We start from the raw sequence: 56,242 nt of genomic DNA on the forward strand, positions 1-56,242 counted from the left end.
AAGGCGCTCGATGCCGGAATCAACTTCATCGACACCGCCGATGCGTACAGCCAAGGGGGCTCGGAGGAGGTGGTCGGCAAGGCGCTGCAGGGGCGGCGCGACAGCGTCGTGCTCTCTACCAAGTTCTATCATCCGATGGGGAAAGACCCGAACCAGCAGGGCGGCTCGCGCCGCTGGGTCACCCGCGCGGTGGAGGATTCCCTGCGCCGGCTGCAGACGGACTACATCGACATCTACCAGCTCCATCGTCCGGTGCCCGATACCGACATCGAGGAAACACTGTTCGTCCTCGACGACCTGATGCGCGCGGGCAAGGTCCGTGCGATCGGCACCTCCACTTTTCCCGCCGCCGACATCGTCGAGGCACAATGGGTGGCCGAGCGGCGCGGCCTCTCTCGCTTTCGAATCGAGCAGCAGCCGTACTCGATCCTCAACCGCGGGATCGAAAATGCTATCCTGCAGACGTGCCAACGCTACGGGATGGGGGTGTCGGCTTGGAGCCCGCTGGCCAAGGGTATGCTTTCGGGGAAATATCGCAAGGGCCAACCGACGCCCGACACGCTGCGGGCGAAGTACTTCCCGAAATTGATGTCGGACGCCCACAGTCTGGAAGCCGTCGAGCAGCTCGTCGCGCTGGCGCAGGATGCCGGCGTGCCGTTGATCCACATGGCGATCGCCTTCGTGCTATCCCACCCTGGTATCACCTCGGCCATCATCGGTCCGCGCACGATGGAGCAGTTCGACGACCTGCTGGCTGGGGCGGGCGTTGCGCTCGATGACGCGCTGCTCGATCGGATCGACGAGATCGTCCCGCCCGGAGCGGACATCGCACCGCTGGAAGGCTCGGCCTACGTGCCGCCCGCAATCAAGCAGCCCGAGCTTCGCCGCCGCCCGGTGTCCGAGCGGGCGGCTGCTTGATCGGTGTATGCTCGAGGTCCCAGATGAACGATAGGACCAGCGATAATGGCGGCAAGCCGGCAGGAGCAGGGCGAGGGCACGCCTCGCCCCAAGCGCGCCGATGCGCAGAGAAAGAAGGCCGCTCTGGTGAAGGCGGCGTTGGAGGTCTTCACCGAGTCAGGCGTCGATGCGCCGGTTCGTGAGATCGCGCAGCGGGCTGGCGTTGGACTTGGAACGGTTTACCGTCATTTTCCGCAGCGCTCGGATCTGATCGTTGCGGTCTATCGCAGCCAGGTGGATGAGTGCGCGGATGCGGCCGAGATTCTCGCGGAGCAGTACCAGCCCTTCGAGGCGCTCGCCGGCTGGATGCGGCGTTTCGCGGATTTCATCTCGACCAAGCGCGGCCTGGCAAGAGGGCTCAACTCCAGCGACCCGGCCTATAGCGCCTTGCCTGGCTATTTCTTTTCCCGTCTCGGACCTGCGCTCCAGATGCTGCTGGACGCCGCCATCGAGTCCGAGGCCATCCGTCGGGGCTACAAGGCGAGCGAACTGCTCCAGGCGGTCGCTGCCTTGGGCCGAGGCGGCCATGACGAGGAGCCCGGCCACCTGAGCAAGATGGTCGAATTGCTGGTCGATGGCCTGCGCTATGCCCAGGCCATACAGGAGGAGGGAGCGCCGAAAGAGCGCACTACTCCGCCTGCCTCCTAAACCGAGCTGGCCCCGACTGCGCCCGGCCCCTGTCGCTCGGCATCCGCCGGCCTGCAGCCCCGCGACCGACGGGCGGTGATGTTCGAGCAGGCCAGCCTTGCGGCTTGTGATCGCTTCTATGCAATGCGCCGCGGCCTTCAGCCGCGGCGCTCTCGTTTGGCCCCGACCCACCAAGCTCTGGCCATGCAAGAAGACCCCTCAGAAGAGCTGACCCCTTTCCCGCTGAGATATCGAGCGTCGCATCGACATCCATTCAGCGCCGGCTGAATGCCTGGCCACTGGCAAGCCCTCGAGCTAATTGTGCGTTATTTCGTACATGTCGTTCGGATTAGTACGTCTTATCGTACGGAACATATTCCATCATCATGCTAAGCGGAAACAGCAGCTCCTCTAATCCAACGGTTCGGCGTCTCGCATCGATGTTCGCTGCCGGCGACCGACTCAGGCGGATTCCCCCTGACTGTGGAGAAACACATTGTCTCAAGTAATTCTCATCACTGGAGCGTCGAGCGGTTTCGGCTCGCTGATTGCGCAAACGCTGGCCCGTCAGGGGCACATCGTCTACGCCGGCATGCGAGACATCGCACGGCGCAACGCCTCGAAGGTGGCGGAGGCGGCGAAGTTCGCGGCTGACAACGGCGTCGTGCTCAATCCCATCGAGCTCGACATCCAGCTTCAACCGGTGGTCGACCAGGCGATCGAGACGATCATCGCCGAGCAGGGGGCGATCGACGTCGTGGTCCATAACGCCGGGCATATGACCTTCGGTCCTACCGAGGCCTTCACCGCCGAGCAGCTCGCGCAGCTTTATGACGTCAACGTGCTCGGCACGCAGCGCGTCAATCGCGCGGTACTCCCGCACATGCGCGAACGCGGCACCGGCTACCTGGTCTGGGTGTCGTCTTCGAGCGTGCGTGGCGGCATTCCGCCGTTCCTCGGCCCCTATTTTGCCGCCAAGGCGGGGATGGATTCGCTCGCCGTCACCTACGCTTATGAGCTCGCTCGTTGGGGCATCGGGTCCACCATCGTGATGCCCGGGGTGTTCACCAGCGGGACAAGCCACTTCGACCATGCCGGCCAGCCGGCCGACTACGCGGTCGCAGCTGAGTATGCACGAGGGCCTTACGCCGTCGTTCCCGACGTCGTCATGAAGGGGATCGAGCGCCTCGAGCCGGACGACAACGATCCGCAGCTGGTCGCCGACGCGATCGCAGGGCTGCTCGCTTCGCCCGCCGGGGCTCGGCCGTTTCGTGTCTACGTCGATCTGTCCGAGGACGGTTGCGAGGTCGTCGACGCGGTCATGGAACGTGTGCGCGCCGAGTTCCTGCGCCGTGTCGACCTCGGCGATCTGCTCAAGGCCGCCCCCCGCAATATCGCCAACTGAAGAACAGGAGAAGGAATCATGTCCACCATCAATCGTCGTGTCGCCATCGTCACTGGCTCCTCGCGGGGCCTCGGCCGAGCCGCGGCCGAGCGGCTGGCCAAGGACGGGCTTGCCGTCATCATCAACTACGCCGGCAACGAGGCCGCAGCCAAGCAGACGGTCGATGCCATCACGGCGGCCGGCGGCGAGGCCAGGCCTTTCAAGGCGGACGTCGCGGACGAGGCGCAGGTCGAAGCGCTGTTCGACTTCACCGCACAGGAGTTCGGCGGCGTGGACGTCACTGTGAACTGCGCAGGCATCATGACCACCAAGCCGGTCATCGATTTCACCGTCGAAGAGTTCGACCGCATGCACGCGATCAACGTACGCGGAACCTTCCTGGTCTCGCGCGAGGCGGCACGACGGATGCGTGCGGGAGGCGCGATCATCAACATCTCGACCGCGGCCGAGCGCCAAGCCCTGCCGGCCTATGGCCCCTATGCGATGTCGAAGGGCGCGGTCGAGGGCCTGAGCCTGGTACTCGCCCGCGAGCTCAAGGGTCGTGACATCACCGTCAATGCGGTCGGCCCCGGTCCCGTGGCCACCGAGCTGTTCCTCACAGGCAAGGACGAGGCGCTCATCGAGCGGATCGCAAGCCTCAACCCGTTCAATCGGATCGGGCAGCCGCCCGAGATTGCCGAGGTGATCTCGTTTCTCGCCGGTCCCGCCCGCTGGATCAATGGTCAGACGATCTTCGTGAATGGCGGCATGAACTGATCTTCGCCCGCCCAGCCGACCGTGCACATGGAAGTGCGCCTCATCGGCCTGGAGAACCTGCTTCACCCGTGCATCAGCGAGTGAAGGCCCAGCGCAGCGGCGTAAGTCCGACGCACTGGTCGATCTCAAACCTCGAGTGCTCTAGGAGAAACGAATGAGTCATTCCCAGGATTCACCGCGCGGCTATCTCACGGTGACCGTCGCCGCCGCCGTCACCGCCGCTCTTGCCGCCGCTGGCGCGCTCGCGCTTTCGCTGCCGGTCTGGGCGATGTTCATCGGCTGGATCGCGTTCTTCACCCGCGGCCTGACCACCCGGTCGACGTTCGAGAACCTGGGGTGCGTCTGGCTCGGGCTGGGCATCGGTGCGCTATCGGCGCTTGCCAGCGGCGCACTGGCCCCGGCGCTGGGCGTGTCGCTGGCGCTGCCTCTGGTCGTGTTCGTGGTCGCCTTGGTCGTGGTCTCGCTCCGCGGCATGCCGGTCCTGAACAACCTGCCGAGCTACTTTCTCGGCCTCGTGACCTGGTTCGCCGCGCATCTCGAGCCGGCTCTCGAGAGCGTCGTCCACCTGGCCGGCGCCACGACGCTCGGCTCGATTGCGGCCTGGGTCTCGCACTTCATCCCGCGCCAAGTGCTCAAGGTCGCTTGAGCATGAATGCTGCGACCTCGTCTTCCAAAGCGCGCCTCGCATGTTCCCGGTGGCGAATTCGTCCCGGATACCGGCGTGCTCCGGCCAGGAGTCCCTCGCCATGACCCGACCTGCAATCCCCGACGCACGCCGGCCGCACGCGCTGCAAACCCTGTTCAACCTGCGCCGCGAGGAGATCGGGCCGGTACTGATCGCGGCGCTGTTCTTCTTCTGCGTACTGACCGCGCTGATGCTGCTGCGGCCCGCGCGCGATGCACTGGGCATGGAGCGCGGCATCGAGAGCATCCGTTGGCTGTTCATCGGCACCGCGTTGGTGACGCTGGCGGTGAACCCGCTGTTCGGCTGGCTGGTCAGCCGCCTGCGGCGGCTGCAGTTCATCAGCGCGACCTATGGCTTCTTCGTGCTGAGCCTTGCCGGCTTCTGGGGCCTTTTGATGTTCGCGCCCGGCGCGATCGGCGAGCGCAGCGGCCAGGTGTTCTTCGTCTGGTTCAGCGTGTTCAACCTGTTCGTCACCATGGTGTTCTGGGCGCTGCTGGCCGACCGCTTCACCAGCGACCAGGGCAAGCGCCTGTTCGCCCTGATCTCGGTCGGCGGCACGCTCGGGGCGATCTTCGGCCCCTGGCTCACCTCGCGGCTGGCCGAGCCGCTGGGTACCCCCAGCCTGCTGCTGGTCGCCGGCGGGTTCCTGCTGCTGGCGCTGGCCATGGCCTGGCTCCTGGTGCACGTGGCGCCGGACCGGGCGGGCACCGATGCGTCCGCCGCCACGGCCGCACCCGCCGACGAGTCCGAGCGCATCGGCGGCAGCGCCTGGGCGGGCCTGCGCGCGGTGTTCCGCTCGCCCTATCTGACCGGCATTGCCGGCTACATCCTGCTGATGACCATCCTCGCGACGTTTGTCTACTTCACCCGCCTGCAGATGGTCGCGCAGGTCGCGGACGACATGGATGCGCGCGCGGCGCTTCTCGGCAACATCGACATGTGGACGCAGGTCGCGGTGCTGGCGCTGCAGCTCACCCTGACCGGGAAGATCATCCAGCGCTTCGGCCTGGGCGTGGCGCTGGCGATCCTGCCGGTGGCCACTGCGCTCGGTTTCATCGGCCTTGCGATCTACGGCTCGTTCGTGGTGCTGGTGCTGCTCGAGGCCACCAACCGCGCCGTGCAGCGCGGCATCACCCGACCGGCGCGTGAGGCGCTGTTCACCGTGGTGGGCCGCGAGGAGAAGTACAAGGCCAAGGCCTTCGTCGACACCTTCGTCTACCGCGCCGGTGACGTCGCCGGTGCGCAGACCGAAGGAGCGCTCGGGCGTCTCGGGTTTGCGATGGGTGGACTGGTCAGCGTGGTGGTGCCGCTGGCGCTGGTGTGGGCGGCGCTTGCGCTGTGGCTGGGCCGCGCGCAGGCGCGGCGCTCGCCCGAGCCTGCATCCCCCGACGGTGCGCGCGCTGGATGAACCGGCCCCGAGGCGCACGTCGCATCAGCGCAATCCAAAGCATTACCGCAATCCAAAGGTAGAAAAACCAACCCGCTGTGAGGACTACACAATGATCGACACGTTGCGAATGGATGACACCCCCGGCCGCCGTCGCGGATGGCTAAGCCGTTTCGCCGCGCTTGGCGTGCTGGTGAGCTGCGCGTTCGCCGCGGGCGGTGCGCTTGCGCAAAGCGCGCCCGACCCCGACTGGAGCCTGGCCGACATGCCTGCGCAGAACGGGCGCATTTTCCTCGTCACCGGCGGAACCAGCGGCATGGGGTACGAGGATGCCAAGGCCCTGGCCGCTGCGGGTGCTCAGGTGGTGATCGCGGCCCGTAATCCGCAGCGGGGCGAGGAAGCGATCGCTCGGATCAAGCAGGAAGTACCCGAAGCCCAGCTGCAGTTCGAGGCGCTCGACCTTGCCAACCTGGACTCGGTGCGCGCACTGGGAGAGCGCCTCAACGCAACGCTGCCCCGGCTCGATGGGCTGGTCAACAACGCGGCCATCATGGCGCCTGCCGAGCGTGCCACCTCGGCGGATGGCCTCGAGATGCAGTTCGCCACCAACTACGTGGGGCATTTCGTCCTGACCGCCGAGCTGCTGCCGCTGTTGCGCGAAAGCGATGCTCCCCGCGTCGTGACCTTATCCAGCATCGCTGTCCATCGCGGCAGCATCAATTTCGACGACCTTCAATCGACGCAGGCCTATGACCCCTATGCGGCCTACGCCCAGTCCAAGCTGGCCGGCCTGATGTTCGCGTTCGAGCTTCAGCGGCGAAGCGAGTCCGAGGGCTGGGGGATCCAGAGCATGGCCGCCCATCCCGGCGTCGCGGTGACCGAGCTGATCGAGCGTGGCCCAGGCTTCGACAGCGAGTTCGGACGCAACTGGTCCGAGGACCGCGAAAGCTATCACTCCGCCGCTCAAGGGGCATTGCCCACGCTGTATGCCGCGACCGCCCCCGACGCGCAGGCCGGTGCCTACTACGGGCCGACCGGTGAGAACGAGCAGCGTGGACCGCTCGGCTTGGCCACAGTGCCTTCCGCTGCAGGGGATGCCGAAGCGGCCGCTCGGCTGTGGACGATCACCGAGGAGATCTCCGGTACTGGTTTCCCCCCGCGCGTTCGTTGACCGCATTGGGCGGCTGATGGATGACGCCAACATCGCTACTGCCAACACACCAAGAGAACGACAGCAGCCATGAGCACAGGAACAACCACCTCGGAAGTCAGGAGCTACTGGCGCATTCTGCTGGCCGCGATGATTGGTACGGGCTGCGGCCTGTTATCCATCACCTTCTATACCCAGGGCCTGTTTTTCCAGCCAGTGACGGCCGAGTTCGGCTGGACGCGCGCCGAGTTCTTCACCAGCTACATGATCCTCATGCTGCTGGGTGTCGTCACCGGACCGCTGGCCGGAAAACTGGTGTCGCGATTCGGCGTGCTTCGTGTCGGCCTGTTCGGTCTGTTCGGACATTTCCTGGGCTACCTGCTCTTGGCGTTGAACCCCGGCTCGCTCGTCCTTTGGTATCTGAGCTATGCCGCCTTGTCGATTCTGGCCGCGGGTTCCCTGCCGATCACCTGGACCGCATTGGTGAGCCAGTATTTCAGGGTGCGCCTTGGGCTCGCCATCGGCATCACCATGAGCGGAACGGGTGTCGCGGCAGCCTTGGCGCCGCTTTACGTGCGCTTCGGACTGGACACCTTCGGATGGCGCTGGACCTATGCAAGCCTCGGACTTATCGCGTGGGTTCTGGCGAGCATCGTGGTGTTGTCCTTCATCCGCAGCTCCGGGCCTGCGCAAACGCGCAGGCCGCCCCCGCCAGCGGTCCTGGATGGCCTTTCCCCGCGACAGGCCTACCGCAGCTACCGCTTCTGGTTCATCAACCTGGCGGTCTTCGTGATCTCGCTCGCCGTTGGCGGGCTGGTTCCCAATTTCGCGCCGCTGCTCGCTGAAAAAGGCATCGCGGCCTCCGATACCGGAACGGTCGTCAGCCTGCTTGGGGTCGCCATCATCGTCGGTCGACTGTCGGCGGGCTACTTCATGGACCGCATGTGGGCGCCGCTCGTCTGCGCCATCTACTTCTCCGGCTCGGTCGTCGGCATCGCCTGCCTGCTGATGCCCGCGCCGCTGTCGCTCGGAACAGTCGGCTTCGCCGCGGTGATGGCCGGCCTCGCGCTTGGGGCGGAGCTGGACATCATCGCCTACATCACCCGAAGGTACTTCGGTTCCAAGCACTACTCCGAGATATTTGGCGGCGTTTACGTCTTCTTCGCTGTCGGTGTCGGCATTGCGGCTTCAGCCTGGGGGTTCCTGGTCGATTGGACCGGGAACTACGACCCCATTCTCGTCGCATCCATCGGCCTGATCGTCTTCGCGAACGCGCTGATCCTCATGCTCGGGCGCTACCCCGAATCAGCCTCGTTCAGCCGCAGCGCTGAGGCACCCTGACGACCGCCAAGTAGGTGGTACACATCGAGATCAGTTGGCCAAGCACGTTGTCGCATTCGGTGGAGGAGAGGTTGCGCTCGAATACACTGCGGACCGTGCCGAAGATCGTAGCCAGGAGCGTGAGATTCACAGTCGGCAGATCAGCGAGGTCCGCATTGGATGCGCTGGCGAACATGGCGGCGGTCGCCGCGTCGACGCGGTGCTTCGCAGCGGTCGCTGGCTGGCATGGCAAGTGGTTTGGCAGGCGGTCGGGGACTTCGGCAGTCTGTCAAAGCAGGCCCGCGGTGAGCGCCTTGAGCGTGGCCGCCGCCCGGGTGGCGCAGTCTAGTTTTCGAAAGATGCTCTCGACATGAGTGCCTACGGTGCTGGGGCTGATACCCAGCGTGCGGGCGGCCTCCTTGTTGCTCGCGCCGAGGCTGATCTGCCGCAGGACCTCGAGTTCGCGTTGCGATAGCACAGTGCCGGTGCCGGGCGCCGGTCGCGTAGGGGCGATGCCCGATGCCACCATGATCGCGGTTTCCACGATGTCGACGTCGAAGCGCCCGGAGCTTGCCTCTTCCCGGAGAATCCGTGCCGCTTCCCGGTGCGTGTGCGCGGGCCGCCATGGACGCGCCTCGACCAGCGTTTGCAGTTCGACGGCCGTGGCCAGCACCCGATGCGACGTCGCCAGCGCCGCGCCCCCCACGCCGCGAAAGTAGCCGCTGCCGTCCAATCGTTCATAAGCGTAGGAAGCGAGTTCCGTCGCGGGACCCAGGCCAGGGATCTGGCGTGCCGCTCGCGAGGTCCAGTAAGGCATCAGCCGGACCTGCTCCCACTGATGGCTAGAGAGCTGGTCGGGCGGCGTGTTCCAGAGCTGGTTGGGCAGCGCCGCCCGCCCGATGCCATGCAGCAGCGCGGCGTCTTGCAGCAGCTCCCGTTCGGCTTTCTCCATGCCGATGAGCTCGGCGCACTGGCAGGCCAGGTGCGCGACTCGCCGGGAGTGCCCGGCCAGCCAGGGCAGCTTGAGCTCCACGACGTCCGCCAGCAGCGTAAGCTGGGGAGGCGTCTGGGTTCCCCCGGCGCGGAGGTCCCAGTCCGAGACGCGAGGGGGCATGAGTTCCATGTCGTCGAGCCAGCGCAGGCCATGTTCGATCGCAAGCATAGTGAGGTCGGCTGGGTACTTCGCGCCTGCCTCGGCTTGCAGGAACTTCAGCGCCTGTTCGCGCCCATGGGCGCGCGCGAGTATCTCCAGGTCGCTCGCCACGTTGACCCGGTAGGTCGCGCGCGGTACCGCGTCTGCGCCGAGACCCTGCGGCGACCCCAGGCCATCGTGGCGTTCGAAGGCGTGGCGCAATCCTGCCTCCACCTCAGGCGGCAGGCCCAGGTTCGCCGCCACATCGCCGGATATCTCGCAATGAATGACGGCCAGCGGCACGATCAGCGAGCGGGTGTGCGCATCCAATGGCGGCAGGGTTTGCGCCATCATCGCTTCGCGCGAGGCAATGTCGTCGCCCAGCAGTTCGGCGAAGCCGCTGGCATTGGCGGTGCAGCCCGACCAGCGCAGCAGCGCGACCGCGCGAGCATGGTTCTGCTCGGCGGGACCAGCGCCTTCGGCTGCGGCGAGCAGGCCTGCCAGGCAGGCCGTGCGGCGCGAATGGTCGGTTGCGCGCCCCATGCTGAGGTCGCCGACGAAAGCCAGCGCTAGAACGGCATCGGTCAGTTCCATAAGGCCAGTGGTGAGATGGATGGTGTGATGGGGGAGGGAACGGATGCGGGATGGACTATAGCGGCACCGCTCATCGGGCGGGTATCGGTTGATCGACCGATGCCGGTCGAAGCGCCGGCCCGGAATACTGCAACTCCACAAGCACGGCTTCCGATGCTTGAGAACGCAGTAAAAGGAGTCTTTCCATGAAACGCTATAGTATCGCAACCGCCTTCCTGACCCTCAGCCTGGTGACGGGCTTTTCCGCACCGGCGCTGGCCGCCCAGCCTTCGGTCGTGATCACGCACGGTGCCTTCGCCGACGGTTCCGACTGGGCCAAGGTGATTTCGTTGCTGCAGGACGAAGGGGTGCAGGTGCAGGCGGTCCAGAGTCCGCTCGAATCGCTGGCCGGCGACGTGGCCGCTACTACACGGGCCATCGACAATCAGCCCGGCAACGTCGTCCTGGTCGGCCATTCCTGGGGCGGAGTGGTGATCACCGAGGCGGGCAATCATCCTAAGGTCTCCAATCTGGTATACGTGGCGGCATACGTGCCCGACGGTGGACAGTCGGTCGAGTCGCTGACACATGACCAGCCGGTGCCGCCGGGTTTGGCCAGTATCGTCGCGGACGATCATGGCTGGCTGCGCCTGACGCCGCAAGGGGTCGCCGAGGATTTCGCCCAGGACGTTCCCGCCGAGCAGGCGCGCGTCATGGCGGCCACCCAAGGGCCGATCAAGGCCTCTGCCTTTGGCGAGGCGGTGTCGACGCCGGCCTGGAAGACCAAGCCTTCGTGGTACATCGTGGGTGAGAACGACCGCATGATCCTGCCCGAACTGCAGCACACGATGGCAAACGAGATCGGCGCCAAGGTCACCTCGCTGCCCACCAGCCATGTGCCGCAGCAATCGCGGCCGGCGGACGTGGCACGTGTGATTCTGGACGCGGTGTCCAGCGCCGAGTGAAAGCGCTGGCGCGAACGCAGCCATACTGACCCGTGCTGTTCCGATTCGCAGTCTTTTACGGACACCCAGCCCATCGGCCTGCGTGTCCGTCTTTGGTTTCAAGGCATGACGAGCCGCTGGTTTCCCGAGCGCGCCCTGTTTGCTCACCGATCGCGCGAAACGACCATGAAGTAGCCGCACGGCTCAGCCGTATGGTTGGCGAAGGCGTGGTCTACGTCTGCCTGGAAGAAGAGCGCATCTCCCGGGCCTAGATACTGCTTCGTGTCTTTGAACTCGACGACGAGATTGCCGATGGTGACCACGACCTGTTTTTCCGTCCCTGCCGGATAGGCCGGGAGCAACCCGGTCGAAATGCCAGGGGGAAGGGCGTGGTAGATGAGCTCGACGCGTCCGCCGCCGGTGGCAGGAGAGACGATATGCCGCTCGAAGCCGGTCTCGGGATCGCGAAAAATGGGGCGATCCGCCCTGCGCAGGAGTGCTACGGCCCCGCCGGCCACGCTCCCCCCGACCAGCTCGGTCAAGGATGTCTGCAAACTCTGTGCGATTCTCGTCGCAACGCCGATCGTCGGATTCTTTTCTCCCCGCTCGACCTTCGACAGCATCGCGCGACTGACCCCCGAACGCTGGGACAGCTGTTCCAACGTAAGCCCGGCGGCATCGCGCAGTCTGCGGACGCGGGCGCCGAAAGCGCGCGACAGTTCTTCGCCTTCTTCCGGCGTGGTCGCGTTGGTGTGCTGTCTGTGCAACGGCTCCCCCTGTAGGCCACCGGCTCGAGCGCATGAACGGACATTATCTTCCACCATGGGAGAACGGTTCAAGCTTGGACGCCGCGCGCTCAGGGCGGCTGTTCGCGGCGCTCGAGCCGCGCAGTTCATCGTCGAGTTAAGACAGGTCGCTTGCGGGGCAGGCGGTCGGTTGGCCGGGTTGTTCTTGTCTTCTAAAGAAGATAAGTTCTTCTCTCGGTTAATGGACACGGCCCTGGTGCAAGGAGACGAGCATGAGCGACAGGCTTTGGCGAAAAGACGCGGCAGACCACTGGAAGCAGAGGTTGAGCGCCATGAAGCAGCCGGCTATGGACGCCCGGCGCAGGGAGGTACTTGGATTTTGCGCAGCCGCCCTGGCCACCGCCGCGGCGCCCCCCGTTTTCGCCACATCATCCGCAGGCGCCATGGGGCTGCTCGCCTCGGGCCAGAACCATGCGTCTTTCGATTTTGGCGGGCTGAAAGTCATCGCACTACGGGATGGCTATGTCGACATGCCCCCGTCGAGACTGCGCCAGGGGAGCGGCCAGGCGATGGACAGGCTGCCCGATGGGCTGCCGCTGGTGGATGGTCAGCTGCGACTCTCGGTCAACGCCTTCGTCATCATCGATGAGCAGCGTGCGGTGCTGATCGACACCGGGGCATCGAATAGCTGGGAGCCGACGATGGGCAGGTTGCCGGAGGCGTTGAGGGAGGCGGGAATCGACAGCGAAAGCATCACCCACGTCGCCTTGACCCATACGCATACGGATCACCTCAATGGCCTCATCGCCGCCGACGGTTCGCAAGCGTTTCCGCAGGCCAGGCAAATATTCGTGCCAAGGGAGGAGGCGTCGGCTTTCAGCGGCCGATTGAGCGGTCTGCGCGATCGCCTCGTGCCCATCGATGACGGCTTCGCGGTCAGTGAACGGATCACAGCGGTCAAGGCTGCGGGGCACTCACCGGGGCATACCGCATACGAGGTCAGAAGCGATGCGGGGCGCCTGCTGGTCTGGGGCGACATCGTCCACGTCCCCTTCATTCAATTCGAACGGCCAGAGATCACATGGCAGTTCGATGGCGACCAGTCGAGAGCGCGCGAGGCGAGAATGGCGATACTCGAACGGGTCGCGCAGCCGGACTACCTCATCGCCGGAGCGCATCTCGACTTTCCCGGCATCGGCTCCGTCACCAGAGCTGAACAGGGATTCTCCTTTAAGCCCTTGAGCTGATTGAGAGACTGATCGAAAGATTGATCGAAGGGCTGGGCAAATCACGCATCACGCTGCGTCGACCCACCGGTGTCAGGAGGCTTCATGAACGAACCAGGCAACATCGAGCGCATCTACATCCTCGACGGCGGGATTGCCGAGGTCGATGACGCGTCGATCTACTCGCCGGGCGTCAATGTGGGCGTTCCCATGAGGCTTAGCTGCAACGCCTATCTCATCCGTCATCGCAGCGGCTGGCTTTTGTGGGATACGGGCACGCAGGACGATCTGGTCGCCGAGCCGGATGGCCGGATCATGGCGCACGGCATTCGCGCGAAGGTTCACAAGACCATTGCGTCGCAGCTCGCCGACATCGGCGTGAGGCCGGATGAAATCGGCACCCTCGTCATCTCCCATGCCCATTACGACCATGTGGGCAATTGCCGCCTGTTTCGCAAGGCGAAGTGGATCGTGCAGAAGGCCGAGTACGAGGCGATGTTCGGGCCCGCACCGGATCGCTTCGGCTACCTGCCCGAGCTGTACTCGATGCTGGATGACAACCCCACCGAGCTCGTCGAAGGCGACCACGACATCTTCGGCGACGGTACGGTACGGATGATCGCAACGCCCGGACACACGCCGGGCCACTGCTCGCTGCTGGTCCGGCTGCCCAAAACCGGCCCCGTGCTGCTCAGCGGCGATATCGCGCACGACTGCGGCAACTACCGCTGCCGCTGCGTCCCTTCGTTCAACGTGGACAGCTTCGCCACCGTTGCGTCGATGGAAAAAGTGGACGCGCTGCTGCGTGCGGAAGGCGCCAAGCTGTGGATCAACCATGACATCGCGCAGAGCGCAACGCTTGCCCATGCCCCAAGCTGGATCGAATGACTGCTTGCAGCGCTTTTCGAGCCGCTTGCGGCTCTAAACGGCCGTAGGCGAGCTGGTTCGCGCCCCCCGGCCCTCTCGGCCAACGCGCCGGTAGCCTCCTCATGCATCATCGCTCTGCGCCATCGCTAGGGTCGCGTCGAGCAGCTGCGCTGCTCCGTTGGCCCTCGGCGGTTTTTCCATCGAATGAACTCCCCGCTTGACAACATCGGCTCAAAGTTAATACTACCTATGGTAACTTACCAAAGGTAGACTTTGCTGACCGAGCCGCGCTGGGCATCTAGTCCGGTGATGGAGATCCTTGTGCCTGCGTCGAGCACCTTCGTAACGCGACCGCCGCGCTCGCACCAGGTGCGAACGACGTTGCGCATCCGCTGCGGAGTAATTTCCAAGGAAAAATCATGATCAATCTTTCTCGCAGGGCGCTGCTCGCAGGTTTCGGTGCGGCGGCGATGATCACGGCCATGCCTGCTTTTGCCCTGCAGGCGACCATGCCGCCGGTTCGCATGGTCAGAACCAATGGGGTCGACCTGGCGGTGTATGAGGCCGGTTCAGGTCCGGCCATCGTCTTGCTGCACGGCTTCCCAGGGCTGGCCTACACCTGGCGCCATCAGATACCCGCGCTCGCTGCCGCGGGCTATCGCATCATCGTCCCCGACCTGCGCGGCTATGGGCTGAGCGACAGGCCAGAAGCGGTCGAGGACTATGACGTTGCCCAGCTGACAGCGGATCTCGTCGGCCTGCTCGACGCGCTTGGGGTGGAGCGGGCGGTATTGATGGGCCATGACTGGGGCGGTCTGCTCGCCTGGCAGATGCCGCTTTTCTACCAGGAGCGGGTCGCCGGAGTGATTGCGCTCAATACACCACACATTCCCCACTGGATGCTCTGGCTGCACCCGGTGCTGGTCAACGCCGTGTTGCCGAAGGGGCGAACCTTCGTCGCCGATCCGAATGTCGATCCGATCGCGCAAATGCGCGAAATCTACCGTCCCGAGATGTACGTGCTGATGTTCCAGGACGGGAATGCGGCCGACGAGGTGATGAACCAGGACGTGCGCGGCACATTGCGAAGCGCGCTGCGCAAGGACCTGATCACCAGCGCCGATTGGGACGAACTGCCGCCTGAGCTGGGGCACATGGCGTACTACGGGCAGCCCCTGCCGGATCGTCTTCCGGGGCGGGATGTCCTGAACGCACAGGAGCTGAATTTCTACCTCCGACACTTCGAGCGCACCGGCTTCACGCCGGGTATCAACTGGTATCGCAATATTTCGCGCAACTGGCATGCGGGACGCGATATCGACCAGACCATCCATGTGCCTTCGCTGATGGTATCCGCGGCCAATGACGTGGTTCTCAGGCCAAGCATGACCGATGCAATGGATGCGTACGTGAAGGATCTCGACAGGTATGTGCTTGCCGATTGCTGGCATTGGACGCCCGAAGAGAAGCCGGCGGAATTGAACCGGCTGGCGATTGCCTGGCTGGAGAGGCGCTATCCATCGCATTGAACGTGCATAGGTCCCTGCGTGGGTTGTGCAGCGCAACCTCACCGGGGATATGCGCTAGTTCCACCGAGCTCCGGTGGGCAGGCCGAGAATTCAAACATGAGGTTTTTGGTAATGGAGAAGATGATGACAGGACAGGTGCTGTTCGTCGGCGGTTCGGGAATCGTTGGGCGTCAAGCGGTCAGGTTCTTTCGCCAGCGGCATCCTGATCTGCCGATCCTGATCGGCGGGCGCGATTTGGCGAAGGCGAGGGCGGTCGCCCGGGAAGTGAGCCCGGCCGAAGCGGTGAAGCTCGACATCGAAAGCCCTGGGCTGGGACTCGGCCGCGACGTTTGCCTGGCCGCCGTGGTCATGATGGCGCCTGACGAGGGTCTTCATGGCCTGGCATGCGCGCAGGAGAGGGGGATCCCCTACCTGAGCATCGGCAACTGGCTGGTCGAAGTCGGTGCCGAGATGGCGCATTTCATCCGCCGCCCTCGAGCGGCCCCCATCGTGCTCGCCAGTCATTGGCACGGTGGGCCCGCGGTCTTTCTCACCCAGCTGATCGCAAAGACCTTGGACAGCGTGCGTGCCATCAGGGTCGGGGCGATCGTGGATGAGCTCGACCCGACCGGCCCCGCTGCTATCGCGGACATGGAGCGGGGAGGGGAAGGTGGCTCCGGTGCCCTGGCCTTTGAGGGGGGACGGCGCGTTTGGCTGTCCGCGGACGCGGCCCGAAGAATGGTCAGTGCCATCGATGGCAGGGAGCTCGAGGCCATCGCGTTCGCACCGTATGACATCGTCAGCCTCCATGCCGTGACAGGCGCGCAGGACGTGCGCTTCGATCTCGCGACCGGTGTGTCGTCGAGCCGCCTGCGGGGAGGCGACATCGCCACCGAGCTGATCGTGGAAATCGACGGCGAAATCGGCGCTATGCCTAGATCACGCCGTTCGACCATCGAGTTCCCGAAAGGGCAGGCTGCGTTGACGGGGCTCAGCATTGTGCTGGCGCTATCGACCGTCCTGGGTCTGGAAGGCCGGCCGCCGGCCCCTCCAGGTCTCTACTTTCCGGAGCTGCTGATGGACACCGAATGGTTCCTGGACGAGCTTGTCCGAGCCGGCGCCACCGTGGAGAAGGATGTCGAATGACCAAGGGACGCTCCGACGACCGAACGGGAGCCGGCTGAGCGACACCCCGGATGAGTGAGCGGTACTCGACGAGCCTGTCGCAAAAGGCTCGCCCCTCTAATATCCAGCCTGCCGCGGGGTGATTTGCCCCCTGGTCTGGCTGGCATGTCTCGCCGGCGGCATGCCGAATATCCGGGCATAGTCGCGGCTGAACTGCGAAGGGCTTTCATAGCCGACCTGGAAGCCGGCACTGGCCGCGTCCGCTGCATCGCTCACCATCAGCCGACGCGCTTCCTGCATGCGCAGTTGAGTGCGGAACTCGATGGGGCTCATGGTCGTGACGGCCTTGAAGTGAAGGTGGAAGGTGGAGCGACTCATTCCTGCGACCTCTGCGGCATGTTCGATGCGGCAGGGACCGCGGAAGTGCGCCCTGATCCAGACGATCGCGCGGGCGATCTGGTTGAGCCGGCTGTCTGCCTGGGCCATGTGACGGACGACGCTGTTGTCGGGCCCGGTCAGCAGGCGGTAGAGGATTTCACGAATGGTGAGCGGTGCCAGCGCATCGATGTCGTGCGGGGTATCCAGCAGACCCACCAGGCGTATCGCGGCATCGAGCAAGGCAGGGGTGGTTCTGTTCAGCGTCAGCCCGGCGGGACTTGTGGCCTCATCCTTGGCCGATGCCGAGTAGCGGATCGCGAGATCCGACAGTTCGGCCGAATCCAGGTCGAGCTGTAGCGACAGATAAGGATGGCTCGCGCTTGCCTCGATGACCGATCCCATCACCGGCAGCTCGACCGAAGCGACCAGGAAATAGGCCGGGTCGTAGCGATAGGTCGTCGCGCCGAGGTTCGCTTGCTTGGTGCCTTGGGCGATCAGGCAGAGCGTGGGCGCGTAGATCACCGGCATCGGCATCGTCGGCGAAGACGCGCGAAGCAGTTTCACCCCCGGCATCGGGGTCTCATGGCTGCCATCGGCTGGCGCATGGCGGCCGATGAGATCGACGAGCTTATCGAGTCTGTTCATGACTGCCATGTTACGCCGGCGGCCGAACAGCGCAAAAGCGCAAATGACCAGCTTCGGACGATCGTGCAAGCACGCCGGACAAGCGGGATATCCCGGCGAGAGGAGGGTGGAAGAAGATACTTCGGGTCAGCCACACATCGCAGGCACCGAAAGGATCTCAACGAATGACCCCATCGAACTCACTCGCCCACTATCGCTTGCTCGGACGATCCGGTCTTCGTGTATCACCCCTCGCGCTCGGCACCATGACCTTCGGCTCCGACTGGGGCTGGGGGGCCGACGACGCCGAGGCGAAGCGGATCTTCGACGCATACGTCGATCGCGGCGGCAATTTCATCGACACCGCGGTCAACTACACCAATGGCAGCGCCGAGAAGATGCTCGGCGGCTTCATCAAGGACAAGCGCGAGCGCATCGTCCTTTCCACCAAGTTCACCATGGCGCGCGAGCCGGGCAATCCGAATTCAGGCGGCAACCACCGCGCCAACCTCGTCCGCTCTGTCGAGGCCAGCCTGCGCCAGCTCGATACCGATCGCATCGATCTGCTCCACGTCCACGCCTGGGACTTCACCACCACGCCCGAGGAGGTGATGCGGGCGCTCGACGATCTGGTGCGGGCAGGGAAGATCCTCTACGTCGCGATCTGCAACACGCCAGCCTGGCGCGTCGCCCAGATGCAGACGATCGCCGACCTGCGTGGATGGTCTCCATTCGTTGCGCTGCAGATCGAGTACAGCTTGGTCGAGCGCTCCGTCGAGCATGAGCTGATCCCGATGGCGCAGGCGCTGGGCCTTGGCGTGCTGCCCTGGTCTCCGCTCGGCGGCGGCGTCCTCACCGGAAAATACAGCCGTTCGGACCTGACCGACGAGAACGGAGCCGAGGTTTCCCCGACGCGCAAGGGCGTCATCGCCTCCACCGGACATTTGAACGAGCGCGCGCTGGAGATCGCCGACGTAGTGGGCGAAATCGCCGAGGAGCTGGGTGCCTCCCGCTCGCAGGTGGCGCTTGCCTGGACGCTGCTCAATCCGGCCGTGACCTCGCCGATCGTCGGTGCGCGCACGCTCGCGCAGGCCGAGGACAACTTCGGCGCGCTGGAGGTCAGCTTCACCGACGCACAGATTGCCCGGCTCGATCAGGCCAGCACCCTGGCGCCGATCTTCCCGGCGCGCTTCATTGCGCGGCCAATGGCGCAGCAGCTGATGTTCGGCGGCGCGACGGTAGTCGGTCGCAGGCAATGAAGGCATGCAATTGGCACTGATCCTCTGCTGGCGCGCCGGCTGGCGGGCATCAGCGATAGGAGAAAGTCATGACAGACCACAGTAGCCGTATCGCCCTGATTACCGGGGCAAACAAGGGCATCGGATTCGAAACGGCGCGCCGGATCGGCCGGCACGGACATGTCGTCTTGCTGGGGGCGCGTGATCCCGCGCGCGGCGAGGCGGCCGCCACGACCCTCAAGGAGGAGGGGATCGACGCCCATTTCGTTCATCTGGACGTCGCGAATCGCGCCACGATCCTTGCTGCCGCCCGGGATATCGAAAGGCGCTTCGGCAGGCTCGATATTTTGGTCAACAACGCGGGGGTGAGCTCGCCATTGGACGGCCCCCTCGGCAAAGCGGATCTCGCCGAAGTGCGCCGTCTCTTCGAGACCAACTTTTTCGGCACGCTGGAGGTCACTCAGGCGCTGTTGCCACTTCTGAAGAAAGCGCCTTCGGCGCGGATCGTCAACGTGTCGAGCGGCCTTGGCTCGCTTGCCCTGAATAGCGATCCGGATTGGGAGTACGGCGCGATCCAGTTGACCGGCTACAACAGCGCGAAAGCGGCCCTCAACATGGCAACCGTTCTTCTGGCCAAGGAACTTAAGAGTACCGGCATCAAGGTGAACTCGGTGGCGCCCGGCTTCACCGCGACCGATTTGAACGGCGGTGGCCCGGGAGCCCAGACCGTGGAAGAAGGGGCGGAGGCTTCGGTACTGGCCGCGCTGCTGCCCGATGACGGCCCGACGGGTGGTTTCCTGGGCCGAAAGGAACCCGAGCCCTGGTGATCGGCCGGAGAGCGCGGGACACCGATCGCTAGCTATCTTCCCGCCGCGTGTTCCAGCCGCGTTTCACTGCGCGGCCAATGGCACGGCAGCTCATGCCTGGCGGTTCGTCCGTCACCCGTAGGGCGTGATTGTCACTCGACTCATACCACAAGAGAACTACGATGCGACCGATTCATACTTCACTGCTTCTGGCCGCCACTCTGGCCAGCCTTCCGCTCGCCGCTCAGGCGAACAATGAAACCCAATCCGCGACCTGCGCCGCCAGCGGTCCGGCGAGCCCGGGTGAGCTTCACCGCGAATGGATCATGGTCGGATGGGAAAAGCATCGCGGCGATTCGTTCGATTTTCGCGAGAGGTTGGGCCACCTCTATCACTGGGATTCCAGTGATGTAGTGCTCTACGACAACTACGATCCCCAGCACCGGGTGGGGCGCAGCGCGAGCGAATGGGCCTCGCTCTGGACGGGGCCGTTCAACGAGCTCAGGGAGGCCCGGCACAGCGTGATGGACGGTCCGGACGTCATCGATGGCGGCCGTCTTGCCGCCTCCACCCTCGAGTTTGCAGCGCGCCTCGAAACGGCGCAGGGGGAGATCATCGGCAACCGGGCACGGACCTCACTGGTCTGGGAGTGCACTTCGGACGGTTGGAAGATCGTTCGCGAGCACACCTCGGTCCGACTCGTGTCGCGGGAAGAGATCGACGCGATCGTCCCCCATCCCAACGGCTGATACCTCACCGACAAAAGGATCGAATACCGTGCTATCACTTACTTCTCGCAGCATCCGTGCAGGCCTCGTGGTTCTGGGAGTGATTGCCTGCATCGCCCTGTCGTCGCCATCGGCGAACGCCACTGAAGCCGCAGACGCCGAGTCCCGCAACAAGCGCATCGTCACCGAAGCGTTCGAGCGCTGGGCGGCAGGTGGAACCAGATTCTTCGACGAGCTGCTGGCCACCGATGTCGTCTGGACGATCGAAGGGTCAAGCCCGAGCGCTGGCACCTTCGAGGGGCGCGATCTGTTCATCGACCGCGCCGTGCGGCCGTTCGCCTCTCGCTTATCGAGCCCCGTGCGGCCGGTGACCACGCAGGTCTGGGCGGATGGCGAGCATGTGATCGTCAATTGGGACGGCGAAGGGATGGCCCGCGATGATGTTCCCTATCGCAACAGCTATGCCTGGATACTGCGCATGCGCGATGGGCAAGCGGTGGAGGTGACCGCTTTTCTCGATCTCGCACCTTATGACTCTGTGTTGGAGCGCATTCCGGCACCTCGGGCAGGAGGTCAAGACCAGTGAAAGCCATCATCACGCTGGCCGTCTGCGGCCTCGCCATCGTCCAGGCGCAGCCGTCGGCAGCCCAGGTAAATCAGCCAGCGACAGAAAGCGCTGTCAGTCAGGAGGAGCGGAATATGCAGCAACATCCTTATGTTGGCATGTGGGTCACAGGCAATGGCCACGTCCGCCAGGAGCTCCTGCCCAACGGCCGCTACGACGAGGCGAGGGGCAGTCGCCAGAGCGCCTATCAAGGCCGTTACGAAGTGAATGGCAATCACATCGACTATTGGGACGATACCGGGTTCACGGCCGATGGCACCTTCGTCAACGACGATGAACTCCACCATGGCGGCATGATCTTCTATCGCGAGCGCTAGCCGAGCCGCTTCCTCAACGAGTGAACGTCGAGAGCGGCAAGGGCGCGCAGTCTCCTCGGGGCCAGAGTCAGAGACTCGAAGTCCAAGGGCTGCGCGCCCTTTTCCTGTTGCAGCTAAGATTGTCGAGTGCCGTCTAAGAGGCTAGTTTGCAGGCTGGTGATGGCGCTCGCCGTCGCGGACATGGGCTTTCAGGAGGGCGAGGGATGAGTGAAGAGCAGCCGCAGGTCGACGACGCCGGGCGGGTGGTGGCGCTGCAGGTAGGGTTTGCCGCGTTGATCGAGCTGGTGGGGCGCGAGCGCCCGGAGCTTAGGCAGCGCGTGCTCGAGTGTTTGCGACAGACTGGAGAGAATCCGGCCAATGCGCACCTCCAGAGCGCCTTCACCGAGCTCACCGAGATGGTAGAGGGGCTCGCTCGCTAGGAGGTGTCGAGCATCAGGCAGCGATCGCATTGCTGGCCGCCCGCTCGTCAGGCGCGGCGCTAGCCCCTGCCGGGCGGTGTCAGGAAACGGCAAGCCATTGGGCTTGCCGTTTCGCGTTTCAGGCCAGCGTCAGGCGCATCAGTGCGATGCCGGCGAGGGCGGGTGCCAGCGCTACCAGGTTGAGCAGCAGCAGTGCCCGTACCGGCAGCGGTGTGGCCCAGCGAAGATGGCGGAAGATCGCCAGCAGCAGGATGGCCAGCGTGGCGGCGAGTGGCACGACGACCAGGATCATTCCGAGGACGTGGTAGAACTGCTGCAGCGGCATGCTTGGCTCCGTGGATGGCGGCATCGTTGAATGCCGCCCAGCCTAAGCCAGTCGCCGTGACAAGGGTAGCCGCATCGCTTTGGCGCGTCTCGACTGGTCAGCTGCGATCTGGATCGGTATTGTGCCCCTCGCAGCCGCGGTCACGACCGGGGCGCGGTGGTTCGAAGCGTGCACGGGTATTCGTCGAAGATCGATGGGCGTTTTCCGTGCGGGGTTGGCTCGCGGTTTACCGCAATGGCAACGTCACCAGGCTCAGCGTGGGAATGCGAGGAGCGGCGGCGGTCGAGGATTGGGATAGATGAACGAAAACGTGGCCGGCGTCTCTGGTTCGGGTCTGCACCCCGAGCATCGGGCGCGCAGGGCGGCATGGGGCAGTTTCATCGGTGCGGTGGTGGATTGGTACGACTTCCTGCTCTACGGGATCGTTGCCGCGCTGGTATTCAATTCACAGTTCTTTCCCAGTGTCAGTCCTACCACAGGCACGCTCGCGGCGCTTGCCACCTTCGGTGTAGGTTTTCTGTTCCGTCCGATCGGCGGCATGGTATTCGGCCACTTCGGCGATCGTCTCGGGCGCAAGCGCATGCTGGTGCTGACGGTGATCCTGATGGGCGGTGCCACTGCATTGATCGGGCTGCTGCCGACCTATGAACAGATCGGTATCTGGGCCCCGGTCCTGCTGGTACTGCTGCGGGCGGTCCAGGGGTTCGCGGTAGGGGGCGAGTGGGGAGGGGCTGCGCTGATGGCGGTGGAGAGCGCGCCCAAGCATCGTCGTGCGTTCTACAGCAGCGGTGTGCAGGTCGGCTATGGTGTCGGCCTGATCCTCGCCACTGGCAGCGTCGCACTGCTCAGCCATTGGCTCGATGAAGAGGCGTTCAATAGCTGGGGCTGGCGGCTGCCGTTCGTGTTCAGCATCGTCTTGGTGTTCATCGCCTTCAAGGTGCGCTCCAGCGTCGAAGAGTCTCCCGAGTTCACCGAGCAGGTCGAAGTTAGCGAAGAGGGCGCTGCGAAGCTTCCGCTGCTCGAGGCGCTGCGACGCCATCCGGGCGCGTTTTTGCTGATCATCGCGATGCGCATGGCCGAACTCTTCACCATGTACATCGTCACCACCTTCGCGCTGAGCTACTCCACCAGCAACATGGGGCTTTCGCGAGACCTGTTCCTGTCGATCGGCCTGCTGGTCGGTGCGATCAGCTGTGTGACGATTCCGTTCTTCGCCTGGCTGGCCGATCTGTTCGGACGCAAACGGGTCTACGTCACCGGCGCGGTGATCGGGGTGGTTTTCTCGTTCCCGTTCTTCTTCGCGCTCGAGGCGCGCAACGTCGTACTGATCGTGTTCTGTGCGGTGATGCTCGCCAACATCGCCCACGACATGGTGGTGAGCGTGCAGCAGCCGGTGTTCGCCGAGCTCTTCGGCACCTCCTATCGCTACAGCGGTGCGGGCGTGGGCTACCAGGTCGCGAGCGTGGTCGGCGGCGGCTTCACGCCATTCATCGCCGCTTTCCTGGTGGGGATGTGGGACGGCGCCTGGCTGCCGGTGGCGGTCTACCTGACGCTCGGATGCTTGCTCTCGGCGCTGGCGGCGGGCTGGATGATGCGTGGCCGGGAGCATGACGTCGCCTAGCTGTCCGATGGTCGGCGGCAGGCGTCAATGGCGGTAGTCGAGTTCGAACCCCGCGGCTCGCTGTCGCTCGCGCTCGTCGCGCAGGTCTTCGTCGAGCAGGGCCGAGGGGGGACGCCGCAGGGTCAGGGAGAGTCGCTCGCCGCAGGCCCCGAGCTCGAAGTCCAGGCAAGGGGTGTCTTCCCGGGTGCGATTGAGCACTACCGCCAGTCTCAGCAGCCTGACCAGCCGGCCATGGCGATGGCACCGTTCGGGATCGAGCCGCTCCTCGGCTTCCTTCAGCGAGAGACCGCGGCGATGCCCTAGTACCAGCAGCGCAAGCAGCCGCTGGTCGAGTTGGGAGAAGCCGGGAAGATCGGCGTTCTCGATCATGTAGGCGCCGTGCCGGTGGAATCGGGAATGGGAGATCAGCAGTCCGATCTCGTGCAGCTGTGCCGCCCAGCCGAGAAAGGCGCGCGCCTGGGTGTCGAGTGTCCAGTCGTCCCTCACCTGGTCGAAACACCTAAGCGCGGTCGCGACGACGTTGTCGAGGTGGCGCTGGTCGCCGCCGAAGTGGCGGGTGAAGGAGGTTACCGCGCTGTCGCGGGGATCGTGTTGCGTGCCGCGGCCGGTGAGGTCGAGCAGTACGCCGTCGCGCAGCGCGCCTTGGCTGATCCGCAGCGAATCCAGATAGAGTCCATCGAACAGTGCGCTAACGATGGCGACACCGGCGGGAAATACCCGCGCTCGCTCCGGCTTCATTCCGGCGAACGGCAGCTGCTCGATCGAACCGCTGGCGCAGAGCAGGTCGATCACTCTCTTGATCGCGTTGTGGTCGAGCCGTTCGCCATCGCCGCTCTGCCCGCCGGCGATCTGGGCCAGGGTACGCAAGGTGCCCGAGGTGCCCACTGCCTCGTCCCATCCGTGGGCGAGATAGGCGCTGCGTATCGGGCTCAGCTCGGCGAGCGCCGCCCGTCTGATGCGCTCCAGCCTGTCCAGGTCGATCTTGCCATCGGCGAGGTAGCGCTCTGTGTAGGTCACGCAGCCCATCTCCAGGCTCTCCAGCAGCCTGGGTTCGCGAGCCTCACCGATGACCAGCTCGGTCGAGCCGCCGCCGATATCGATCACTAGCCGCCTTCCGCGCGTATCGGCGAGAGCGAAGGCGGCGCCGGCATAGATCAGGCGGGCCTCTTCCCGGCCCGAGATGATCTCCAGCGGTACGCTGAGCAGCTGCTGGGTGCGATCGATCAGCACTCCGGCGTTGGTCGCATTGCGTAGCGCGCTGGTACCCACTGCCCGCCGCCTTCGAGGGTCGATGCCCTGCAGCTGCTGGGCGAATTTCTCAAGACATGCGCTCGCGCGCTCGATCGCCTGCGGTGAAAGCTTGCCGTCGCGCATGCCCGCGGCGAGCTGGACCCGTTCGCTGCGTTTGTCGATCTGCTTCAGCCGCCCTTGGGTGCGCTCCACGATCATCAGGTGAAAGCTGTTGGAGCCCAGGTCGATCGCGGCGAAGCGCTCAGGGCGGGGAAGGTGAGGCATGGTACCGGCATCCTTGGCTCAATGGAGGTGTGAATCGAACCCATCCGGCGCGCGCAGCAGCGCCTGCTGCACCGCGGGCGTCTCTCCACCGGTTGGCGGGTGGTAGCTGCCATGCTGGTCCAAGTGCCAGCTCTGGTGGGTGTCATCGAGATAGTGCATGAGGTCCTGGGCAATGCGCTCGGCGAGTCCCTGGTCGAGGATTGGAAAGCAGCTTTCCACCCGGTGCAGCAGATTTCGCTCCATCAGGTCTGCGCTGGCGCACCAAGTCTGGGCCTTGCCGCCATTCTCGAAGCGATAGACCCGGGTATGTTCGAGGAAGCGACCGATCACCGAGCGCACCTCGATGTTCTCCGAGACCCCCGGCACGCCGGGCCGCAGTACGCAGATGCCACGCACGATCAGCCTGCAGCGCACGCCGGCCTGGGAGGCGCGATAGAGCGCGGCGACCAGTTGGGGCTCGGTCAGCGCGTTGCACTTGATGATGATCCCCGAGGGCCTTCCGGCGAGGGCGTGCTCGGCTTCCCCGCGTATCTTGTCGAGCAGGCTCGAGTGCAGGGTGAAAGGCGCATGCAGCAGCACCTGGGTATCGATCCTGCGCTCCATCCCCGAAAGCTGGCGAAACAGCATCAGCACGTCCTGGCACAGCGGCTGGCGTGCGGTGAGCAGGCTGTAGTCGGTATAGCGCATCGCCGTCTTGTTGTGATAGTTGCCGGTGCCGAGATGGGCATAGTGACGCAGCCCCTCGGGTTCGCGGCGAACGATGTGCAAAAGCTTGGCGTGGGTCTTGTAGGCCATCACCCCGTAGATCACGTTGACCCCGGCGCGCTGCAGGCGCTCGGCCAGGTGAAGGTTGTTGGCTTCATCGAAGCGAGCGCGCAGCTCGATCACCACGGTGACCTCCTTGCCGTTGTGGGCGGCCTCGACCAGCGCGCCGACCAGCATCGAGTCGGCACGGGTGCGATAGAGGGTCTGCTTGATCGCGAGCACGCCGGGATCGTTGGCGGCCTGGTGGAGCCACAGCTCGATCGGCTCGAAGGCATCGAACGGGTGGTGGAGCAGTATGTCCCGCTGCTGGATGACCTCGAATAGCCGGTTCCTCGAGCGCCACAGTCGCTCGGGCCAGACGGGCACGAAGCTTGGATAGCGTAGCTCGGGACGCTGGGTCATCTCGAGTACGCCGAATAGCCGGGCCAGGTTGACCGGGCCCGCCACCCGATACAAATCCTGCGGCTCCAGCGAGAACTGCTTCAGCAGCAGATCGCAGAGCGGCTGTGGGCAGCTGTCGCTGATTTCTAGCCGCACGCCATCGCCGTAGGGCTGCGCCAGCAGCTCTCCCTCCAGCGCCGAGGCCAAATCGGAGATGCCTTGCAGGCCGACCGCCAGATCAGCGTTGCGGGTCAGGCGGAACTGGTGGCAACCGGTGACGCGCATGCCGGGAAACAGCGATTCGACATTGGCGTGGATGATCGAGGAGAGAAAGACGTAGTCCTCCCGCTCGGCGATGCCATCCGGCAGTTTCACCAGTCGTGGCAGCGAGCGCGGCGCGGGCAGGATCGCAAGTCCGCCTTCGCGGCCGAAAGCGTCGATACCCACTAGCGAGACGATGAAGGTGAGGCTCTTGTTTGCCAGACGAGGAAAGGGATGGGCGGGGTCGAGCCCGATCGGACTGACCACCGGCATGATCTCGCGCTCGAAGTAGTCCCCGATCCAGGCGATCTGGGCCGGGCCCCATTGGCGCCGGCGCAGGAAGCGGATGCCCTCGGCTTCGAGCGCCGGCAGCAGCCGCTGATTGAGGATCCGGTACTGTCGCTCGATCTGCGCGTGGGCCAGCTCGCCGACCCGAGCCAGCACTTCGGCGGGGTCGAGGCCATCCACCCCGGCCTGGAGCTTGCCCCGGGCCAGCCTGCGTTTGAGCCCGGCGACGCGGATCTCGAAGAACTCATCGACGTTGGCGGAGAAGATCAGCAGGAAGGTCAGACGCTCGAGCAGCGGCAGCCGCTCGTCCAGCGCCTGGTCGAGCACACGGACATTGAACAGCAGCTGGGAGATCTCGCGGTTGAGATAGAGCGCGGGGTCGGAGACATCCAGCCTCGAGAAGACTAATGATTCAATCGCATCGGGCGATTCGATGCGCGCCACCTGGGACGATGCACTCACGGAGGCTTCACTTCGTAGCGTCGAAGAGGGCAGTCTAGGGCTCGTCGGTGACGCTCAAGTGGCGGCTGGATGACGCTGGTATTGCAGCGCCCCATTCGCAGGCGCCACGCTCATGGTCTCTCGCTTCCCGGCTTAGCGACGGGTTTTTGCGATGAGCGCGTTGAGCACACTGGCGAACTGCGATTCGTACTGCTCTGGAGTCATCATTGAGTGGAGCCTATACAGGTGGTGGGTGAGCAGTTTGATGCAATCCTCAGGCCATCTTGCTCTGGCCCGCCGCGGGATTTCTCCTCCACCGTCGCTTAGAGACCGACCTAACCCAAGGACGGACAGTGAAGCGAACGAGATTCACGCAAGGGCAGATCATTCGGAAGGCACCTTCTATAACTGAAAAGCCAAGCTAGATACAGCGGGGTACATGGATAGCGGGAATCAAGCCTGGGCAAGTCTGGCGATGATGATCGAGGAAAGTGCGATGGTCAGCGGGATTGTGACGCGACTCTGGGGAAGATGGGCGAAGAGGATGGTGCCCGAAGCCGGGATCGAACCGGCACGCCCATAGGGCGAGAGATTTTAAGTCTCTTGCGTCTACCTATTCCGCCATTCGGGCGAGAAGGGATTCAAATGGAGGCTGGAGTCGGAATCGAACCGGCGTACACGGAGTTGCAGTCCGCTGCATGACCACTCTGCCATCCAGCCTCATCTTGAATCGTGTCTGGAGCGGGAAACGAGGCTCGAACTCGCGACCTCCACCTTGGCAAGGTGGCGCTCTACCAACTGAGCTATTCCCGCCTGAACACGCGGTCGCATTATACGTAGCGAGCCTTCATTGTCAATTGATGCATTGCTGCGGAATCGAAAAAATCGCGGCAAAGCCGTGGGTTACGGCGTCAGATATCTCTCACCAGCTCGGGCCAGGCGGCGCGAAGATACTGGATCATCGACCAGAGAGTGAGGAGGGCGGCGGCGTAGAGCATCAGCTGGCCGAGCATTCCGATCATCGAACCCGGCGACACCCCGAGTAGCAGGAAGATCGAGATCATCTGCAGCGCGGTCTTCAGCTTGCCGATCTGGGATACCGCGACGTTCGCTCGCTTGCCCAGCTCCGCCATCCATTCGCGCAGCGCCGAGATGACGATCTCCCTGCCGATGATGACCAGGGCGGGAAGCGTCATCCATATGCTGTCGTAGCGCTCGATCAAGAGTGCCAGGGCAACGGCGACGATCAGCTTGTCGGCCACCGGGTCGAGGAAGGCGCCGAAGGGGGTGCTCTGGTTCCAGCGCCGTGCCAGGTAGCCATCGAACCAGTCGGTTACCGCCGCGGCGCCGAACAGCAGTGCGGCACTCGGGTAGCTCCAGCTGGGAGGGAGGTAGAAAGCGATGACCAGGAGCGGAATGAAGATGATCCGGATGAGGGTCAGGATGTTGGGGATGTTCATTGCTGGAGAGGTTCCTTACGGGATTCGGCGACCGAGGCCGCGCCGATACGAGGAAAGGCGTCCGCCTCGCCGTTCCTCGCTTATCTCGGCCATTCTAAGGAAATTTTCGCCGGGGCGTCGAGGTGATGCGCTGCGTATCTCTCAGCCCTGGCCGTGCAGCGCCGCGTGAATCTGTCCGGCGAGCTGGGCGCTGATTCCGGGCACCCTGGCGAGATCCTCGCGGCTGGCCCGCTTGACGCCTTGGAGGCCGCCGAAATAGCGCAGCAGCTCGCGCCGTCGCTTGGGCCCGACGCCGGGGATTTCCTGCAGCGTCGAGGTGCGCCTGGCCTTGTCACGACGCTGGCGGTGGCCGGTGATCGCGAACCGGTGGGCTTCGTCGCGAATATGCTGGATCAGGTGCAGTGCCGAAGAGGTGGAGTCGACCTCGAGGCTGTGTTCCGGCGTTTCGAGGAACAGCGTTTCGAGGCCCGGGCGCCGGGTGGTGCCCTTGGCGACGCCGAGCACCTGCAGCGCACCGATGCCTTCGATCTCGGAGAGCACCTCGCGGGCCATGTTGAGCTGGCCCTTGCCGCCGTCGACGATCAGCAGGTCCGGGCGCTTGGCGTCTTCGCTGGCGATCCTCCGATAGCGCCGCTCCAGCGCCTGGCGCATCGCCGCGTAGTCGTCACCCGGGGTGACGCCCTCGATGTTGAAGCGCCGGTAGTCGGACTTGAGCGGTCCATTCTGGTCGAATACCACGCAGGAGGCGACGGTGGCCTCGCCGTGACTGTGGCTGATGTCGAAGCACTCGAGCCGGGTCGGCACCTCTTCGAGGCCGAGCAGGTCGCGCAGCTCGATGAACCGGCGCATCAGCTGCTGCTGGCTGGCCAGTTCGGTGGCGAGGTGCTGCTCGGCGTTGGTGCGCGCGAGCTGCAGCCACTGCGCGCGGTGGGCGCGGACCTGGTGGGTCAGCCGCACCGCGCGGCCGGCGCGGGCGGCCAGGCCCGACTGCAGGAGGTCCGCGTCCTCGACCGGATGGGAGGTGATCACTTCGCTTGGGATCTCGCGTTCGCCGCCGATGTAGTACTGGCCGATCAACTCGCCGAGCAGTGCGCCGTCGCTGAGGTCGAGCCCATTGTTCGGGGTGAAGTGGCGGCTGCCGAGCACTCGCCCCTGGCGGATCGGCAGCAGGGTCACGCAGAAGCCGCCCGGGCGCTGGGCGAAGGCGAAGACATCGGCGTCGCCACCTTCGATATCGACCGCCTGCTGGGTCTGCAGCCTGCGCAGCTGCTGAATCTGGTCGCGCAGCCACGCCGCCTGCTCGAACTCCAGCGACTCGGCGGCGCGTTCCATCTCGACGCCGAGCTGTCGAGTCACCTCGTCGCTCTTGCCCTCGAGGCACATCACCGCGTGCTTGAGATCGCGCTGGTAGTCCTGCTGCTCGATGTAGCCGACGCACGGCGCGGTGCAGCGGCCGATCTGGTACTGCAGGCATGGGCGAGTGCGGTGGGCGAAGACGCTGTTCTCGCAGTTGCGGATGCGAAATATCTTCTGCAGCAGCCCGAGGCTCTCGCGCACCGCCGCCGAACTGGTGAACGGGCCGAAGTAGTGGCCGTCGCTGCGCTTTTGGCGCACCCGGCGGAATTCCAGCGCGGGGAAGGGGTGACGGTCGCTGACGAACACGTAGGGATAGGATTTGTCGTCGCGCAGCAGAATGTTGTACGGCGGGCGCTGCTGCTTGATCAGGGTCTGTTCGAGCAGCAACGCCTCGGTTTCGCTGTGCGTGACGGTGACCTGGATGTCGCAGATCCGAGCGACCAGCGCCCGTGTCTTGGTATTCAATCCGGAATTGCGGAAATAGCTCGCCAGGCGGGCCTTGAGCCGCTTGGCCTTGCCGACGTAGAGCGGTTCGCCGTCGGCGTCGAGCATACGGTAGACCCCCGGCGCCTCGGAGACGTGCTTGAGGAAGGCGCGGGAATCGAAGCTGCGGGTGTCGCTGGAGGTCGCCAAGAGATCCCTCGAAAGTGATGACGCGCGGGCCGTCAGTGATATGTACCGCCCGCCTGTGCGCATTTTAGCAAATCCGCATGCGGGGCAGGACCAGGGGCGTTCGCTGCCGCTCGAGTCGGGGTAAAGCACTTGACTATTCAGCAGCTTGGTCTTAGAGTGCGCCGCAGGTCTGGGGCCTTAGCTCAGCTGGGAGAGCGCAACGCTGGCAGCGTTGAGGTCATCGGTTCGATCCCGATAGGCTCCACCAAGAATTCCGGCAGGCGCGCAGCGCCCGCCAGCAACGAAAGCCTCGGCGCATCGCGCCGAGGCTTTCGTGTTTTCGTCCCCGGCTTGAAAGCGTCCAGCGTTCCGATCATGCTGTCGTTATCAGGGTACGGAGGCACCAAGCCCTCCGTACGGTCCAGTCGCTTCGCCGGTGCGTCCGGCGTGGCTCGTTCCAAGGAATTCGTCATGAGTGCCACTCTCGATACCATCAAGCAGCAGATCAGCGAGAATCCGATCCTTCTCTATATGAAAGGTTCACCCCAGCTGCCGCAGTGCGGCTTTTCCGCTCAGGCGGTGCAGGCACTGATGGGCTGCGGCGAACGGTTCGCCTTCGTCAACATCCTCGAGAATCCGGACATCCGCGCGGAGCTGCCGAAGTATGCCAATTGGCCGACCTTCCCGCAGCTGTGGGTCGGCGGCGAGCTGGTCGGCGGCTGCGACATCATCGTCGAGATGTACCAGAATGGTGAGCTGCAGCCTTTGATCAAGCAGGCCGCGGCGACCAATGCCACCGAGGAAGGCGACGCCTGAGCCACTGCTTCATCGGCCTCAAGCATTGCGAGAGCCCGCGTCCCGAAAGGGACGCGGGCTCTTTTTCACCTGCTTGGCGCCTGTGTATCGTGGCGCGAAGCTTCAGGCCCGCTCGTCGAGCGCTTGTTCGCGAAGCGTCAGCGCCCAGCCGCCGAGGTCGCTGTAGCGATTGACGATCGCGCAGAAGAGCTCCGCGGTTCGCTCGGCATCGTAGCCCGCCGCGTGAGCATTCTGCTGGTCGAACGGGATACCCGCGGCGGCGCACGCCCGGGCGAGCACCGTCTGGCCATAGGCCAAACCGGACAAGGTGGCGGTGTCGAAGCTCGAGAAAGGGTGGAACGGGCTGCGCTTCAGTCCGCATCGCTCGATCGCCGCATTGAGGAAGCCGAGATCGAAAGCGGCATTGTGGCCGACCAGGATCGCGCGGTTGCAGTCATGCGACTTGATCGAGCGGCGTACCTGCTTGAACAGCTCCCCAAGGGCCTGTGTCTCACTGACCGCTGCCTCTTGGCGCAGCGCGCTATCGAGGCGAATGCCGGTGAAGTCGAGCGCCGATTGTTCGATGTTGGCGCCTTCGAACGGCTCGATGTGGACCGACAGGGTTTCATCCGGCAGCAGCTGCCCGAGGTCATCCATGGTCAGCAGGGTGGCGCCGATTTCCAGTATCGCGTCGCCGCGAGCATTGAAGCCGCCGGTCTCGAGGTCGATCACCACCGGCAGAAAGCCGCGAAAACGCTGGCTCATCAGCCGCGCCACGTTAGCATTGGTCATTCTGCGGATTCCCCTGCGCCGATATGCCGTCGAAAGGCCTTCCGTCGTATCGAACGTATCGCGAAGGCTATCAAAGGTAGCGAAGTCTAACATCAAGGCGCAGAGGCGTCCTGCCCTGGTCTAGCGCTGTCGGCCAGTCTGGCGTTGAAAAAGCGCGGCAATCGTTCATGCTGTGAGCGATGTGGCGGCGGGGCCATCGTTTTTCGTCTTCAAGGCGAGGGTGTCGCCGTCTGGGCTGGGTCCGATCAGGGAATCATTCGATGCTGAAGAAGCTGTTCTCCTCGTTGCTGGGCGGTGGGCGCGAGGACGCGCGCGAGCAGGCGCCGGAAGTCGCAGAGGCGCTCGAGTACAAGGGCTATGAAATCCTCGCCGCTCCCGTACCGACGGGGGGGCAGTACAGGGTCAGCGGCGTGATTCGCCGCGTCGGAGAGGCGGCCGAGCCGCAGGAGCATCGCTTCGAGCGCTCCGATACCGTACCCGACCGCGAAGGGTGCGTGGTGCTGACCCGCCAGAAGGCCCAGCGCTTCATCGATGACGTGGGTGAACGCATGTTCGATCCGCGCTGAGCGCGGGTTGCGGATGAACCGGAAACGTACCCCGTTCCTCGAGCCCGCGGCGGAGCGCCTGCCGGGGCTTTCACGCTGGCGTGGGTTGGATACCGCCGGGCGATGCTCCGATGTGCTCGCGGGACTGATCACGGCGGCGCTGCTGGTGCCGCAGGGCATGGCCTATGCGGCCCTGGCCGGATTGCCGGCCGAGATGGGGCTCTATAGCGCGCTGCTGCCGCTGCTGGTCTATGCGATGTTCGGCACCAGCCGGGTGATCGCGATGGGGCCTATGGCGCTCACCGCGCTGCTGGTCGGCGAAACGCTGCGTGGCCAGGGCATCCACTCGTCCCAGTTCCCGGCCTGGGCCGGCACCCTGGCGCTGCTGGTAGGCGCCTGGCTGCTGCTGCTCTATGCGCTGCGCCTCGGGCGGCTGATCGATTTCGTAAGCCCGGCGGTGATGCAGGGATTCACCGCCGCTTCGGCGCTGATGATCGTCATCTCCCAGCTCGCCGGACTGCTCGACCTGGCCGGGGGCGAGGGCAATTTCTTCCGCCAGGCCGCAGCGCTGCTCGCCCAATGGGCATCGCTCTCGCTGACGCCTGTGCTGTTCGGCACCGCTGCGCTTGTGATGCTGGTGATGATCAAGCACTGGCTGGCCCCGCTCCTGCGCATGCTGGGCCTGCCGGCGTCGGTGGCGAGCATCGCCGGGCGCTGCGGGCCGCTGCTGCTGCTGGTTGCAGCGCTGGTGCTGGTGGCCTGGATGGACTTGCCGCTGGCACGCGTCGGCACGCTTCCCGCTGGCCTGCCAGGGCTGACGCTGCCTGCGCTCGACCTCGATGCCTTGGGTGCGCTGGCGGCGCCGGCGCTGGGTATTGCGTTGATCAACTACGTCAGTGCCATCTCGGTCGCCCAGACGCTGGCGGCGCGCCAGCGCGAGCGGCTCTACACTCAGCGTGAGCTCTGGGTGCTGGGGCTTTGCAATTTGTGCGCGGCGCTGAGCCGGGGGTTCCCCGTCACCAGTGGCCTGGGCAGGGCGGTGGTGAATCTCGAGGCGGGCTCGCGTACCCCATTGTCGTCGCTGTTCGCCGCCATCGCCCTGGCGGCGGTATTGCTCTTCGCGGCGGGGATCTTCGCCCCGCTGCCCAAGGCGGTGCTCGCTGCGGTCGTGATCCAGGCCGCCTGGCCGCTGCTCGACCTGCGCCCGCTTCGGCGCACCTGGCGCTACTCGCGCGCCGACGGCGCGGCCTGGCTGGGTGCCTTCGCCGGAGTGCTGGTGTTCGGGGTGATGGAGGGGCTGGCCATCGGGGTCGGGATCGCACTTGCACTGCTGCTCACCCGCGCCAGTCGTCCCTACATCGATGAGGTCGGGCGCCTGCCGCAGGGTGGCTTTCGCAATCCCGCCCGCTATCCGGTCGAGATTCCGCCCCATCTGCTGATGGTCCGCCCCGGGGCGGATCTCAACTTCGCCAACATGGGCGCGCTCGAGCGATTCATCAATGCGCACCTGGCCGATCGGGACGGCGTCTCCGACCTGGTGCTGGTGATGAGCGGAGTGCTCTATATCGACGGTGCCGCGCTCGAGGCGCTGGCGCAGCTCGATCAGCGTCTCGAAGGACAAGGGGTCACGCTGTGGCTTGCCGAGCTGCGCGCGCCGGTGCGCGACCAGCTCAGCGCGACGCCCTTCCTCGCCAGCCATCGGGAGCGGGTGTTCTTCTCCACCGAGGATGCCTGGCGGCGGCTCGCCATGCGTGAAGAGGACTTCAGTATCTGAATCATCCAGTGCGCTGAGGTATACCGTTATCTTCGCTGCTGGTCTCAACCACGCTATTTCCGGAAGGATAGAATATCCGCCCGGGTAGCTCGGCCAGACTTTACGCCATTGCGCTTGAGCCTAAGAGGAACCACGTTATCCCCAGCTTCGGGCTGCGCGCTCAGATAGCCAGGGCGCAGGTTGCAAAGCATTTCAATAGTTTCTGGCGGTAGCCCAATCTGGTGCACCAACTCAGCACGCTCAAAGATGCAGTTATCAACCAAAAGGTGAGCACCGCGCATCATCAGCTTGGGCTGTTCAAACACAAAAGCATCATCGCCTGGCTCGCCTTTCGTCCACTTACGTGCCGAACGCCCCTTCCACAGCCTTAACTCGAGTTGTTCATTGAGAAGCGATAAATCACGGCAGCGTACGATCATTGAAGCTACCGAGGCTTTCCAGCGCGGCTTAAGTGACAGCAGGTTATCTAGCGTCGGCCACACCACCTCTTGAGAGAAGCTTTCAGGCGGCATCAAGAAGGCACTGGCAAAACGGTTGGCCTGAGTTTCTAGAAGATCGTAAAAATCTTTTTTGGCATATTGCGAGGCTGGTATTTTGGAGTGAAGAACGACATGTCCAAGCTCATGAGCTGCATCGAAACGGTTGCGAATCGCATTCGCTTTGTCTTCAGCGATAAGCACATACGGTCGGTCATCCAAAACTGAAACATGGGAAACACCGTCCATTTTGACATGTCCCAGCGTTGCACGGGTGCAAATGATCCCCGCATTCTCCATCACCTGGATGACATTCGGGATAGGGCCCGTACCGAGCTGCCAAACCTCGCGACACTCCCGCGCGATTTCCTCTATTTCTTCATCGCTAATCAGCCGGCAATCATCGGCATCTAGTATTGGCACATTGACTTCAGGCCACTCCATCGCATCTTGGAAGAAGTCAGAGATCTCTTGGAGCCAAGCCAAATACAGTTGGGATCTTTCACGTGCCTGCTTGTGAGCAGCCGCTTGGGAACGGAAAAAATAAGGGCGACGTTTCTCTTCGACTACAGTGGGCACCGGCCTCAGAAACCACATGCGAGAAACGCCCAACACGCGACATAGGCGATCAAATGACTCAGCCTCAGGCATCTGGAAACCTTTCTCCCAGGCCGAAACGGTACTGGAAGAGCGCCCAACCTGCTCTCCCAACTCCGCCAGGGTCAGATTGTGGACCGTGCGCAGCTGGCTCAATCGCTGGCCCTGGAAACCCTCAACCCCTGTTCTCATATCACTCGCTTCCGCCTTCTTCGCTTTGGTCCTCAGACTCGGCGTGGCGCATCCTATCACGCAGGGTCGGGTAGGCAATATCAGGCAGCTCCTCCTCCTCATCATAGTATTGCCAGAGCTGACCTATCTCTGCCCATAGGTGATACCGTGATTGGTGGTCACTGTAAGGAACTGCGATCACGAAGCCTAACGGGCTGCTATGGTCTCGCTCAGCCCACTTAGCCGAATATGGCAACAATAAAGCATGAAGTGAGTCATCGTTTGGGCCGAAGGGGGGTACGAAGGGAGCAAATAAATCAGGATGTTGCTGCTGCAACCATTCGTTTTCTACACCAAGGTCACGGCGAAACTTGGCATTCCGGACTGGAGGAACCCTGTCCACCGTCACGATGCTGGTCGTGATCCGAAGAGAACCGGCACGTATAAGCGCGTAGTGACCGCCAGCCGGGCAGGTGGCTCGGTTGATCACCTCGAAGCCCTTACCTTCCGGTAACCCCAGCAGCGCTTCCTGCACCATGTAGTGGTGGGATTGCGGACCAGGCCCTGCCAAAGGCACCTTCTGATAGGTAGCTTTGAGGTGACGATCGCTCTTGTTGAACGCCGCCTCGATGCTCTCAAGCACGCTCTGCAGGTGGTGGCGAGGCAGTTCTTGGCAGATGAAACGGCTGATTTCTTCTTGATTCACAACGGTTCCTCAGGTTGCAGGAAACCATTTCTGTAATGCGGATTGTAGATCTATTTTTTCCCGTTATCCAGAAGGTCTATAGCTGAGATAGCCATAGGAGATAGCTATTATCAGTGGCAGGCTAGCAAGATTTCACTCTTCCTGGCGCCACGGCTGCCCATGCTGAGGATGTCTTGATCACAACACTCGAACCGTAGACCAAAGGATTATGAGTTCCTCGTTCTCTGACTCTCAGCCGCGGGCTCTCCTCGATTAGCTAGGAGGCTGGGTGAGGCAGCGCTGGCTCAGGGCTCGGTCTTGTCGGGATATTCACACAGGTCTTCGATCACACAGCTGCCGCAGCGCGGTTTGCGCGCGATGCAGGTGTAGCGTCCGTGAAGGATCAGCCAGTGGTGGGCATCCTGGCGGAACTCCTTGGGCACCACCTTGAGTAGCCGGCGCTCGACTTCTTCGACGTTCTTGCCGGGGGCGAGCTGGGTGCGGTTGGAGACGCGGAAGATGTGGGTATCGACGGCGATGGTGGGTTCGCCGAAGGCGGTATTGAGGATCACGTTGGCGGTCTTGCGCCCGACCCCGGGCAGGGCTTCGAGCCCCTCGCGGGTGCGCGGTACTTCACCCTGGTGATCGCGGATCAGCAGCTCGCACATCGCCACCAGGTTCTTTGCCTTGTTGTTGAAAAGCCCCAGGGTCTTGATCTGCGCCTTGATCTCCTCGAGGCCAAGGTCGAGCATTGCGCGGGGGTATTGGCGAGCGGGAACAGCCGCTTCGTCGCCTTGTTGACGCCGACGTCGGTGGACTGCGCCGATAGCGCCACGGCCACCAGCAGTTCGAAGGGCGTGGTCCAGTCGAGCTCGGTGGTGGGGTGGGGGTTGGCGGCGCGAAGGCGCTCGAATATCTGGCGTCGCTTTTGATCGTTCATCGCTGTCGCTTCGATACTGCGGGTGATCGGGAAATGCCAGCGGGTGCGGGTTTCACGGTGCCGCGCTGTTGGTCAGCGCGAGCTGTGCCTGGCGTTCGGTATCCAGCGCCCGCTCGAGCTGTCGGCGGGCTTCAGTGATCTCCTGCTCGCCCTGCTGTCGCTGGCTGTGCCGCAGTTGGCGCTCGGCGAGCCGGCGGCGCTGCTCGGCGGCGCTGAGCGCGATCCTGAGCTGGCGCTGGTGCTGGGCGCGATCGACGCTCGCACCGCTACCGTTGCGGGCCTCGGCGAGGCGGGCTTCGAGCGCGGCGCGCTCGGGGGCGTCGCCCTCGAGCCTTGCGAGTTTGTGCTCGAGCCGTGCGATGGTGGCGGCCGCACGCGGGTCGCTCGGTCGAGGAGGCGGCGCAGCCGCGGTCTCGCTCGGCGACGGGGCTTTCGCGGGCAGGCGCCGCTGCAGGCGCTCCAGGCGCCGCGTTTTGGCCGCGCGCTCTCTTTCGGCGAGCCGTACGCGGCGAGCATCGAAGCGTCGACGCCCGTTGTCGGCACGCAGCGCGAGATAGCGTTCGCGCGCGGCATCACTGCCAGCATCTTGCCAGCGTGGGTGGGGGCGCATGTCGATGCAGTCGACCGGGCAGGGCGCGACGCAAAGTTCGCAGCCGGTGCATTCCGACTCGAGCACGCCGTGCATCAGCTTGGCGGCACCGACGATCGCATCGACCGGGCAGGCCTGGATGCACTTGGTGCAGCCGATGCATTCATCTTCGCGAATCACCGCGAGCTGGGGCGCCTCGGCCGGGCGTTCGAGCGCCCCTTTGGGGCGATCGAGCAGCTGGGCCAGTGCGATCAGGGTGCGTTCGCCACCCGGCGGGCACTTGGTGTGCGCCTCACCGGTTGCGACCGCCTGCGCGTAAGGGCGGCAGCCCGAGTGGCCGCACTTGCCGCACTGGGTCTGGGGGAGCAGCTGGTCGATCCGCTCGACCAGCGCTGCTGCGCCGCTCGTCGCCATCTCAGCCGACCCGCTGGCCCGGCACCGCACCGCTGTCCGGGGAGAGCAGATGGAGGCCGTCATCACCGCCCGCGGCCAGCACCATGCCCTCGGAGACACCAAAGCGCATTTTTCGAGGTGCGAGGTTGGCGACCACCACGGTCAATCGATCGACCAGCGCTTCGGGCGAGTAGTGCTTGCTGATGCCAGAGAAGACCGTACGGGTCTCACCGCCGAGGTCGAGGGTCAACTTGAGCAGCTTGCTCGAGCCCTCGACGCGTTCCGCGGCGGTGATCCGGGCGATGCGCAGGTCGATCTTGGCGAACTCATCGATCCCTATCTCGTCGGCGATAGGATTCTGGTCGAGTGCGCTTGGCGTATTGGCCTGGCCGCCCTTGAGCTTCTGCTCTTCGGCAAGCACTTCCTTGGAGGCTTCGAGCATCGCCTCGACCTTGGCACTGTCGACTCGGGTCATCAACGGCTTGAACTTGTTGATCGGATGATCGAGCAGCGCTTCGCGGCGGCTCTCCCAGTCGAGCGAATCGAGGCCGAGGAAAGCTTGGGCATCCTGTGCCAGACGGGGCACGATCGGCGCCAGGTAGACCACCAGTTGGCGGAACAGATTGAGTCCCAGTGAGCAGACGTCGAGCACCTGCTGCTCGCTTCCCGGCTGCTTGGCCAGCGCCCAGGGAGCCTGTTCGGCGATGTAGGCATTGGCCTCGTCGGCGAGCTCCATGATCCTGCGCACGCCCCGGGCGAACTCGCGGGCCTCGAATGATTCGGCGATTTCGTCGCCGGCGGCGACCGCGCGGTCGAGAAGCTCGGTGTCGGGCAACCGGGCAGCAAGGCGGCCGCCTTGCTTGTGCACGAAGCCCGCGCAGCGGCTGGCGATGTTGACCACCTTGCCGACCAGGTCGGCGTTCACCCGGGCGGTGAAGTCCTCGAGGTTCAGGTCGAGGTCATCGACGCGTGAGGTCAGCTTGGCGGCGAAGTAGTAGCGCAGGTACTCGGGATCGAGGAAGCGCGCATAGGTGTCGGCCTTGATGAAGGTGCCGCGGGATTTCGACATCTTCGCACCGTTGACGGTGACGAAGCCGTGGCAGTGTACGCCCGTGGGCGTACGCAGCCCCGCACCCTCGAGCATCGCCGGCCAGAACAGCGCATGGAAGTAGACGATGTCCTTGCCGATGAAGTGGTGCACTTCCGCGTCGGAATCCTTGCGCCAGAACGCATCGAAGTCGATGCCTTCGCGATCGCAGAGGTTCTGGAAGCTCGCCAGGTAGCCGATCGGCGCATCGAGCCAGACATAGAAGTACTTGCCGGGCGCGTTGGGGATCTCGAAGCCGAAGTAGGGCGCGTCGCGGGAGATGTCCCATTCGTTGAGCCCGGTGTCGAACCACTCCTCGAGCTTGTTGGCGATCTGCGGTTGGACGGTGCCGGAGCGCAGCCAGCCGCGCAGGAACTCGCTGAAGTCCGGCAGCTTGAAGAAGTAGTGGGTCGAACTCTTGATCACCGGCTTGGCGCCGGAGATCGCCGAGACCGGGTCGATCAGGTCGGCCGGGGTGTAGGCTGCGCCGCATACTTCGCAGTTGTCGCCATACTGATCCGGTGAGTGGCACTTCGGACAGGTGCCCTTGATGAAACGGTCGGCAAGGAACAGGCCCTTGACCGGGTCGTACATCTGCTCGATGTCTCGGGTGGCGATGTGCCCGCCCTCCCGCAGGGCGAGGTAGATCGCCTCGCTGTGACGGCGGTTCTCCTCGGAGTGCGTGGAGTGATAGTTGTCGAAAGCGATGCCGAACTTGGCGAAGTCCGCCTGGTGGGCCTGCTTGACCTTCTCGATCAGCGCTTCCGGCGTCATCCCCTCCTGCTCGGCGCGCAGCATGATCGCAGTGCCGTGGGCGTCGTCGGCGCAGACGTAGTAGCAGCTATGTCCCCGGCTCTTCTGGAAGCGCACCCACATGTCGGTCTGCAGATACTCGAGCAGGTGACCGAGATGGATATCGCCATTGGCATAGGGCAGGGCGCTGGTGACGAGAAGCTTGCGGGTGGACATGGAACCTCGGGAAGGTTGATGAGCGTGGCGGCTGCTCGATGGTGGAAAGGCGACTGGCTTCCATACCATTGGGCATCGGGAAATTTTGCCATGGATTCTAACGCGAGCGGGATGCGGTGGGGTAATCGCGTTTCGATGGATCGGTCCCGGCGATCGCTCAGGTCGCCGGGCAGGTGCCCGCAGGGTCAGCCTTGTGAGTCGGTGGGCGCGAGAACGTCTGTTTCGATCTGGGCGATCTCCCGCTCGATGATCGAGCGCATCTTGGGGTCCTTGAGGCTCAACTCGCTCCAGCCGACTTCGAAGGCGATTTGATTGACCGCGAAGGTCTGGAGAATTCGGCAATGCTCCCTGGCAGAGATCGTATCGAGGGTGAGGTCGTCGCAGACCAGGCCCGAACCTGGACTGCTCAGCGCGATGTGCAGGCTCATCGTCGAATCGAATTGGCTGAGCTTGAATTCAGAGTCGATGCTGCCAAGCAGCTGTCGCATGATCAGCTCCAGCGTCGACTCCGAACATGAAGGAATGAGAATGTCGGTGAGTTCGACCTTCTCGGTGGCGATCTTGGATGCGACCGCCAGATGCAGTCGCTTGATTCGAAGAGGTGCCTTCTGCCACTTGCAGTCATAGGGCGTGGCGCCGGCGGTGAGGACGATGTCGAGGTTGCCCTGGCGCATGCGCTCGTTGGCGTCCTCGATACCGAGATTGATCAGCTTGATACTGTACGAAATCGGATAGGAGAGTAGCCGCTTGCCCAGCAGGCAGGCATAGGGTTCGAGCATTGCGCCACTGTAGCCGATGCGGATTTCCTGGTCGGCCTTGCGATACAGCGATGAGAGCTCGCTCTTGGCTTCGTCGAGGGCGGCCAGGACTCTGCGTGACACCTCGGTCAATGGCAGCAGGTGAGGCATCGGGTAGTAGTGCCCCTGTTTGCGGTAGTAGAGGTTCTCTCCAAGAAACTCCTCGATCTCCTTGATCGTTTTGGACACATTGGCGGTGGTCATGTTCAGGCTTTCCGCAGCGCCGCTCACCGTCTTGCGTTCGTTCAGGGCATTGAGTATGCGCATATGCTTGAGTGTCATTCGGCGGTCGATGTAATTAGTGCAAAGCCGAGCGAATGAAGGGTCTGTCAAGTTGTGGTGCATGCGCGCCTCCTGGTCCATAGTCATTAAATAAACGATTGCTTCACAAGTATGTCAATCGTTTCCATTCGATAACAATGATAAATAAATAAAAATCAAAAAATCGGTGTCTGCGCAGCGGTAAGATGAGAATCGTTTTCAACTACCTGGTGGCCTCATCGTTGTGGTAGTGTTTTCGATGATTAGCCATCTTTTTTGTATGGATATAAAACGAAGCGAGCTAAACCTTCCGGCATTGTTTGGGCAGAGCCGGATAAGCGTCCGTGCGAGAGTGCTTGCTGTGGGAGAGGGCACGACTGATCTACTGACTTGCCTTTTTTCAGTGGGTTGGCGCTGTTGCTGGCGGCGTTTTGGCGGTGCGGGGGAGGTGCTGTATCCTTTCAGCTGTTCAACTTGAACGCTTTTGAGCGAGGCGACAAACAGTCCTGTTCGTAAAATAACGGAGATAGGGATGAAACATTTTAGAACCAATTGAATTTGGATTGAGAGGTTGAGATTTGTTAATCAAAAGTTGATGGCGGGTACCAAGGTGCATTATTTTTCATAATAAAAAGGTTTTTTTCTGTAACGCTTGCGGTTACGGTGGCCTTACTGAGCATGTGCCAAAAGGTCCCGGACACCTGCCATGGTGTATCTTTGATCAGTAGGGTTCTATTGTATTAGTTGGGGCTTAATTCCCCTGGGACTTATGCTTTATTTGTCTTCTTTATAACTTTAGTTTTTTGCTGGCGACATTACTCATTCACTTTCCATACGCCCATCGGGCGGTGGCAGGGAGTGCTTATCATGATGCCCCGCACTCGATTGCTTACTTCGGTGATATCGATGTTGTCCTCGCTCGGTTGGATATCGCTCGCCAATGCCGATGCGATGGTGATGGGAAGCGTCGATGTGCGACTCGGTGTGCCAAGGGGATGCGCGATCGCGTTCGAGCCGCATCAGCGTATGCAATGGGGAGTGATCGATTTCGGGCAGCATCCGCGACTCGATCAGCAAGGTGAGGGGATCGACGCCGAGGCGCCAGGGCTCGAGGCGCTCAGCGTCATCTGCAATCCCGGTACCGAGTATCAGCTCGGCGTCGATGGTGGCCTCCATGGCAACGCTTCTTCTCGTCATCTGGTTGCGCGCTATGACGATGATGGCTCCGCGGCCCGAAGCGAGCCGGTTCGGCTGCCTTACCAGGTGTTCCTCGACGCTGCGCGTCGCCATCCCTGGCCTGCCGATGAGCTGGTCGGTTTCACGGTGCCTGGGGATGGACGCTTACGGATACCGCTGTATGCCCGTATCGGGCCGCTCGACGCAGTACCTCCGGTCGGCTTCTACACCGACGAGCTCAAGCTCACGCTGCGCTGGTAGCGCAGTCTGGCTGATTAGGCCTCAGGGCGCCGGACATCGGGCCGGCAGGCAGGAGGCGATGTACCGGGAGCCACCGCCACGCTTGGCAGCAGGGCGGCGGTATCTCCGGCATCCGATGGCAGGTGATTGATTGGCTCATAGACGAGGGAACACTCATGCATAGCAACAAGAAGGCCATGCTCGCCTCGATGGCATCCATGTCCATGCTGTTCGGCCTGGGTCAGGCGCAGGCGGCAGTGACGGGGAAGGTCGATGTATCGCTGAACGTCGCCCAGGGGTGCGAAGTCACCGGCGGCGGGGTGGACGGCAACCTCAACGACTTCGGGATCTTGGACTTCGGTGACGTGTCCACGACATGGACCAACGTGCTGAGCGCTGAGTTGGCCGGCGTATCCGGTGGCACGCTCCAGGTCGAGTGCAGCAAGGATCTCGAAGCCTTCCAGGTCAGCGTCGATGGCGGCCTGCGCGGCGATCGTTCGTTGGTCAGTGCGGATTCCGGGGACACGGTCAGCTACGAAGTCTTCAGTGACGCGGCGCGCACCGTCCCGTACATCATCGGCAGTTCGCAACCGATCGCGCTCGACACCAGCGGTGCCCCGACCGAGGTGCCACTGTACGGTGCGATCGCGGCGAACGGCTCCGCGATCGCGAGCGGTCTCTACACCGACACCCTGCTGGTCAAACTCGAGTTCTGATTCGAACCAACGCGGTGGCCGGTGGCCGCCGCCTTTTGCTCGCACCCGGAGTGAACCGCCATGTCTATGATTTCCCTGCGTCGTACCTCATCGATCGCCGCCGCCGCTTGCCTGGGCCTGGTTGCGACTTCTCCATCCTTCGCCGCCACCGTCACAGGCCAGGTCGATGCGACGATCACCCTGACCAGCGCCTGTGAGGTCAACGGCTCCAACGGCACGACAGGGGTCGAGTTCGGAACCATCGATTTCGGTTCCCAGACCACGCTGTTCAGCCAGGCCGATGGCGAGCTGGTCGGCGGAGCGCAGAGCGGGATCTCGATCCAGTGCTCGCCGGGCCAGGACGCCACCCTGACCTTCCTCGCAGGAATCAATGACGCCGACGCCGGTGCCTATACCCGGGCGATGGCCGGTAATGGCCAGTTCGTCCCCTACAACCTCTATATCGACAGTGGACGGCAGACCGTGCTCGACAATGGCGACGAGCTTACGGTGGTCGCCGATGGCTCGGTCCAGACGATCCCGGTCTATGCGCGTGCTTTCGGCAATGACGGGTTGGCCGCGGGCACCTACAGCGACACCGTTCAGGTCAGCCTGGAGTTCTGACGTGAACGGCGCGAGTCGAAGCGTGATCGTTGGACTGGCCTCAGCCTTACTGCCCGGCCTATGGATCGCTTCGGCGAGCGCCGCTCCCACCAGTACGTTCCAGGTCAGCGCCACAGTCAGCGAGGGTTGTCTGGTCGACGGCGCGCGTCCCGCCGAAGGCGCGAGCCTGGGCATGCTGGGATGGCTCGATTTCGGCGTCGATTCGGCGCTCTCGACCGCGACCCATACCGCGAGCCTGGTGGCGGGGCAGTCGGTGACGCTCAATTGCACTCCCGGAGTGGCGCTCAGTATGTGGGTCGATGGCGGGCAGCACTACGACGACCAGCGGCGCATGCGCCACGCCGATGGCAGCGGGCTGCTCGGCTACAGCCTGTTCTCCGATGCGGCGATGCAGCAGCCGATCGCGGTGAACCAGGAGGTGCCGGTCAACACCGCCGCAAGCCCGGAGAATGTCCAGCTGCCTCTTTATGCTCGCCTGTCGCTGCCCGGCGATGCATCGGCGGGTTCCTATCACGACACCCTGGTGGTCACGCTGCAATGGTGACGGCGCCCTTTTAGTCTCTCGATATCGAAGGAAGCAACCGATGACCACTGGCATCCTGCGAAGCTGGCCATCCAGAGTCGCGCGGCTGTTGCTGCGTACCGTCCTGGTGATGGCCGCAACTCCCGTATGGGCGGCGAGTTCGGTGCTGATCTGGCCGGTCGACCCGTCGATCGCAAGCAATGAACGCGCCGCTGCGCTGTGGCTCGAAAATCGCGGCAGCGCTCCGGTGACGCTTCAAGCACGGGTTTTCGCCTGGCAGCAGGACGGTGGCGATCAGTATCACCAGCAAAGTGAAGTGATCGGCAGCCCGCCGATGATGCAGATCGCCCCTGGGGAGCGCCAGTTGGTACGCCTTACTCGTACTCAGCCAGTGGCCGCCGGGGAGGAGCGGGCCTACCGGGTGATCATCGATGAGATTCCGGTGGCCGGCGACGATCACGAGCAGGGTAGCGTGGGGGTCAAATTCCAGATGCGCTATTCGGTCCCGCTATTCAGCTACGGCGAGGGCCTCGCGGGCAAGACCAGAGCCGGTGCCGAGGCGCGCCCAGAGTCCGGCCAGCCGCGCCTCGGATGGCGAGTCGTCGATCAGCAAGGCAAGCGCTACCTGGAGATCGCCAACCGCGGCAGCCTGCATGCGCGCATCACCCGCGCGGAGTTCGTCCAAGGCGCACGGCGCCATACGATATCCGACGGTCTGCTCGGTTACGTGCTGGTTGGCAGTGAGATGCGCTGGCCGTTGCCAGAGGGCGTGGAAGCCGCTGGCAGGTTCGAGGCCGCGGTCAACGGCGGCGAGATCGCGCCGATCGCGCCTTATGGTCATTGACCATGGCGACCAGTATGAAAGTGGCAGCGCCTACCGCCGCGACAGCGACCAAACTCTGCGTCGAACCCGACTGGTTCAAGAGCAAGCCAGGAGCGCTGCTGCCATGCCTGATCAGCGTCGCGCTGGTGCTGGCTGGCCTTGGCCCTGGCGTGAGCCGCGGTCAGGCACTGCCGCCGGCACCGAGGTCGCTCGATGATCTCGGCGCGCAGCAGCTGTTCCTCGAACTGGTGGTCAACCAGCGTGCGACCGGTAGCGTGGTCGCGGTGACGCAGCGCCAGGAGCATTTTTTCGTCGCTGCCAGCGACCTGCGCGCGGTGGCGATTCCAGTCGACGGGGAAGGGGAGATCGCCGTCGATATGCTCGGCCAGGTGGAGGTCACTTACGAGTCCAGCGCGCAACGGCTGCGAATCGACGTGCCGCCGGCCTGGCTGCCGGCGCAGTTCCTCGGTCGTGATTCCGGGATCGAGCGTGTGCGTCCTCGGGCGAGCCTCGGCATGCTGTTCGGCTACGACGTCTACGTCAATGACGTCGATCGAGGCGCCACCACCGCCTCGACATGGAATGAGCTGCGCTTGTTCGGCGATTTCGGCGCGTTCGCCACCACCGGGGTATATCGCAGTACGCTTTCCGGCAGCACCGGGCGCGGCGATCGCTACATTCGCTACGACACCTCTTGGCGCTACGCCGACGACGAACGGATGCTCGCCTACGAAGCGGGTGACGTAGTGACCCGCGCGCTGCCATGGAGCAGCTCGATTCGCTTGGGCGGTGTGCAGGTGTCGAAGGATTTCGCCGTGCGTCCTGATGTGATCACCTATCCGCTGCCGCAGTTCGCCGGAGACGCCGCGGTGCCGACCTCGGTCGACCTGTTCATCAACGGTTATCGCAGCAGTAGCGACCAAGTCATGCCGGGTCCCTTCACCATCACCAACGTGCCGTTCATCAACGGCGCCGGTGAGGCCACGGTGGTCACCACCGATGCCCTCGGTCGGCAGGTCGCCACGACGATTCCTTTCTACGTCACCAGCGCGCTTTTACGTCAGGGGCTGAGCGACTACTCGTTCAGTGGCGGGATGATCCGGCGTCAATACGGGCTGCGCAACTTCGACTACGGCGAGGGTGCCGGTAGCGCCAGCTATCGTTTTGGCCTGACCGACGATCTCACCGTCGAGACCCACGCCGAAGGCGCGGGTTCGCTGGCGCTCGCTGGCATAGGCTCGGTCGCGCGGCTGGGAAATCTCGGGGTGCTCAATACCGCCTACAGCCAGAGCCATGCGCGCGACGATGAGGGTGGCCAGCTGAGCGCCGGTTACCAGTACACGCAGCGTCGTTTCAACCTTGGGCTTCAGCACATTCGTCGTGGCCGGGGCTTCAACGATCTCTCCAGCTACGACAGTCGCTACTACCAGTTGAGCCGGGAGAGCTCCCAGCTCACCGGCAGCCTGCAGATGGGCGCGTTCGGCAGCCTGGGAAGTGGCTACTTCGACATCAAAGCGGCGGACGGCACCCGCACCCGACTGCTCAACCTCTCATGGACCCAGTCGTTGGTCGCCGGCAGCAGCCTCTATCTCTCCGCCAACCGCGAACTCGGGGGCGGCAATTGGTCGAGCATGGCGCAGGTGGTCATGCCTTTGGGCCGTATGGGCGGCAGCGTCAGCGCCAGCGTGCAGCAGGGCGCCGACCATCGCTTGAGCCAGCGGGTCAACTACGGTCGCTCGATCCCCTCCGAAGGGGGCTGGGGCTGGGATCTAGGCTATGGACGCGGTGACGATGCCGATGACTATCACCAGGCCAGCGCCACTTGGCGTGGGCGCGCGGTCCAGCTTGGCGGTGGGGTATACGGATCGCAGGGCGACTACAGCCGCTGGGGCGAAGCGCGGGGTTCGTTGGTATGGCTGGATGGGCAGCTGTTCGCCGCCAATCAGGTGCGCGATGCGTTCGTGCTGGTCTCGACCGACGGACAGGCGGGCGTACCCGTGCGCTACGAGAATCAGCTGGTCGGAGAAACCGATGCGCATGGCCACCTGCTGGTGCCTTGGGCCACCGCCTACTACGCCGGCAAATACGAGATCGATCCGCTCGGACTCGCAGCCAACATCGACACGCCCATAGTCGAGCAACGCGCGGCGGTACGCGCGGGCAGCGGCTACGTATTGCGTTTCCCGATGGGTCGGGTGGTGGCCGCGAGCATCAGCCTGGTCGACAGCCAGGGCGAGCCTCTGCCGGTCGGGGCGGTGGCGAGGCTCGATCGCGGAGGCAGTGCCTATGTGGGCTGGGACGGCCTGACCTACCTGGAGGGGCTCGAAGCCGACAACGGGCTGACCGTGAGCCTGCCGGCGGGTGGGCAGTGCGCGACTCGCTTCGCCATCGATCCCCAGGCCGATCGGATCGCCCAGATAGGACCGCTGACATGCCGCTGAGAGTCGTGATGAAAAGCCATTGGATGTCGCCATGGCGTTGGCCGCTTCGGCTGCTGTGGATCGGGTGCGGACTCGCGCTGTCCGCGAAAGGGTATGCCTCGTGCACATTGACCACCGGCAGCGGTGAAGGCTTCTTCGGCACGGTCAGCTCATTGAGTATCTCGCAGTCGCAGCAGGTCGCGAGCGTGTCCGATGCGGGGCTTTACTGCGACGGTGCCGCGCTGGCGCTGCTGGGCACCGGCAATCGCATGGATGCCACGGTGAGCTCGGCCAACGCGGGTGCATTGGTCAGGACCGGTTCCACCGACGCGGTGCCTTACCAAATCTTCGCCGACCCTAGCTATGACAATGAAATTCCCTTGAACACCACCTTCAATTACGCGCGTAGCAATTTGCTCGATCTGCTCGGTTTGCTGGGCGGCAGCAGCTACTCCCTGCCGATGACGTTGCGTACTCAAACCGGTGAATACAATCTGGCGGCGGGTACCTATACCGATCAGCTGTCGGTCTCTTGGAACTGGGATGTCTGTAGTGGGGTGAATCTGCTGTTCATCTGCCTGGGGCGCAGTACCGGCAGTGGCACTGCGGTCGTCAATCTGCGTCTCGAGGTTTCCAAGGACTGCGTCATCGAAGCGCCTGATCTCGACTTCGGTAGCGCGCCGTTGGTGGTGGGGTTCTACAGTGTGACCCAGACGATCTCGATCCGCTGTACCAAGGACGCGCTCTATAGCGTTGGTTTGAGCGACGGCAGCTATGCCGATGGTGGGCAGCGACGAATGGCCGCCGATGGCCAGTATCTCGCCTATGAGCTCTACAAGAGCATTACCGGCAGCGACCGCTGGGGCGCCGCGGGTAGCGAGCGTCGCTCGTCGGAGAGCGCTGATCAGAACCCGGGCGCCTACACTGGCACCCTCACCCAGGGGTTCATCTACCGTGCCGAGATCCTGAGTGGTCAATCGACACCGCCGGCTGGTACCTATACCGACATGATCGTGGTCGACGTCGCCTTCTGATTCCGCCGCGCTCTGCGTGGATGGCCTCGGGGCCATCCGTCGCCATGCTATGCTGGGCCATCTATCTTCGCCTCGCGCCGAGGCGCCCTGCATAAGGACGCCAACTCCATGCTGGTCATCTCCCCGCATCTCTCCATCCCATACGATGAGATCGAGACCCACGCGATGCGCGCCCAAGGAGCGGGCGGGCAGAACGTCAACAAGGTCGCCTCGGCGATCCATCTGAGATTCGACATCCGGGCCTCGAGCCTGCCTCCCGCGTTCAAGCACCAGCTGCTGTCGCTCAGCGATCAGCGGGTCAGCCGCGAGGGAGTGATCGTGATCAAGGCGCAGAGCCATCGCACCCAGGAGCGTAATCGAGAGGATGCGCTGGCGCGGCTCAAGGAGATCATCGCCGGCGCGCTGGCCGCGCCCAAGCCGCGCCGGGCTACCCAGCCGACGCGGGCGTCGAAGCGCCGCCGATTGGACAGCAAGCAGCGGCGGGGCCAGCGCAAGGCGCTGCGCGGCAAGGTCGAGTCCTGATGGGTGCCGAGCCGAGGGTCGCGGTGTTCGTCGATGTGCAAAACGTCTACTACACCACGCGCCAGGTGTTTAAGCGGCCGTTCGATTACGCTGCCTTCTGGAAGGAGGTGGGGCGCGGTGCCCGCCTGGTCGAGGCGAGCGCCTATGCGATCGACCGGGGCGATGAGAAACAGCGCCAGTTCCAGCAGATCCTGCGTGGCATCGGTTTCGAGGTGAAGCTCAAGCCGTTCATCACCCGTCGCGACGGCTCGGCGAAAGGGGACTGGGACGTTGGCATCGCGCTGGACGTGATCGAAGCGGCCGAACGGGTCGACCGCGTGGTGCTGGTCTCCGGGGATGGCGACTTCTCGATCCTCGCCGAGCGGGCTCGGCAGCGATACGGGGTCGAGTTCGAGGTCTACGGCGTCGATGCGTTGACCAGCGATGCGCTGGTGCGCGCGGCGAGCCGCTTCGTCGCGATCGGGCCGGCGCTGCTGCTGCCTGGCAGGAACTGACGCCCGGGGATCCCGGCGAGGGTCGCATGGGGGCGGGTTCGTTGCCCGCGCTATACTGGCGGCGATATTCATTCATTGGTCCGCGCTCGCGAGTGGAGCGCGCAGGAGAGCAAGCTGTGATCGAGGGTGTGAAGCAGATCGTAGCCGTGGCGTCGGGCAAGGGCGGCGTCGGCAAGTCCACCGTGACGGTCAACCTGGCGCTGGCGATGGCCGCGCGCGGCAAGCGGGTGGGCTTGCTCGATGCCGACATCTACGGGCCCAGCCAGGCACAGATGCTCGGCATTGCGCCCGGTACCCGGCCGCGGATGATCGATGAGAGCACCATGGCGCCGATCGAGGCCCATGGGATCAAGGCGATGTCGATGGCGTTCATGGTCGATGTCGAAACCGCGATGGTATGGCGCGGGCCGATGGTCGCCGGTGCCTTCCAGCAGCTGCTCAACCAGACCGCCTGGGGTGAGCTCGACTACCTGTTCATCGACATGCCGCCTGGTACCGGCGACATCCAGCTGACCCTGGCGCAAAAGGTCGCGGTCGCCGGTGCGGTGATCGTCACTACGCCGCAGGACATCGCTCTGCTCGATGCGCGCAAGGGCATCGAGATGTTCCGCAAGGTCAACGTACCGGTGCTTGGCGTGGTCGAGAACATGAGCCTGCACGTCTGCTCGAACTGCGGCCACGCCGAGCCGATCTTCGGCGAAGGCGGCGGCGAGCGGGTGGCGGCGCTTTATCAGACCGAGGTGATCGGTCGACTGCCGCTCAAGCTCTCGATCCGCGAGCGCTCCGATAGCGGCTGCCCCAGCGTGGTCGCCGAGCCTGATGGCGAGGTGGCCGGCTACTTCAATGCGATGGCCGAGCGGGTCGACCAGCAGCTCGGCACTACCGTGCGCAAGGGGCCGAGCATCGGTTTCAGCTAGGGGGGAGCCTCCGGCGGATGCCTGCGCCGTTCGGTCGCCGCCCGGGGTTCAGTCGTGCGCTCCGTCCCGGTATCATGGCTGCCCGCCTGGTGCGGCCTCTAACCCGAGTCTCTTTCAATCACAGCAGCCAGTCACAGCAAGGTAGCCAGCCGTCATGAGCATCAAAGCGGACAAGTGGATTCGTCGTATGGCCTTGGAACACGCCATGATCGAGCCGTTCGAGCGCGATCAGGTCCGCGAAGTCAACGGTCAGCGGGTGATCTCCTTCGGCACCTCTAGCTATGGCTATGACGTGCGCTGTGCCGACGAGTTCAAGGTGTTCACCAACATCCATTCCGCCACCGTCGACCCCAAGCACTTCGACGACAAGAGCTTCGTCGACGTCAAGGGCGATGTCTGCGTGATCCCGCCGAACTCCTTCGCCCTGGCGCGTACCGTCGAGTACTTTCGCATCCCGCGCAGCGTGCTGACCATCTGCCTCGGCAAGTCGACCTACGCGCGCTGCGGGATCATCGTCAACGTCACGCCGCTCGAACCCGAATGGGAAGGGCACGTGACGCTGGAATTCTCCAATACCACCAACCTGCCGGCGAAGATCTACGCCAACGAGGGCGTGGCGCAGATGCTGTTCCTCGAGTCCGACGAGATCTGCGAGACCTCCTACCTCGATCGCGGCGGCAAGTACCAGGGCCAGCGCGGCGTTACCCTGCCGCGGACCTGACTTGGGCCGGGTGTCGAAGAGAACAAAGGGCTGCCCTGTGCTCCAGGGCAGCCCTTTTTGGTACCCCCGCTGAAGGTCAGCCCTCGTCGATATCATCCAGCGCATCGGCGTGCGAGAGCCGCATGCCGGTGGGCTTGAGTGCGATGCCGTCGAAGGTTGGGCCGGCGGCTTCGAGGCGCAGGCGGCCTTCGAGGAACCAGCGCACCGCGATCGGGTAGAGCAGGTGCTCGCGCGCCTGGACCTTGCGTGCGAGGGTCTCCTCGGTGTCGTTCTCGTCGACCTCTACCTCCGCCTGCATCACCACCGGGCCGCCGTCGAGCTCCTCGGTGACGAAGTGGATGCTGAGGCCATGCTGCTTGACCCCGTCCTCGAGCACCCTGCGGTGGGTGTGCAAGCCTCGATAGGCGGGCAGCAGCGAAGGATGGATGTTGAGCAGGCGGCCGTGGAAGCGGTTGACGAAGCGGGGAGTGAGAATGCGCATGAAGCCGGCGAGCACGACGAGGTCCGGTTCGTGGCGTTCGATCACCTTGATCAACGCGCCATCGAACGCTTCGCGGCTGTCGTACTCGCCCTGTGGCAGCACCACGGCGGGAATGCCGGCCTCCTTGGCGCGCACCAGTCCGTAAGCGTCCGCGCGGTTGGAGACCACCGCAACGATCTCGCCGCCGAGTTCGTCGAAGCCCTGGGCGTCGATCAGCGCCTGGAGATTGCTGCCGTTGCCAGAGATCAACACCACTACCCTGCGTGGCTCGACCTGGGCGGCCTCGAATCCAGTGCTGTCCTCGCTCATGCCAGGTTCTCCAGCCGCACCTGCTCTTCGTCACCGACCCGGGCGCGTACCGCGCCGAGACGATGGATGGTCTCTCCCTGCGCCTCGAGGTGGCCGACCGCCTGCTCGGCCTGGTCGGGCGGTACCACGATCACCATGCCGATACCGCAGTTGAGCACGCGGAACATCTCGCGGGCATCGACGTTGCCTTCACGCTGCAGCCAGTCGAACACCGGCGGGCGCGGCCAGGCGGTGACGTCGATGTCGACGCAGGCGTTCGCCGGCAGTACCCGTGGCAGGTTCTCGAGCAGGCCGCCGCCGGTGATGTGCGAGAGCGCGTGAACCTGGACGCCGCTTTGCTTGATCAGCGAGAGCAAGGGTTTTACGTAGATCCGGGTCGGCGCCATCAGCGCGTCGCCGAGGCTTACCCCGTCCAGGTGGGTGTCGAGTTCAGCGCCGGCGCGTTCGACGATCTTGCGGATCAGCGAGTAGCCGTTGGAGTGGGGGCCCGAAGAGGCCAGGCCGAGCACTACGTCGCCGGGCGCCACCTTGGCGCCATCGATGATCTCGGACTTCTCGACCACGCCAACGCAGAAGCCGGCGAGATCGTAGTCGCTGCCCTCGTACATGCCCGGCATCTCGGCGGTCTCGCCGCCGACCAGCGCGCAGCCCGCCTGCAGGCAGCCTTCTCCGATGCCGCTCACCACGTCGGCGGCGACATCGACGTCGAGCTTGCCGGTCGCATAGTAGTCGAGGAAGAACAGCGGCTCCGCGCCTGCGACCACCAGGTCGTTGACGCACATCGCCACCAGGTCGATACCGATGGTGTCATGGCGGCCGAGATCCATCGCCAGGCGCAGCTTGGTGCCGACACCATCGGTGCCGGAGACCAGCACCGGCTCGCGATAGCCGCTCGGCAGCTGACACAGGGCCCCGAAGCCGCCGATACCGCCCATCACCTCAGGACGGGTGGTGCGCTTGACGATGCCTTTGATGCGATCGACCAGGGCATTGCCCGCGTCGATGTCGACGCCTGCGTCTTTGTAGCTGAGCGACGCCTGAGTCGCAGAGGAGTCGGGAGGAGTGGTGGTCATGTGGCTCTCGAGGCAAGAATGCGATCGCCGGGCGCGCATCCGTTGGGAAGGCCGCAGCGAGATGAATCGACTCGCCCGCATCGCGGGCGCTCGGGCGCACCGGTCGATACCGAGCGGTGCGATGGGAACGCGCGAGGGGCGGGAGTCCCAGGGCGGCGATTGTACCATTGCGAGTCGGCGCCCGCATGGCCCGAGCAAGCTCCCGCGGGGTGCAGGCGATGGTATGAAAGTACTTGATCCTCTTAATGTTTCGTAAAATCCTCAGGCGACTCGATCGAGTGATGGAGAATTCGATAGTATGCTGGGGCATCGGGTTCGCGTCGTGCGGTGCGAATCGTACGTTACAAGGAGCATCTGATGCGTCTGCGTTGGTGGGGCCTGCTCACGGCGGTAGGGTTCTTCTGGATGGTGACCCTGCTGTCGCCGATCCTGATGCCCTTCTTCATCGGCTTCATCCTCGCCTACCTCGGCAATCCGATCGTCGGTATGCTCGAGCGTTCCGGGCTTTCGCGCCTGTTCGCGGTGATCCTGTTCTTCCTTTTGATCGGTACCCTGACGCTGTTGGGCATGCTGGTCCTGCTGCCGCTTCTCTGGCAGCAGCTGCTGCAGTTCTTCTACCTGATCCCGGAGATGCTCATCTGGCTGCAGGGGTCGGTGGTGCCGTATCTGGAGCATTACCTCGATCTCGATCTCTCCACCGGGTTCGAGCAGATCCGCCTGCTGCTGCTCGAACACTGGCGCGAGACCGGCTCCTTCGCCGCCTCGCTGCTGGCGCAGATGTCGCGCTCCGGGCTGGTGCTGGCGCTATGGTTGATCAACATCACCTTGGTGCCGGTGGTGGCGTTCTATCTGCTGCTGGACTGGGAGCGGATGATCGGTGCGGTGCGGGGCTTGCTGCCGCGCCGGATCGAGCCTACGGTATCGCGCCTGGCCGGCGACTGCGACGAGGTGCTCGGCGCTTTCCTGCGCGGGCAGCTGATCGTGATGGTCTCGCTCGGCACCGTCTACGCCAGCGGCCTGTCGCTGCTCGGGGTGAGTTTCGGTGCGCTGATCGGGATGGCGGCCGGCGTCATCAGCATCGTGCCCTATCTGGGCGCCCTCTCCGGTTTCACCACCGCGATCCTGGTGGCTTTCTTCCAGTTCGGCTCGTTATGGGCGCTGGTCGGCGTCTGTGGCGTATTCCTGCTCGGCCAGATGCTCGAAACCTTCGTTTTCCAGCCGCTGCTGCTCGGCGACAAGATCGGTCTGCATCCGGTGGCGGTGATCTTCGCCGTGCTCGCCGGCGGCCAGCTGTTCGGCTTCTTCGGCATCCTGCTGGCGCTGCCGATCGCCGCGATGGTGATGGTGCTGCTGCGCTTCGCCCTCGAGCGCTACCGCAGTAGCGCCCTGTTCGAGCGAGGATCGGGAAGGATCGAAATCGACGGCGGCTCGCCCCGGGAGCGGCAATGAGCCCTCCCTGGCAGCTGCCGCTCGGTGTCGGGGTGCGCGATGATGCGACCTTCGCCAATTTCCTCACTGGTGATAACCCAGCCGCGGTGGCTGCGCTCAAGGCCCAGGCGAGCGGTGAGGAAGAGCCGTTGATCTACCTGTGGGGGCGAGAGGAGTCGGGGCGCAGCCACCTGCTCCAGGCGGCCTGCCACGCCGGCGCTGCGAACGGGATGCGCACGCTCTATCTGCCGCTCGGCGAACTCGGTCACTTCCCGCCGCTGATGCTCGAGGACCTCGAACGTCTCGACCTGCTGGCGATCGACGACGTCGATCGGGTGGTGGGGCGCAAGCGCTGGGAGGAGGGGCTGTTCCATTGCTTCAACCGGATGCGCGACGCCAAGCGCCGTTTGGTGGTCGCCGCCTGCGCGCCGCCTCGCCAGTTGGGTATCCAGCTGGCTGATCTCTCCTCCAGGCTCGGCTGGGGGGCGACCTTCCACCTCCAACCGCTGGATGACCAGCAGCGTACCGAAGCGCTCAAGCTGCGCGCCGGACAGCGGGGAATGCAGCTGCCCGACGAGGTCGCGCGCTACCTCCTTCATCGCGGACCGCGCCGGCTGTCGCAGCTGTTCGAGGTGCTCGATCGGCTCGACCACGCCTCGCTTTCGGCGCAGCGCAAACTGACCATTCCCTTCGTCAAGCAGGTGCTCGACTGGTAGCCCGGCTCATTCGCCGAAGGCGGTGACCAGTAGTCTCCGGCTGCCGCCGTGGTCGCGGTGCTCGCCGAGCCAGATCCCTTGCCAGGTGCCAGTGGCCAACCTTCCGTTTTCCACCGCCAGGGTCAGCTCGGTGCCGAGCAGGCTGGCCTTGATGTGCGCGGGCATGTCGTCATCGCCTTCGTAAGTATGGCGCAGGTAGGGCAGGTCACCGGGTATCCGGTCATTGAGGAACGCCTCCATATCGTGGCGCACGTCGGGATCGGCGTTCTCATTCAGCGTCAATGAGGCCGAGGTGTGGAGCAGTTGCAGGTGCAGCAGGCCGATATGCATCCCGGCGAGTTCGGGGAGCTGGGTGAGGATCTCATCGGTGACCAGATGGAAACCGCGGGAGCGTGCTTTGAGCTTCAGCGTCTTGCGCTGCCACATGATGGGGCCTCCGGATGGGGTATGGGCGTGGTTGGGCGGATGGGGGTATAGTGATGCGAATAAGTATCACTCGTGCACGCGCCGGGAGCGATCCAGCGCAGGCTGCTAGGTTCAATCATAGCCACCCAGTCTAGTGCCTGGCGCCGCATGAGCCAGCCCGTCATCCAGCCGCAATTGGAGG

General features: G+C 64.1%; 53 protein-coding genes, 4 tRNA genes and 1 pseudogene (1 of these 58 cut by a window edge). 37 read left to right on the plus strand and 21 right to left on the minus strand.

The genetic code is table 11. The features are described from left to right. The 8 genes from A5892_RS09015 to A5892_RS09050 all read left to right on the plus strand — a co-directional run. A protein-coding gene (locus A5892_RS09015) for an aldo/keto reductase (RefSeq protein ID WP_064122524.1) crosses the window boundary here: on the plus strand, positions 1 to 918 show its 3' portion. Its footprint begins 117 nt before the window's first position; the window shows 918 of its 1,035 coding nt (coding positions 118-1,035); its start codon lies off the left edge, out of view; the stop codon is at positions 916 to 918. Positions 919 to 963: 45 nt separating this feature from the next. Continuing rightward, positions 964 to 1,605, plus strand: a complete 642-nt coding sequence (locus tag A5892_RS09020; RefSeq protein ID WP_150123516.1) for a TetR/AcrR family transcriptional regulator — start codon at positions 964 to 966, stop codon at positions 1,603 to 1,605. Between the two features lie 475 nt (positions 1,606 to 2,080). Next, positions 2,081 to 2,989 (plus strand): SDR family oxidoreductase, encoded by a 909-nt coding sequence (locus A5892_RS09025; protein ID WP_064122526.1) that lies wholly within the window; start codon positions 2,081 to 2,083, stop codon positions 2,987 to 2,989. An 18-nt stretch (positions 2,990 to 3,007) separates the two neighbouring features. Beyond that, positions 3,008 to 3,745, plus strand: a complete 738-nt coding sequence (locus tag A5892_RS09030) for an SDR family oxidoreductase (protein WP_064122527.1) — start codon at positions 3,008 to 3,010, stop codon at positions 3,743 to 3,745. Between the two features lie 154 nt (positions 3,746 to 3,899). Continuing rightward, positions 3,900 to 4,391, plus strand: a complete 492-nt coding sequence (locus tag A5892_RS09035; protein WP_064122528.1) for a DUF1097 domain-containing protein — start codon at positions 3,900 to 3,902, stop codon at positions 4,389 to 4,391. 100 nt (positions 4,392 to 4,491) lie between these two features. Further along, positions 4,492 to 5,838, plus strand: coding sequence for an NTP/NDP exchange transporter (locus A5892_RS09040; RefSeq protein WP_064122529.1), 1,347 nt, complete (start codon positions 4,492 to 4,494; stop codon positions 5,836 to 5,838). Positions 5,839 to 5,929: 91 nt separating this feature from the next. Further along, on the plus strand, positions 5,930 to 6,988 hold the full coding sequence (locus A5892_RS09045; protein WP_064122530.1) for an SDR family oxidoreductase: 1,059 nt from the start codon (positions 5,930 to 5,932) through the stop codon (positions 6,986 to 6,988). 69 nt (positions 6,989 to 7,057) lie between these two features. Then, the gene (locus A5892_RS09050; protein ID WP_064122531.1) at positions 7,058 to 8,308 is read left to right on the plus strand and encodes an MFS transporter; all 1,251 of its coding nucleotides are present in this window, start codon (positions 7,058 to 7,060) and stop codon (positions 8,306 to 8,308) included. Between the two features lie 268 nt (positions 8,309 to 8,576). Here A5892_RS09050 and A5892_RS09060 read toward each other — a convergent pair whose 3' ends face one another. Further along, positions 8,577 to 10,013 (minus strand): HD domain-containing phosphohydrolase, encoded by a 1,437-nt coding sequence (locus A5892_RS09060; RefSeq protein WP_064122533.1) that lies wholly within the window; start codon positions 10,011 to 10,013, stop codon positions 8,577 to 8,579. Between the two features lie 185 nt (positions 10,014 to 10,198). On the opposite strand from A5892_RS09060, the gene A5892_RS09065 reads away from it, so the two are divergent. Further along, entirely contained in the window at positions 10,199 to 10,957 is a 759-nt protein-coding gene (locus A5892_RS09065) for an alpha/beta fold hydrolase (RefSeq protein ID WP_064122534.1), read from the plus strand. Positions 10,958 to 11,100: 143 nt separating this feature from the next. On the opposite strand, the gene A5892_RS09070 is transcribed toward A5892_RS09065, so the two are convergent. Continuing rightward, positions 11,101 to 11,703, minus strand: a complete 603-nt coding sequence (locus A5892_RS09070; protein WP_064124402.1) for a helix-turn-helix domain-containing protein — start codon at positions 11,701 to 11,703, stop codon at positions 11,101 to 11,103. A 251-nt stretch (positions 11,704 to 11,954) separates the two neighbouring features. Here A5892_RS09070 and A5892_RS09075 point away from each other — a divergent pair, with 251 nt between their 5' ends. The 4 genes from A5892_RS09075 (at position 11,955) to A5892_RS09090 (ending at position 16,429) form a co-directional block, all read left to right on the plus strand. Further along, positions 11,955 to 12,929 (plus strand): MBL fold metallo-hydrolase, encoded by a 975-nt coding sequence (locus tag A5892_RS09075; RefSeq protein ID WP_223302843.1) that lies wholly within the window; start codon positions 11,955 to 11,957, stop codon positions 12,927 to 12,929. An 84-nt stretch (positions 12,930 to 13,013) separates the two neighbouring features. Then, complete coding sequence (locus A5892_RS09080) at positions 13,014 to 13,796, plus strand: N-acyl homoserine lactonase family protein (RefSeq protein WP_064122535.1); 783 nt, start codon at positions 13,014 to 13,016, stop codon at positions 13,794 to 13,796. 398 nt (positions 13,797 to 14,194) lie between these two features. Continuing rightward, positions 14,195 to 15,304 (plus strand): alpha/beta fold hydrolase, encoded by a 1,110-nt coding sequence (locus A5892_RS09085; RefSeq protein ID WP_223302844.1) that lies wholly within the window; start codon positions 14,195 to 14,197, stop codon positions 15,302 to 15,304. A gap of 111 nt (positions 15,305 to 15,415) precedes the next feature. Continuing rightward, a complete protein-coding gene (locus A5892_RS09090; RefSeq protein ID WP_223302845.1) occupies positions 15,416 to 16,429 on the plus strand; it encodes an NAD(P)-dependent oxidoreductase in 1,014 nt (337 codons plus the stop codon). 96 nt (positions 16,430 to 16,525) lie between these two features. Here the strand turns inward: A5892_RS09090 and A5892_RS09095 are convergent, their stop codons facing one another. Next, positions 16,526 to 17,431 (minus strand): AraC family transcriptional regulator, encoded by a 906-nt coding sequence (locus A5892_RS09095; protein ID WP_064124406.1) that lies wholly within the window; start codon positions 17,429 to 17,431, stop codon positions 16,526 to 16,528. Positions 17,432 to 17,595: 164 nt separating this feature from the next. On the opposite strand from A5892_RS09095, the gene A5892_RS09100 reads away from it, so the two are divergent. The 6 genes from A5892_RS09100 (at position 17,596) to A5892_RS09125 (ending at position 21,543) form a co-directional block, all read left to right on the plus strand. Beyond that, complete coding sequence (locus A5892_RS09100) at positions 17,596 to 18,669, plus strand: aldo/keto reductase (RefSeq protein WP_064122536.1); 1,074 nt, start codon at positions 17,596 to 17,598, stop codon at positions 18,667 to 18,669. 68 nt (positions 18,670 to 18,737) lie between these two features. After that, positions 18,738 to 19,475 (plus strand): SDR family oxidoreductase, encoded by a 738-nt coding sequence (locus A5892_RS09105; RefSeq protein WP_064122537.1) that lies wholly within the window; start codon positions 18,738 to 18,740, stop codon positions 19,473 to 19,475. 161 nt (positions 19,476 to 19,636) lie between these two features. After that, complete coding sequence (locus A5892_RS09110) at positions 19,637 to 20,203, plus strand: nuclear transport factor 2 family protein (RefSeq protein WP_082890350.1); 567 nt, start codon at positions 19,637 to 19,639, stop codon at positions 20,201 to 20,203. Positions 20,204 to 20,231: 28 nt separating this feature from the next. Beyond that, positions 20,232 to 20,768 (plus strand): nuclear transport factor 2 family protein, encoded by a 537-nt coding sequence (locus A5892_RS09115; RefSeq protein WP_064122538.1) that lies wholly within the window; start codon positions 20,232 to 20,234, stop codon positions 20,766 to 20,768. Further along, positions 20,765 to 21,124 (plus strand): Atu4866 domain-containing protein, encoded by a 360-nt coding sequence (locus A5892_RS09120; protein ID WP_064122539.1) that lies wholly within the window; start codon positions 20,765 to 20,767, stop codon positions 21,122 to 21,124. Before A5892_RS09115 ends, A5892_RS09120 begins: the two co-directional genes overlap by 4 nt. Before the next feature lie 203 nt (positions 21,125 to 21,327). Then, the gene (locus A5892_RS09125; protein WP_064122540.1) at positions 21,328 to 21,543 is read left to right on the plus strand and encodes a hypothetical protein; all 216 of its coding nucleotides are present in this window, start codon (positions 21,328 to 21,330) and stop codon (positions 21,541 to 21,543) included. A 118-nt stretch (positions 21,544 to 21,661) separates the two neighbouring features. Here the strand turns inward: A5892_RS09125 and A5892_RS09130 are convergent, their stop codons facing one another. Further along, complete coding sequence (locus A5892_RS09130; RefSeq protein ID WP_064122541.1) at positions 21,662 to 21,868, minus strand: hypothetical protein; 207 nt, start codon at positions 21,866 to 21,868, stop codon at positions 21,662 to 21,664. Between the two features lie 298 nt (positions 21,869 to 22,166). Here A5892_RS09130 and shiA point away from each other — a divergent pair, with 298 nt between their 5' ends. Continuing rightward, positions 22,167 to 23,489 (plus strand): shikimate transporter, encoded by a 1,323-nt coding sequence (gene shiA, locus A5892_RS09135; protein ID WP_064122542.1) that lies wholly within the window; start codon positions 22,167 to 22,169, stop codon positions 23,487 to 23,489. Positions 23,490 to 23,513: 24 nt separating this feature from the next. On the opposite strand, the gene A5892_RS09140 is transcribed toward shiA, so the two are convergent. The 7 genes from A5892_RS09140 to uvrC all read right to left on the minus strand — a co-directional run bounded on the left by A5892_RS09140 (position 23,514) and on the right by uvrC (position 30,589). Further along, positions 23,514 to 25,004, minus strand: coding sequence for a Ppx/GppA phosphatase family protein (locus tag A5892_RS09140; RefSeq protein ID WP_064122543.1), 1,491 nt, complete (start codon positions 25,002 to 25,004; stop codon positions 23,514 to 23,516). An 18-nt stretch (positions 25,005 to 25,022) separates the two neighbouring features. Continuing rightward, the gene (gene ppk1, locus A5892_RS09145) at positions 25,023 to 27,143 is read right to left on the minus strand and encodes a polyphosphate kinase 1 (protein WP_223302874.1); all 2,121 of its coding nucleotides are present in this window, start codon (positions 27,141 to 27,143) and stop codon (positions 25,023 to 25,025) included. Between the two features lie 542 nt (positions 27,144 to 27,685). Next, positions 27,686 to 27,771: transfer RNA gene (locus tag A5892_RS09150), tRNA-Leu, on the minus strand. Between the two features lie 15 nt (positions 27,772 to 27,786). Then, positions 27,787 to 27,860 (minus strand) — tRNA-Cys (locus tag A5892_RS09155). A gap of 17 nt (positions 27,861 to 27,877) precedes the next feature. Beyond that, positions 27,878 to 27,953 (minus strand) — tRNA-Gly (locus tag A5892_RS09160). Positions 27,954 to 28,051: 98 nt separating this feature from the next. Then, on the minus strand, positions 28,052 to 28,600 hold the full coding sequence (gene pgsA / locus A5892_RS09165; RefSeq protein WP_027350819.1) for a CDP-diacylglycerol--glycerol-3-phosphate 3-phosphatidyltransferase: 549 nt from the start codon (positions 28,598 to 28,600) through the stop codon (positions 28,052 to 28,054). Between the two features lie 141 nt (positions 28,601 to 28,741). Beyond that, positions 28,742 to 30,589 carry an excinuclease ABC subunit UvrC gene (uvrC, locus tag A5892_RS09170; protein WP_223302846.1) on the minus strand — a complete coding sequence of 616 codons (1,848 nt, stop codon included), beginning with the start codon at positions 30,587 to 30,589 and terminating at the stop codon, positions 28,742 to 28,744. Positions 30,590 to 30,760: 171 nt separating this feature from the next. On the opposite strand from uvrC, the gene A5892_RS09175 reads away from it, so the two are divergent. Continuing rightward, positions 30,761 to 30,836: transfer RNA gene (locus A5892_RS09175), tRNA-Ala, on the plus strand. A gap of 203 nt (positions 30,837 to 31,039) precedes the next feature. Continuing rightward, entirely contained in the window at positions 31,040 to 31,384 is a 345-nt protein-coding gene (locus A5892_RS09180) for a Grx4 family monothiol glutaredoxin (RefSeq protein WP_027350817.1), read from the plus strand. Between the two features lie 102 nt (positions 31,385 to 31,486). Here A5892_RS09180 and rnt read toward each other — a convergent pair whose 3' ends face one another. Further along, positions 31,487 to 32,155, minus strand: coding sequence for a ribonuclease T (gene rnt, locus A5892_RS09185; RefSeq protein WP_064122545.1), 669 nt, complete (start codon positions 32,153 to 32,155; stop codon positions 31,487 to 31,489). 260 nt (positions 32,156 to 32,415) lie between these two features. Between rnt and A5892_RS09190 the strand changes: the two genes are divergently transcribed. Further along, positions 32,416 to 32,721, plus strand: a complete 306-nt coding sequence (locus tag A5892_RS09190; protein ID WP_064122546.1) for an HlyU family transcriptional regulator — start codon at positions 32,416 to 32,418, stop codon at positions 32,719 to 32,721. Between the two features lie 13 nt (positions 32,722 to 32,734). Beyond that, a complete protein-coding gene (locus A5892_RS09195; protein WP_190295672.1) occupies positions 32,735 to 34,474 on the plus strand; it encodes a SulP family inorganic anion transporter in 1,740 nt (579 codons plus the stop codon). Between the two features lie 53 nt (positions 34,475 to 34,527). Here the strand turns inward: A5892_RS09195 and A5892_RS09200 are convergent, their stop codons facing one another. From A5892_RS09200 to A5892_RS09225, 6 genes and pseudogenes are all read right to left on the minus strand, one after another. Next, complete coding sequence (locus A5892_RS09200; RefSeq protein ID WP_190295673.1) at positions 34,528 to 35,703, minus strand: helix-turn-helix domain-containing protein; 1,176 nt, start codon at positions 35,701 to 35,703, stop codon at positions 34,528 to 34,530. A 37-nt stretch (positions 35,704 to 35,740) separates the two neighbouring features. Then, entirely contained in the window at positions 35,741 to 36,424 is a 684-nt protein-coding gene (locus A5892_RS20220; RefSeq protein WP_064122548.1) for a hypothetical protein, read from the minus strand. 284 nt (positions 36,425 to 36,708) lie between these two features. Beyond that, positions 36,709 to 37,343 (minus strand): annotated as a pseudogene (gene nth, locus A5892_RS09210) (endonuclease III). 52 nt (positions 37,344 to 37,395) lie between these two features. Beyond that, the gene (locus tag A5892_RS09215) at positions 37,396 to 38,346 is read right to left on the minus strand and encodes an RnfABCDGE type electron transport complex subunit B (RefSeq protein WP_064122549.1); all 951 of its coding nucleotides are present in this window, start codon (positions 38,344 to 38,346) and stop codon (positions 37,396 to 37,398) included. A 1-nt stretch (position 38,347) separates the two neighbouring features. Then, a complete protein-coding gene (gene metG / locus A5892_RS09220; RefSeq protein ID WP_064122550.1) occupies positions 38,348 to 40,381 on the minus strand; it encodes a methionine--tRNA ligase in 2,034 nt (677 codons plus the stop codon). Positions 40,382 to 40,566: 185 nt separating this feature from the next. Continuing rightward, positions 40,567 to 41,460, minus strand: coding sequence for a LysR family transcriptional regulator (locus A5892_RS09225; protein ID WP_064122551.1), 894 nt, complete (start codon positions 41,458 to 41,460; stop codon positions 40,567 to 40,569). Positions 41,461 to 42,306: 846 nt separating this feature from the next. Here A5892_RS09225 and A5892_RS09230 point away from each other — a divergent pair. From A5892_RS09230 to dcd, 11 genes are all read left to right on the plus strand, one after another. Further along, positions 42,307 to 42,876 (plus strand): Csu type fimbrial protein, encoded by a 570-nt coding sequence (locus A5892_RS09230; protein WP_082890356.1) that lies wholly within the window; start codon positions 42,307 to 42,309, stop codon positions 42,874 to 42,876. Between the two features lie 155 nt (positions 42,877 to 43,031). Continuing rightward, positions 43,032 to 43,571, plus strand: coding sequence for a Csu type fimbrial protein (locus tag A5892_RS09235; RefSeq protein ID WP_064122552.1), 540 nt, complete (start codon positions 43,032 to 43,034; stop codon positions 43,569 to 43,571). A 60-nt stretch (positions 43,572 to 43,631) separates the two neighbouring features. Then, on the plus strand, positions 43,632 to 44,174 hold the full coding sequence (locus A5892_RS09240) for a Csu type fimbrial protein (RefSeq protein ID WP_082890357.1): 543 nt from the start codon (positions 43,632 to 43,634) through the stop codon (positions 44,172 to 44,174). A 22-nt stretch (positions 44,175 to 44,196) separates the two neighbouring features. Further along, entirely contained in the window at positions 44,197 to 44,718 is a 522-nt protein-coding gene (locus tag A5892_RS09245; RefSeq protein ID WP_223302848.1) for a Csu type fimbrial protein, read from the plus strand. A gap of 40 nt (positions 44,719 to 44,758) precedes the next feature. Further along, positions 44,759 to 45,541: a fimbrial biogenesis chaperone gene (locus A5892_RS09250; protein WP_082890359.1), complete on the plus strand. Its 783-nt coding sequence runs from the start codon at positions 44,759 to 44,761 to the stop codon at positions 45,539 to 45,541. A gap of 14 nt (positions 45,542 to 45,555) precedes the next feature. Further along, a complete protein-coding gene (locus tag A5892_RS09255; RefSeq protein WP_082890360.1) occupies positions 45,556 to 47,961 on the plus strand; it encodes a fimbria/pilus outer membrane usher protein in 2,406 nt (801 codons plus the stop codon). Further along, complete coding sequence (locus A5892_RS09260) at positions 47,952 to 48,974, plus strand: Csu type fimbrial protein (RefSeq protein ID WP_082890361.1); 1,023 nt, start codon at positions 47,952 to 47,954, stop codon at positions 48,972 to 48,974. The genes A5892_RS09255 and A5892_RS09260 overlap by 10 nt, the downstream gene beginning before the upstream one ends. A 108-nt stretch (positions 48,975 to 49,082) precedes the next feature. After that, positions 49,083 to 49,496 (plus strand): alternative ribosome rescue aminoacyl-tRNA hydrolase ArfB, encoded by a 414-nt coding sequence (gene arfB / locus A5892_RS09265; protein WP_064122553.1) that lies wholly within the window; start codon positions 49,083 to 49,085, stop codon positions 49,494 to 49,496. Beyond that, a complete protein-coding gene (locus tag A5892_RS09270; RefSeq protein WP_064122554.1) occupies positions 49,496 to 49,990 on the plus strand; it encodes a LabA-like NYN domain-containing protein in 495 nt (164 codons plus the stop codon). The genes arfB and A5892_RS09270 overlap by 1 nt, the downstream gene beginning before the upstream one ends. A 119-nt stretch (positions 49,991 to 50,109) precedes the next feature. After that, positions 50,110 to 50,907 carry an iron-sulfur cluster carrier protein ApbC gene (apbC, locus tag A5892_RS09275; protein WP_411431764.1) on the plus strand — a complete coding sequence of 266 codons (798 nt, stop codon included), beginning with the start codon at positions 50,110 to 50,112 and terminating at the stop codon, positions 50,905 to 50,907. A gap of 154 nt (positions 50,908 to 51,061) precedes the next feature. Then, positions 51,062 to 51,628, plus strand: coding sequence for a dCTP deaminase (gene dcd / locus A5892_RS09280; RefSeq protein WP_027350795.1), 567 nt, complete (start codon positions 51,062 to 51,064; stop codon positions 51,626 to 51,628). Positions 51,629 to 51,704: 76 nt separating this feature from the next. Here the strand turns inward: dcd and purN are convergent, their stop codons facing one another. Both purN and purM read right to left on the minus strand, forming a co-directional pair. Further along, positions 51,705 to 52,418, minus strand: coding sequence for a phosphoribosylglycinamide formyltransferase (gene purN, locus A5892_RS09285; protein WP_064122556.1), 714 nt, complete (start codon positions 52,416 to 52,418; stop codon positions 51,705 to 51,707). Then, on the minus strand, positions 52,415 to 53,491 hold the full coding sequence (gene purM / locus A5892_RS09290) for a phosphoribosylformylglycinamidine cyclo-ligase (protein WP_064122557.1): 1,077 nt from the start codon (positions 53,489 to 53,491) through the stop codon (positions 52,415 to 52,417). Before purM ends, purN begins: the two co-directional genes overlap by 4 nt. Positions 53,492 to 53,848: 357 nt before the next feature. On the opposite strand from purM, the gene A5892_RS09295 reads away from it, so the two are divergent. Together A5892_RS09295 and hda are read left to right on the plus strand one after the other, a co-directional pair. After that, positions 53,849 to 54,940, plus strand: coding sequence for an AI-2E family transporter (locus A5892_RS09295; protein WP_064122558.1), 1,092 nt, complete (start codon positions 53,849 to 53,851; stop codon positions 54,938 to 54,940). Continuing rightward, entirely contained in the window at positions 54,937 to 55,635 is a 699-nt protein-coding gene (gene hda, locus A5892_RS09300) for a DnaA regulatory inactivator Hda (RefSeq protein ID WP_064122559.1), read from the plus strand. The genes A5892_RS09295 and hda overlap by 4 nt, the downstream gene beginning before the upstream one ends. Before the next feature lie 6 nt (positions 55,636 to 55,641). Here the strand turns inward: hda and A5892_RS09305 are convergent, their stop codons facing one another. After that, complete coding sequence (locus tag A5892_RS09305) at positions 55,642 to 56,061, minus strand: secondary thiamine-phosphate synthase enzyme YjbQ (RefSeq protein WP_064122560.1); 420 nt, start codon at positions 56,059 to 56,061, stop codon at positions 55,642 to 55,644. Positions 56,062 to 56,242 lie beyond the last annotated feature (181 nt).

Origin of the sequence: Halotalea alkalilenta (assembly GCF_001648175.1) — a bacterium.
In the GTDB taxonomy this organism is placed as follows: Bacteria; Pseudomonadota; Gammaproteobacteria; order Pseudomonadales; family Halomonadaceae; genus Halotalea; species Halotalea alkalilenta_A.

What these genes read in the sequence shown, in the direction of transcription:
- A5892_RS09020 (WP_150123516.1), top strand. Translation starts at nt 964, where the DNA reads ATGGCGGCAAGCCGGCAGGAGCAGGGCGAGGGCACGCCTCGCCCCAAG.
- A5892_RS09030 (WP_064122527.1), top strand. Translation starts at nt 3,008, where the DNA reads ATGTCCACCATCAATCGTCGTGTCGCCATCGTCACTGGCTCCTCGCGG.
- A5892_RS09035 (WP_064122528.1), top strand. Translation starts at nt 3,900, where the DNA reads ATGAGTCATTCCCAGGATTCACCGCGCGGCTATCTCACGGTGACCGTC.
- A5892_RS09040 (WP_064122529.1), top strand. Translation starts at nt 4,492, where the DNA reads ATGACCCGACCTGCAATCCCCGACGCACGCCGGCCGCACGCGCTGCAA.
- A5892_RS09045 (WP_064122530.1), top strand. Translation starts at nt 5,930, where the DNA reads ATGATCGACACGTTGCGAATGGATGACACCCCCGGCCGCCGTCGCGGA.
- A5892_RS09050 (WP_064122531.1), top strand. Translation starts at nt 7,058, where the DNA reads ATGAGCACAGGAACAACCACCTCGGAAGTCAGGAGCTACTGGCGCATT.
- A5892_RS09060 (WP_064122533.1), bottom strand. Translation starts at nt 10,013, where the DNA reads ATGGAACTGACCGATGCCGTTCTAGCGCTGGCTTTCGTCGGCGACCTC.
- A5892_RS09065 (WP_064122534.1), top strand. Translation starts at nt 10,199, where the DNA reads ATGAAACGCTATAGTATCGCAACCGCCTTCCTGACCCTCAGCCTGGTG.
- A5892_RS09075 (WP_223302843.1), top strand. Translation starts at nt 11,955, where the DNA reads ATGAGCGACAGGCTTTGGCGAAAAGACGCGGCAGACCACTGGAAGCAG.
- A5892_RS09080 (WP_064122535.1), top strand. Translation starts at nt 13,014, where the DNA reads ATGAACGAACCAGGCAACATCGAGCGCATCTACATCCTCGACGGCGGG.
- A5892_RS09085 (WP_223302844.1), top strand. Translation starts at nt 14,195, where the DNA reads ATGATCAATCTTTCTCGCAGGGCGCTGCTCGCAGGTTTCGGTGCGGCG.
- A5892_RS09090 (WP_223302845.1), top strand. Translation starts at nt 15,416, where the DNA reads ATGGAGAAGATGATGACAGGACAGGTGCTGTTCGTCGGCGGTTCGGGA.
- A5892_RS09095 (WP_064124406.1), bottom strand. Translation starts at nt 17,431, where the DNA reads ATGAACAGACTCGATAAGCTCGTCGATCTCATCGGCCGCCATGCGCCA.
- A5892_RS09100 (WP_064122536.1), top strand. Translation starts at nt 17,596, where the DNA reads ATGACCCCATCGAACTCACTCGCCCACTATCGCTTGCTCGGACGATCC.
- A5892_RS09105 (WP_064122537.1), top strand. Translation starts at nt 18,738, where the DNA reads ATGACAGACCACAGTAGCCGTATCGCCCTGATTACCGGGGCAAACAAG.
- A5892_RS09110 (WP_082890350.1), top strand. Translation starts at nt 19,637, where the DNA reads ATGCGACCGATTCATACTTCACTGCTTCTGGCCGCCACTCTGGCCAGC.
- A5892_RS09125 (WP_064122540.1), top strand. Translation starts at nt 21,328, where the DNA reads ATGAGTGAAGAGCAGCCGCAGGTCGACGACGCCGGGCGGGTGGTGGCG.
- A5892_RS09130 (WP_064122541.1), bottom strand. Translation starts at nt 21,868, where the DNA reads ATGCCGCTGCAGCAGTTCTACCACGTCCTCGGAATGATCCTGGTCGTC.
- shiA (WP_064122542.1), top strand. Translation starts at nt 22,167, where the DNA reads ATGAACGAAAACGTGGCCGGCGTCTCTGGTTCGGGTCTGCACCCCGAG.
- A5892_RS09140 (WP_064122543.1), bottom strand. Translation starts at nt 25,004, where the DNA reads ATGCCTCACCTTCCCCGCCCTGAGCGCTTCGCCGCGATCGACCTGGGC.
- pgsA (WP_027350819.1), bottom strand. Translation starts at nt 28,600, where the DNA reads ATGAACATCCCCAACATCCTGACCCTCATCCGGATCATCTTCATTCCG.
- A5892_RS09180 (WP_027350817.1), top strand. Translation starts at nt 31,040, where the DNA reads ATGAGTGCCACTCTCGATACCATCAAGCAGCAGATCAGCGAGAATCCG.
- rnt (WP_064122545.1), bottom strand. Translation starts at nt 32,155, where the DNA reads ATGACCAATGCTAACGTGGCGCGGCTGATGAGCCAGCGTTTTCGCGGC.
- A5892_RS09190 (WP_064122546.1), top strand. Translation starts at nt 32,416, where the DNA reads ATGCTGAAGAAGCTGTTCTCCTCGTTGCTGGGCGGTGGGCGCGAGGAC.
- A5892_RS09195 (WP_190295672.1), top strand. Translation starts at nt 32,735, where the DNA reads ATGAACCGGAAACGTACCCCGTTCCTCGAGCCCGCGGCGGAGCGCCTG.
- A5892_RS09215 (WP_064122549.1), bottom strand. Translation starts at nt 38,346, where the DNA reads ATGGCGACGAGCGGCGCAGCAGCGCTGGTCGAGCGGATCGACCAGCTG.
- metG (WP_064122550.1), bottom strand. Translation starts at nt 40,381, where the DNA reads ATGTCCACCCGCAAGCTTCTCGTCACCAGCGCCCTGCCCTATGCCAAT.
- A5892_RS09225 (WP_064122551.1), bottom strand. Translation starts at nt 41,460, where the DNA reads ATGACACTCAAGCATATGCGCATACTCAATGCCCTGAACGAACGCAAG.
- A5892_RS09230 (WP_082890356.1), top strand. Translation starts at nt 42,307, where the DNA reads ATGATGCCCCGCACTCGATTGCTTACTTCGGTGATATCGATGTTGTCC.
- A5892_RS09235 (WP_064122552.1), top strand. Translation starts at nt 43,032, where the DNA reads ATGCATAGCAACAAGAAGGCCATGCTCGCCTCGATGGCATCCATGTCC.
- A5892_RS09240 (WP_082890357.1), top strand. Translation starts at nt 43,632, where the DNA reads ATGTCTATGATTTCCCTGCGTCGTACCTCATCGATCGCCGCCGCCGCT.
- A5892_RS09250 (WP_082890359.1), top strand. Translation starts at nt 44,759, where the DNA reads ATGACCACTGGCATCCTGCGAAGCTGGCCATCCAGAGTCGCGCGGCTG.
- A5892_RS09255 (WP_082890360.1), top strand. Translation starts at nt 45,556, where the DNA reads ATGAAAGTGGCAGCGCCTACCGCCGCGACAGCGACCAAACTCTGCGTC.
- A5892_RS09260 (WP_082890361.1), top strand. Translation starts at nt 47,952, where the DNA reads ATGCCGCTGAGAGTCGTGATGAAAAGCCATTGGATGTCGCCATGGCGT.
- arfB (WP_064122553.1), top strand. Translation starts at nt 49,083, where the DNA reads ATGCTGGTCATCTCCCCGCATCTCTCCATCCCATACGATGAGATCGAG.
- A5892_RS09270 (WP_064122554.1), top strand. Translation starts at nt 49,496, where the DNA reads ATGGGTGCCGAGCCGAGGGTCGCGGTGTTCGTCGATGTGCAAAACGTC.
- dcd (WP_027350795.1), top strand. Translation starts at nt 51,062, where the DNA reads ATGAGCATCAAAGCGGACAAGTGGATTCGTCGTATGGCCTTGGAACAC.
- purN (WP_064122556.1), bottom strand. Translation starts at nt 52,418, where the DNA reads ATGAGCGAGGACAGCACTGGATTCGAGGCCGCCCAGGTCGAGCCACGC.
- purM (WP_064122557.1), bottom strand. Translation starts at nt 53,491, where the DNA reads ATGACCACCACTCCTCCCGACTCCTCTGCGACTCAGGCGTCGCTCAGC.
- A5892_RS09295 (WP_064122558.1), top strand. Translation starts at nt 53,849, where the DNA reads ATGCGTCTGCGTTGGTGGGGCCTGCTCACGGCGGTAGGGTTCTTCTGG.
- hda (WP_064122559.1), top strand. Translation starts at nt 54,937, where the DNA reads ATGAGCCCTCCCTGGCAGCTGCCGCTCGGTGTCGGGGTGCGCGATGAT.
- A5892_RS09305 (WP_064122560.1), bottom strand. Translation starts at nt 56,061, where the DNA reads ATGTGGCAGCGCAAGACGCTGAAGCTCAAAGCACGCTCCCGCGGTTTC.